56 protein-coding genes and 1 pseudogene are annotated in these 57671 nt (G+C 40.4%); 22 read left to right on the top strand and 35 right to left on the bottom strand.

What is annotated here, in order from left to right:
- Window positions 1-501: 501 nt before the first annotated feature.
- Window positions 502-1083, bottom strand: coding sequence for a GNAT family N-acetyltransferase (locus tag ACFX4X_RS11355; protein WP_061462098.1), 582 nt, complete (start codon window positions 1081-1083; stop codon window positions 502-504).
- 98 nt (window positions 1084-1181) lie between these two features.
- Between ACFX4X_RS11355 and ACFX4X_RS11350 the strand changes: the two genes are divergently transcribed.
- Window positions 1182-1370 carry a hypothetical protein gene (locus ACFX4X_RS11350; protein WP_061462097.1) on the top strand — a complete coding sequence of 63 codons (189 nt, stop codon included), beginning with the start codon at window positions 1182-1184 and terminating at the stop codon, window positions 1368-1370.
- Between the two features lie 56 nt (window positions 1371-1426).
- Here the strand turns inward: ACFX4X_RS11350 and ACFX4X_RS11345 are convergent, their stop codons facing one another.
- Window positions 1427-2605, bottom strand: coding sequence for a putative glycoside hydrolase (locus ACFX4X_RS11345; RefSeq protein WP_377383477.1), 1179 nt, complete (start codon window positions 2603-2605; stop codon window positions 1427-1429).
- Between the two features lie 531 nt (window positions 2606-3136).
- On the opposite strand from ACFX4X_RS11345, the gene trpS reads away from it, so the two are divergent.
- A complete protein-coding gene (trpS, locus tag ACFX4X_RS11340; protein WP_061462096.1) occupies window positions 3137-4123 on the top strand; it encodes a tryptophan--tRNA ligase in 987 nt (328 codons plus the stop codon).
- A gap of 34 nt (window positions 4124-4157) precedes the next feature.
- Here trpS and ACFX4X_RS11335 read toward each other — a convergent pair whose 3' ends face one another.
- The 4 genes from ACFX4X_RS11335 to ACFX4X_RS11320 all read right to left on the bottom strand — a co-directional run bounded on the left by ACFX4X_RS11335 (window position 4158) and on the right by ACFX4X_RS11320 (window position 8153).
- The gene (locus tag ACFX4X_RS11335) at window positions 4158-4913 is read right to left on the bottom strand and encodes a YjbA family protein (RefSeq protein WP_034314514.1); all 756 of its coding nucleotides are present in this window, start codon (window positions 4911-4913) and stop codon (window positions 4158-4160) included.
- 109 nt (window positions 4914-5022) lie between these two features.
- Window positions 5023-5793 carry a DUF2268 domain-containing putative Zn-dependent protease gene (locus tag ACFX4X_RS11330; RefSeq protein WP_061462095.1) on the bottom strand — a complete coding sequence of 257 codons (771 nt, stop codon included), beginning with the start codon at window positions 5791-5793 and terminating at the stop codon, window positions 5023-5025.
- Between the two features lie 132 nt (window positions 5794-5925).
- The gene (fabF, locus tag ACFX4X_RS11325) at window positions 5926-7164 is read right to left on the bottom strand and encodes a beta-ketoacyl-ACP synthase II (protein WP_061462094.1); all 1239 of its coding nucleotides are present in this window, start codon (window positions 7162-7164) and stop codon (window positions 5926-5928) included.
- Window positions 7165-7217: 53 nt separating this feature from the next.
- On the bottom strand, window positions 7218-8153 hold the full coding sequence (locus ACFX4X_RS11320; RefSeq protein ID WP_061462093.1) for a beta-ketoacyl-ACP synthase III: 936 nt from the start codon (window positions 8151-8153) through the stop codon (window positions 7218-7220).
- A 201-nt stretch (window positions 8154-8354) separates the two neighbouring features.
- Here ACFX4X_RS11320 and ACFX4X_RS11315 point away from each other — a divergent pair, with 201 nt between their 5' ends.
- Complete coding sequence (locus tag ACFX4X_RS11315) at window positions 8355-8576, top strand: hypothetical protein (RefSeq protein WP_089363674.1); 222 nt, start codon at window positions 8355-8357, stop codon at window positions 8574-8576.
- 42 nt (window positions 8577-8618) lie between these two features.
- Here the strand turns inward: ACFX4X_RS11315 and ACFX4X_RS11310 are convergent, their stop codons facing one another.
- From ACFX4X_RS11310 to ACFX4X_RS11300, 3 genes are all read right to left on the bottom strand, one after another.
- Window positions 8619-8801 (bottom strand): ComZ family protein, encoded by a 183-nt coding sequence (locus ACFX4X_RS11310; protein ID WP_061462091.1) that lies wholly within the window; start codon window positions 8799-8801, stop codon window positions 8619-8621.
- A 273-nt stretch (window positions 8802-9074) separates the two neighbouring features.
- On the bottom strand, window positions 9075-9908 hold the full coding sequence (locus ACFX4X_RS11305; protein WP_377383474.1) for a Rossmann-fold NAD(P)-binding domain-containing protein: 834 nt from the start codon (window positions 9906-9908) through the stop codon (window positions 9075-9077).
- A 102-nt stretch (window positions 9909-10010) separates the two neighbouring features.
- On the bottom strand, window positions 10011-10733 hold the full coding sequence (locus tag ACFX4X_RS11300; protein ID WP_284471457.1) for a hydrolase: 723 nt from the start codon (window positions 10731-10733) through the stop codon (window positions 10011-10013).
- 296 nt (window positions 10734-11029) lie between these two features.
- On the opposite strand from ACFX4X_RS11300, the gene ACFX4X_RS11295 reads away from it, so the two are divergent.
- A complete protein-coding gene (locus ACFX4X_RS11295) occupies window positions 11030-11221 on the top strand; it encodes a YjzD family protein (RefSeq protein ID WP_061462088.1) in 192 nt (63 codons plus the stop codon).
- Window positions 11222-11301: 80 nt separating this feature from the next.
- On the opposite strand, the gene clpB is transcribed toward ACFX4X_RS11295, so the two are convergent.
- The 5 genes from clpB to ACFX4X_RS11270 all read right to left on the bottom strand — a co-directional run bounded on the left by clpB (window position 11302) and on the right by ACFX4X_RS11270 (window position 18042).
- On the bottom strand, window positions 11302-13893 hold the full coding sequence (gene clpB / locus ACFX4X_RS11290) for an ATP-dependent chaperone ClpB (RefSeq protein ID WP_061462087.1): 2592 nt from the start codon (window positions 13891-13893) through the stop codon (window positions 11302-11304).
- Between the two features lie 235 nt (window positions 13894-14128).
- The gene (locus ACFX4X_RS11285) at window positions 14129-15328 is read right to left on the bottom strand and encodes an FAD-dependent monooxygenase (protein WP_377383472.1); all 1200 of its coding nucleotides are present in this window, start codon (window positions 15326-15328) and stop codon (window positions 14129-14131) included.
- Window positions 15329-15452: 124 nt separating this feature from the next.
- The gene (locus tag ACFX4X_RS11280; protein ID WP_377383470.1) at window positions 15453-16571 is read right to left on the bottom strand and encodes a cupin domain-containing protein; all 1119 of its coding nucleotides are present in this window, start codon (window positions 16569-16571) and stop codon (window positions 15453-15455) included.
- Between the two features lie 30 nt (window positions 16572-16601).
- Window positions 16602-17093 carry a DinB family protein gene (locus ACFX4X_RS11275; protein ID WP_289320812.1) on the bottom strand — a complete coding sequence of 164 codons (492 nt, stop codon included), beginning with the start codon at window positions 17091-17093 and terminating at the stop codon, window positions 16602-16604.
- A gap of 1 nt (window position 17094) precedes the next feature.
- Complete coding sequence (locus tag ACFX4X_RS11270; protein ID WP_284471462.1) at window positions 17095-18042, bottom strand: fumarylacetoacetate hydrolase family protein; 948 nt, start codon at window positions 18040-18042, stop codon at window positions 17095-17097.
- Window positions 18043-18447: 405 nt separating this feature from the next.
- Between ACFX4X_RS11270 and ACFX4X_RS11265 the strand changes: the two genes are divergently transcribed.
- Window positions 18448-19206 carry an IclR family transcriptional regulator gene (locus ACFX4X_RS11265; protein ID WP_061462082.1) on the top strand — a complete coding sequence of 253 codons (759 nt, stop codon included), beginning with the start codon at window positions 18448-18450 and terminating at the stop codon, window positions 19204-19206.
- 53 nt (window positions 19207-19259) lie between these two features.
- Here ACFX4X_RS11265 and ACFX4X_RS11260 read toward each other — a convergent pair whose 3' ends face one another.
- The 8 genes from ACFX4X_RS11260 to argC form a co-directional block, all read right to left on the bottom strand.
- On the bottom strand, window positions 19260-19439 hold the full coding sequence (locus ACFX4X_RS11260) for a YjzC family protein (protein WP_061462081.1): 180 nt from the start codon (window positions 19437-19439) through the stop codon (window positions 19260-19262).
- Window positions 19440-19712: 273 nt separating this feature from the next.
- Window positions 19713-20672 (bottom strand): ornithine carbamoyltransferase, encoded by a 960-nt coding sequence (gene argF, locus ACFX4X_RS11255; RefSeq protein ID WP_377383468.1) that lies wholly within the window; start codon window positions 20670-20672, stop codon window positions 19713-19715.
- Entirely contained in the window at window positions 20669-23788 is a 3120-nt protein-coding gene (locus tag ACFX4X_RS11250; protein WP_377383466.1) for a carbamoyl-phosphate synthase (glutamine-hydrolyzing) large subunit, read from the bottom strand. Before ACFX4X_RS11250 ends, argF begins: the two co-directional genes overlap by 4 nt.
- The gene (locus tag ACFX4X_RS11245; protein ID WP_377383464.1) at window positions 23781-24863 is read right to left on the bottom strand and encodes a carbamoyl phosphate synthase small subunit; all 1083 of its coding nucleotides are present in this window, start codon (window positions 24861-24863) and stop codon (window positions 23781-23783) included. Before ACFX4X_RS11245 ends, ACFX4X_RS11250 begins: the two co-directional genes overlap by 8 nt.
- An 81-nt stretch (window positions 24864-24944) precedes the next feature.
- Complete coding sequence (locus ACFX4X_RS11240; RefSeq protein WP_377383462.1) at window positions 24945-26096, bottom strand: acetylornithine transaminase; 1152 nt, start codon at window positions 26094-26096, stop codon at window positions 24945-24947.
- Window positions 26093-26866, bottom strand: a complete 774-nt coding sequence (gene argB / locus ACFX4X_RS11235; protein WP_284471465.1) for an acetylglutamate kinase — start codon at window positions 26864-26866, stop codon at window positions 26093-26095. The genes ACFX4X_RS11240 and argB overlap by 4 nt, the downstream gene beginning before the upstream one ends.
- 12 nt (window positions 26867-26878) lie before the next feature.
- Window positions 26879-28111 (bottom strand): bifunctional ornithine acetyltransferase/N-acetylglutamate synthase, encoded by a 1233-nt coding sequence (gene argJ / locus ACFX4X_RS11230; RefSeq protein WP_284471466.1) that lies wholly within the window; start codon window positions 28109-28111, stop codon window positions 26879-26881.
- Window positions 28112-28127: 16 nt separating this feature from the next.
- Entirely contained in the window at window positions 28128-29165 is a 1038-nt protein-coding gene (gene argC / locus ACFX4X_RS11225) for an N-acetyl-gamma-glutamyl-phosphate reductase (protein WP_284471467.1), read from the bottom strand.
- A gap of 225 nt (window positions 29166-29390) precedes the next feature.
- On the opposite strand from argC, the gene ACFX4X_RS11220 reads away from it, so the two are divergent.
- Window positions 29391-30080 carry a Crp/Fnr family transcriptional regulator gene (locus tag ACFX4X_RS11220; RefSeq protein ID WP_377383459.1) on the top strand — a complete coding sequence of 230 codons (690 nt, stop codon included), beginning with the start codon at window positions 29391-29393 and terminating at the stop codon, window positions 30078-30080.
- Window positions 30081-30372: 292 nt separating this feature from the next.
- Here ACFX4X_RS11220 and moaA read toward each other — a convergent pair whose 3' ends face one another.
- The 3 genes from moaA to ACFX4X_RS11205 all read right to left on the bottom strand — a co-directional run bounded on the left by moaA (window position 30373) and on the right by ACFX4X_RS11205 (window position 32702).
- On the bottom strand, window positions 30373-31386 hold the full coding sequence (gene moaA, locus ACFX4X_RS11215; protein ID WP_377383458.1) for a GTP 3',8-cyclase MoaA: 1014 nt from the start codon (window positions 31384-31386) through the stop codon (window positions 30373-30375).
- A gap of 112 nt (window positions 31387-31498) precedes the next feature.
- Window positions 31499-31807 (bottom strand): metal-sulfur cluster assembly factor, encoded by a 309-nt coding sequence (locus ACFX4X_RS11210; protein WP_061462072.1) that lies wholly within the window; start codon window positions 31805-31807, stop codon window positions 31499-31501.
- A 106-nt stretch (window positions 31808-31913) separates the two neighbouring features.
- Window positions 31914-32702, bottom strand: coding sequence for a prolyl oligopeptidase family serine peptidase (locus tag ACFX4X_RS11205; RefSeq protein WP_377383457.1), 789 nt, complete (start codon window positions 32700-32702; stop codon window positions 31914-31916).
- Window positions 32703-32943: 241 nt separating this feature from the next.
- On the opposite strand from ACFX4X_RS11205, the gene ACFX4X_RS11200 reads away from it, so the two are divergent.
- The 3 genes from ACFX4X_RS11200 to ACFX4X_RS11190 all read left to right on the top strand — a co-directional run bounded on the left by ACFX4X_RS11200 (window position 32944) and on the right by ACFX4X_RS11190 (window position 34207).
- A complete protein-coding gene (locus tag ACFX4X_RS11200) occupies window positions 32944-33759 on the top strand; it encodes a Cof-type HAD-IIB family hydrolase (protein ID WP_377383455.1) in 816 nt (271 codons plus the stop codon).
- Window positions 33760-33863: 104 nt separating this feature from the next.
- Complete coding sequence (locus ACFX4X_RS11195) at window positions 33864-34016, top strand: hypothetical protein (protein ID WP_377383454.1); 153 nt, start codon at window positions 33864-33866, stop codon at window positions 34014-34016.
- Window positions 34016-34207: a DUF3813 domain-containing protein gene (locus tag ACFX4X_RS11190; RefSeq protein WP_061462070.1), complete on the top strand. Its 192-nt coding sequence runs from the start codon at window positions 34016-34018 to the stop codon at window positions 34205-34207. The genes ACFX4X_RS11195 and ACFX4X_RS11190 overlap by 1 nt, the downstream gene beginning before the upstream one ends.
- Window positions 34208-34494: 287 nt before the next feature.
- On the opposite strand, the gene ACFX4X_RS11185 is transcribed toward ACFX4X_RS11190, so the two are convergent.
- Entirely contained in the window at window positions 34495-35337 is an 843-nt protein-coding gene (locus ACFX4X_RS11185; RefSeq protein ID WP_284471472.1) for a YitT family protein, read from the bottom strand.
- Window positions 35338-35493: 156 nt separating this feature from the next.
- On the opposite strand from ACFX4X_RS11185, the gene ACFX4X_RS11180 reads away from it, so the two are divergent.
- From ACFX4X_RS11180 to ACFX4X_RS11160, 5 genes and pseudogenes are all read left to right on the top strand, one after another.
- Window positions 35494-36360, top strand: coding sequence for a DegV family protein (locus tag ACFX4X_RS11180; RefSeq protein ID WP_377383452.1), 867 nt, complete (start codon window positions 35494-35496; stop codon window positions 36358-36360).
- 69 nt (window positions 36361-36429) lie between these two features.
- Entirely contained in the window at window positions 36430-36561 is a 132-nt protein-coding gene (locus tag ACFX4X_RS11175) for a DUF3941 domain-containing protein (protein ID WP_089363655.1), read from the top strand.
- 124 nt (window positions 36562-36685) lie between these two features.
- Complete coding sequence (locus tag ACFX4X_RS11170) at window positions 36686-37177, top strand: YajQ family cyclic di-GMP-binding protein (RefSeq protein WP_061462067.1); 492 nt, start codon at window positions 36686-36688, stop codon at window positions 37175-37177.
- A 241-nt stretch (window positions 37178-37418) separates the two neighbouring features.
- Window positions 37419-38294, top strand: a complete 876-nt coding sequence (locus ACFX4X_RS11165) for an SDR family oxidoreductase (protein WP_061462066.1) — start codon at window positions 37419-37421, stop codon at window positions 38292-38294.
- Between the two features lie 102 nt (window positions 38295-38396).
- Window positions 38397-39221: pseudogene (locus ACFX4X_RS11160) on the top strand (MBL fold metallo-hydrolase).
- A 294-nt stretch (window positions 39222-39515) separates the two neighbouring features.
- Here ACFX4X_RS11160 and ACFX4X_RS11155 read toward each other — a convergent pair.
- The 4 genes from ACFX4X_RS11155 to ACFX4X_RS11140 form a co-directional block, all read right to left on the bottom strand.
- Window positions 39516-40559: a LacI family DNA-binding transcriptional regulator gene (locus tag ACFX4X_RS11155; RefSeq protein WP_377383449.1), complete on the bottom strand. Its 1044-nt coding sequence runs from the start codon at window positions 40557-40559 to the stop codon at window positions 39516-39518.
- Between the two features lie 329 nt (window positions 40560-40888).
- Window positions 40889-42538 carry a glycoside hydrolase family 13 protein gene (locus ACFX4X_RS11150; protein ID WP_284471475.1) on the bottom strand — a complete coding sequence of 550 codons (1650 nt, stop codon included), beginning with the start codon at window positions 42536-42538 and terminating at the stop codon, window positions 40889-40891.
- A gap of 78 nt (window positions 42539-42616) precedes the next feature.
- A complete protein-coding gene (locus ACFX4X_RS11145) occupies window positions 42617-44152 on the bottom strand; it encodes an alpha-amylase family glycosyl hydrolase (protein WP_377383447.1) in 1536 nt (511 codons plus the stop codon).
- Between the two features lie 150 nt (window positions 44153-44302).
- Complete coding sequence (locus ACFX4X_RS11140) at window positions 44303-45550, bottom strand: extracellular solute-binding protein (protein ID WP_089363651.1); 1248 nt, start codon at window positions 45548-45550, stop codon at window positions 44303-44305.
- A gap of 370 nt (window positions 45551-45920) precedes the next feature.
- Between ACFX4X_RS11140 and ACFX4X_RS11135 the strand changes: the two genes are divergently transcribed.
- Window positions 45921-47675 (top strand): alpha-glycosidase, encoded by a 1755-nt coding sequence (locus ACFX4X_RS11135; RefSeq protein WP_377383445.1) that lies wholly within the window; start codon window positions 45921-45923, stop codon window positions 47673-47675.
- Window positions 47676-47718: 43 nt separating this feature from the next.
- On the opposite strand, the gene asnB is transcribed toward ACFX4X_RS11135, so the two are convergent.
- On the bottom strand, window positions 47719-49566 hold the full coding sequence (gene asnB / locus ACFX4X_RS11130) for an asparagine synthase (glutamine-hydrolyzing) (protein ID WP_377383443.1): 1848 nt from the start codon (window positions 49564-49566) through the stop codon (window positions 47719-47721).
- Window positions 49567-49886: 320 nt separating this feature from the next.
- Here asnB and ACFX4X_RS11125 point away from each other — a divergent pair, with 320 nt between their 5' ends.
- Window positions 49887-50453 carry a DUF2777 domain-containing protein gene (locus ACFX4X_RS11125; RefSeq protein ID WP_089363648.1) on the top strand — a complete coding sequence of 189 codons (567 nt, stop codon included), beginning with the start codon at window positions 49887-49889 and terminating at the stop codon, window positions 50451-50453.
- Window positions 50454-50507: 54 nt separating this feature from the next.
- Here ACFX4X_RS11125 and ACFX4X_RS11120 read toward each other — a convergent pair whose 3' ends face one another.
- The 4 genes from ACFX4X_RS11120 to ACFX4X_RS11105 all read right to left on the bottom strand — a co-directional run bounded on the left by ACFX4X_RS11120 (window position 50508) and on the right by ACFX4X_RS11105 (window position 55402).
- The gene (locus tag ACFX4X_RS11120) at window positions 50508-50852 is read right to left on the bottom strand and encodes a YisL family protein (protein ID WP_377383442.1); all 345 of its coding nucleotides are present in this window, start codon (window positions 50850-50852) and stop codon (window positions 50508-50510) included.
- A gap of 132 nt (window positions 50853-50984) precedes the next feature.
- Window positions 50985-52166 carry a DUF418 domain-containing protein gene (locus tag ACFX4X_RS11115; RefSeq protein ID WP_377383440.1) on the bottom strand — a complete coding sequence of 394 codons (1182 nt, stop codon included), beginning with the start codon at window positions 52164-52166 and terminating at the stop codon, window positions 50985-50987.
- A gap of 40 nt (window positions 52167-52206) precedes the next feature.
- Window positions 52207-53481 (bottom strand): MFS transporter, encoded by a 1275-nt coding sequence (locus ACFX4X_RS11110; RefSeq protein WP_377383438.1) that lies wholly within the window; start codon window positions 53479-53481, stop codon window positions 52207-52209.
- Window positions 53482-53809: 328 nt separating this feature from the next.
- Window positions 53810-55402: a long-chain-fatty-acid--CoA ligase gene (locus ACFX4X_RS11105; protein ID WP_377383437.1), complete on the bottom strand. Its 1593-nt coding sequence runs from the start codon at window positions 55400-55402 to the stop codon at window positions 53810-53812.
- Between the two features lie 223 nt (window positions 55403-55625).
- Here ACFX4X_RS11105 and ACFX4X_RS11100 point away from each other — a divergent pair, with 223 nt between their 5' ends.
- From ACFX4X_RS11100 to ACFX4X_RS11075, 6 genes are all read left to right on the top strand, one after another.
- On the top strand, window positions 55626-55847 hold the full coding sequence (locus ACFX4X_RS11100; protein ID WP_377383435.1) for a spore germination protein: 222 nt from the start codon (window positions 55626-55628) through the stop codon (window positions 55845-55847).
- Between the two features lie 22 nt (window positions 55848-55869).
- Window positions 55870-56082 carry a spore germination protein GerPB gene (locus tag ACFX4X_RS11095; protein WP_377383433.1) on the top strand — a complete coding sequence of 71 codons (213 nt, stop codon included), beginning with the start codon at window positions 55870-55872 and terminating at the stop codon, window positions 56080-56082.
- Window positions 56083-56158: 76 nt separating this feature from the next.
- Window positions 56159-56770: a spore germination protein GerPC gene (gerPC, locus tag ACFX4X_RS11090; protein WP_377383431.1), complete on the top strand. Its 612-nt coding sequence runs from the start codon at window positions 56159-56161 to the stop codon at window positions 56768-56770.
- Entirely contained in the window at window positions 56760-56939 is a 180-nt protein-coding gene (locus ACFX4X_RS11085) for a hypothetical protein (protein ID WP_061462052.1), read from the top strand. Before gerPC ends, ACFX4X_RS11085 begins: the two co-directional genes overlap by 11 nt.
- Before the next feature lie 5 nt (window positions 56940-56944).
- Window positions 56945-57352 (top strand): spore germination protein GerPE, encoded by a 408-nt coding sequence (locus ACFX4X_RS11080; protein WP_377383429.1) that lies wholly within the window; start codon window positions 56945-56947, stop codon window positions 57350-57352.
- Window positions 57353-57373: 21 nt separating this feature from the next.
- Entirely contained in the window at window positions 57374-57592 is a 219-nt protein-coding gene (locus ACFX4X_RS11075; RefSeq protein ID WP_061462050.1) for a spore germination protein, read from the top strand.
- Window positions 57593-57671: the final 79 nt, after the last annotated feature.

Below are 57671 nucleotides of genomic sequence, written 5' to 3'. Positions count from 1 at the left end.
ATCCTTGTCAATAAACAAGATCATGTTAATATATTTTCTTTAATAAAAAGCAAATTCCTCCTTTTACAAGAAAAACCATTCTTTTAGCACATATAATACCAAAAGTGAATAAGGGAATTCAAAAGAATCGGCAAGTAGGGAACAATCTACCATCCAGAAGTTATAAATATTCATTTTCCTCAAAAGATGCACAATGTGCAGGTGAACAACCGGCACTTTCAGACTGTAGCATATTCGAAAAAAAGCCAGTTTCCTCTGTTTTATTCTTTAAAAAAGGTTCCAGTTGATTTCAGAAATTCGCTCCTGCCGACTGTCTGCAAAGCCTCATCAAAGCAAGCATCTGCGGGGTCTCGGCAAGCCAGTTATTCGACAGGAGTGTCGCAAATTTCAAGCGCAAAAATACATGAAGGATAACCAAGTCTTGTTTTAAAATTACGGTTCGGGGTGAGACACTTCCGAACTTATCGACAAAATGAAAGGGCCGAAAACCGGCCCTATTTCTCAGACTTCCATCTCTTTAAAAATATCCGTTTCCTGACCAGCATTCAAGCTTAGTACATCCTCTACATCCTGATAAGACTTTCCATAAAGGTCGTCATCTTTGTAGGTATGGATTTCAGAATAAATCTCTTTCATAAAATCAAAAACGTCTTCTTCTTCAACAGATGGATTTGCCGGCCAATATAAGATTTCCATTGGAGTATTCTCTTTGGTGGCAAGCGATTTTCTGCTGTAGGAAATCGAAGAAGCATGCTTGAATCCTTCCCTTTTATAAAATCTCAGCCTTTTAAATGTATCATCATCATTTTCTTGAACTGGTTCGACTTCCAGCAAAATCGTTTTCTGCTTTTTTTGCAATTTCTGGATCAATTTCCTTCCTAATCCCTGCCCCCTTGATTTCTTTGATACAAATAGGTAATCAACGAATATAAACTCTTCCCCTTCCACATACAATAAAACATGGTCGGGACCTTCATCCTTTATATATATTTCCTGCTTATCTTCTAAGAGAACTTCAATATGTTCTTTAGACTTCATTTCTTCAATGGGGAAATACTGGTTTAGTTTTTCATACCAATTCATGATTTAATCTCCTCTTTTGCTAGTTTATTCTTTCCAGATTTTCTCTTATCCACTACAATGGAACTTAAATAGCTTTAAAACAATATTGGGGGGGTTGGATGTTCAGTTACTTTATTGACTTTGTTTTAGTCGCAGCTTGCGTTATTGGCATCACTGCCGTAAATGGCGTTGTGACGAATGGTATCGGCGAAAAATGGTTTGGAGGGAAACGTCACTCTCATATTTTCGATCAATCGAGACGAATTCAGTCAGGGTGGAATCAAGTTGGCGGGAATAAAAAGCGGTAATTTTAGAAAGAAATCGGATGACCGGAAGGATATTCCTTAAGGCCATCCCCTTTTTTTCATGGGGTATAATCCACTCCCTTTGTATATCGATTTGCTGCATTCCATAATAAATATTCATCAATCCCATTATCATTTAACGCTTTTATTTGGGCTTCCACTTCTTTCTTGCCATACCTTTGGTAATTCCCTTCTCCTAAATACGAAGCAGTAAAATCTTGAAGCCAAGGTCTTGAAGTTGGCGGGGTTTTTAATTCCTTCAGCTTCCCATTTTCCAATTTCGCATATTCCTTAACGAGATTATAGGGCTCCAAATCAGGCTTATCGATACCAAAATAAGATGTCCAATGACTTGGATAGATCATTGAGGAAATTACATCCACGTTCTCAGAGATTTTAGTGAAGTTCTGTCCAATTCCAGGGGCTTCAGGTAACGTAGCCGCATATCCAAAAATATCCACCGACACTTCCACACCATATGGCTCCAGTTGTTTCTTCGCATAACTTACGAAGTCCGTCACTGCCTGAACCCTTTTAGCTGTATGACTCACTTTCGCTTCATCATATTCACCGATATCATATTTCAAATCATTTTCTTTATTTTCGAATCCTTCGGGAAAACGGACATAGTCAAATTGAATTTCTTTAAAACCCATTTTTGCCGCTTCAATGGCAATACCGACATTATAATCCCAAACCTCTTTTAAGAATGGGTTAACGAAGGCTTCACCTCTACCATTCTTCCATACCTCTTCGCCATCTAAAAATGACAATTCAGGCTTCTCTTTAGCCAGAAGTGAGTCTTTAAAGACAACTACCCTTGCAATCGGATAAATCTGCTTATCCTCAAATTTTTTCAGCATTGCCTTAGGATTCTTTATGTAGTCTTTACCAATCCCGGCATATGGAGAATCGGGATTTTTGGTCTTATACGTTACGTTCCCCCAATCATCCTTAATATCAATGACCATCGCATTCAAATCGGTTTCATCTACATATTTAATAAGTTCATTCAATTTATTGCCACCCGCTGCAGGCCCTGTCACATATATTCCACGCACAGCATCCGGATAGGCGAATTTCAACCCCGAATCAAAAACAAAACGCGGTGCATTCACAGGCAGTTCTTTATTTTCTAATGCTACCTGCCTGGTTTCGTTCATGTCCTGTGCATGAACTGGCTGTTGAATCAGGAATATGCACATACCTGTCATCAACCATTTACTTCTTTGTTTCATTTCCTCCACCTCATTCGCCATCAGTCATCAATATTCAATAAATAAAAATAGACCCCTTTCTTTAATACCACAACCATTTAACTTTACTCCTATATATTATAAATAATTAAAAAAACTCTGCCATAAATAAACACACTTGGATGCAAACACGTTTCCAGCACGTATTCCCTTGTATGTATCTTTCCCTAAAATCACCTGCTCAAGGTGAAATATATAAAACGGTTTTATTTACCTTGTTGCTTTCATTGATCGATACAAACAGACGAAAAATCCGTTCCAGTGGCGTTATTGCCGTTTCGATTATACATTTAATATGAATAAATGCTAAAATACAGTTATAGTGGACAATTCGTATTCTCAGAATGGCATCGATACAGGACAAAACGGCCTTCCACGAGATTTAAATGAGCGTTCCCCTTTCAAGGCGCACATTTCTTTCAAAGAAAGTGGATTCATTTTCTATTTATCCTTACAATAATGAAGAGCGAATATCCATTGATCAATAAACGCATTTAGAGGAGTGACTAGCAGTTGAAAAGGATTTTCTCCGGCATACAGCCATCCGGTTCCGTTACTTTAGGAAATTACATCGGAGCCATGAAACAATTCGTTAACTTACAAAATGAATATGAATGTTTCTTTTGTATTGTTGACCAGCATGCAATTACAGTTCCACAAGATCGCCTTAAATTAAGGAAAAACATTAAAACATTGGCCGCTTTATATTTGGCCATTGGCCTCGATCCAGAAAAGAATACAATCTTCATTCAATCAGAGGTACCTGCGCATGCTCAGGCAGGCTGGATTTTACAGAGTATTTCCTATATTGGTGAACTTGAGCGAATGACACAATTTAAAGATAAATCAGCTGGCAAAGAGGGGGTTTCTGCAGCATTGCTTACATACCCGCCGCTGATGGCAGCCGATATTCTCCTTTATAGTACGGATGTAGTTCCTGTTGGGGAAGATCAAAGACAGCATCTTGAATTGACTCGCGATTTGGCTGAACGGTTCAATAGAAAGCACAATGATATTTTCAAAATCCCGGAAATCAGCCTCCCTACAGAAGGGGCACGTATCATGTCCCTACAAGAACCAACCAAGAAAATGAGCAAATCGGATCCTAACAAAAAGGCAACGATTGCCTTATTGGATGATCCGAAGCAAATCGAAAAAAATATCAAGAGCGCTGTTACCGATTCCGAAGGCATTGTCCGTTACGATAAGGAAAACAAAGCCGGTGTTTCCAACCTGATGTCCATATACTCCATCTTCAGTGGGAAAACCTATTCAGAAATTGAAGAGATGTATGAAGGTAAAGGTTATGGTGACTTTAAAAGTGATTTGGCTGAAGTGGTTCTTGGGGAAATCCTGCCAATCCAGGAACGCTATCATGAATTGATCGATTCACCAGAATTGGATGAAATTCTTGACCGCGGTGCAGAAAAAGCGAACATTGAAGCCAATAAGATGATTAGAAAAATGTATAATGGCATGGGACTTGGCAGAAAGAGATAAAAAAAGACGATCCTCATCGGATCGTCTTTTTTGTTCATAATATCGATGGGCTATCGCCAGCCTCCACTTGCCAAAGCTTTTCAAAAAAAGGCTGCCCCTTCACCAAGTTTTCACAAAGTTGAAGGTGCTTCTCTGACCAGCCTTCCTTCATTTCTTCATATAACTCAAGCCATGCTATCTGAAAATCCATTTCTTGAATGCTTTCATATTTTTCAGGAGCCCATTCTGTATACCAATAGCGGATTTCAGCAGTGTTTTTCGCCGTGAATAATTGGTCCATGGCCATGAATAGTAATTGCTTAAGCTGTCTTTCTTTTCTTGTCAACCCATTCATGAATAAGGGAGACGGCGATAAAATATGATATTCTTTCTCAGATGTAGGTTTTTCAGTAAAGGTGTAATCCATCTCATCATGGTTTTCTATCATGTCATAAACAATTTGTTCCTGCCGGGGAATTATTCTGCTTTTCCTAATCGGAATATGATAACCTATCGTATCAACAGCTAAAATTCCATTTCCATCAGTCACGATAAAACAATAGTCAAGCTGAATTCGTTCATGATTTTTCCTTGCATATGCTTTTTGATACACATCATTCAGCAATGGCTTAGGTAATTCTGACAAGTCGTTTTCTATGTAGTGGAACAATGTTGATGACACTTTCAACAAAGGAACTTGATCTAGTAGCTCGATCCCATCATCCTTCCTCCATTCATGAAAATGACAAATATTATAGCCGTTTTCTTCTCCTTCAAACCAGTTAACCCATACATCATGAAGATATAACATCATTCATCCCTCACTTAAACAAATTTCTGTTTGTCAATCAGTATAGGCAGGAACCATACAATTTATTCCTATTCCAGAAAACAGATTAAGAAAAAAAGAACGTATATAATTAGTTCTTTTTCGATAAGAATTCTTCAGATTGAATAATGAATGATTTTTTCACAGAGAGTTTTTCAGAATTTCTCACTAGGTAATAACCACTACAGTATCCAAGCATATGTGGGTATCCTTTCATTCCAAGCAGAAGGACATCATGAAGAGGATCTGTACGTTTTATTGTGTGCTTTTCTTGTAAATGCTTGCTCCAAAATTCTCGCAGTTTATCTTCCTGATATAATTTAGTCCATTTCGCTAAATATTTTGCTCCTAAATATTTACCCACCGTTCTTTCCGCCAGTCCTTCCATGATCATCGTATCAAGAAGAGTGAATTCTTTTTGATCCTTTTTCAAATGATGTAATCGGCAGACATGATGATATTCGTGGATCAATATGGCCTCCATTTCCTTTTCAGCTATACCCTTGTCGTAAAAAAGGAATAGTTTATCTTTAAATGCCAATCCTGACTTCGTTTCAACCATTTTATTCCACATCCCTGAAGACATGAGCGGAAAAATATATATGGGAACATCAGGCCCTCCCCACAGTTTCTTATAAGAAGTAAACAGGCTTTGTGTTTTTTCCCATGCATTATTTTCTTTTAAATGTTCCCATGTGAGTTTCGTTTTTTTATTTGGCGAATACATACCATGCTTCAATAAATGATGATAAATCATATTCGCATCAAGGGTATTGTTGAATGTACTTTTAAGTCTTTCCATCATCTGGACAGGGCGGTTGAAATCCTTTTTCATCCACTCATCAGTTAAAATAACTCCCATTTCTATACACCCCCGCTTCTTTAGACTATCGTATGATTTTAAAAAGGCGGTTGACACTTTTATATCCCTTGCATAACCTCTATAACACAAAAAGAGCAGATCCCAAGAGATCTGCTCTACCTTCAATTTAATTTATTGATATTTTTTGAAAAGAATAGTAGCGTTATGTCCACCGAATCCAAGTGAATTGCTGATGGCGGCATTAATTTCGCACTTCCTTGCTTTATTCGGAACATAGTCCAAATCACACTCAGGGTCTGGTGTTTCAATATTGATCGTTGGAGGCAATATGCTGTCCCTGATTGCCTGAATCGTGAATATTGCTTCGACCCCACCGGCTGCCCCTAACATATGGCCTGTCATGGACTTAGTTGAACTTAATGCTAGTTTATTAGCATGATCGCCAAAGACTTCTTTGACTGCCATTGTTTCATATTTGTCATTGTATGGCGTACTCGTTCCATGGGCATTCACATATTGGATGTCTTCCGGATTCAAACCTGCATCCTCAATAGCAATTTTCATCGCCCTTGCCCCGCCTTCCCCACCAGGTGCCGGAGCCGTTATATGGAAAGCATCTCCAGTTGATCCATACCCAGCTATTTCAGCATAAATCTTGGCCCCTCTATTCAATGCATGTTCCAGATCTTCCAGAACGATAATCCCTGCACCTTCCCCGATTACGAATCCATCACGATTCAGATCAAAAGGACGGCTAGCAGTTTGTGGATCAGGGTTGGTCGATAAAGCCGTATTTGCACAGAAGCCCGCAACCGACATTTTTGTGATTGGCGCTTCTGCTCCGCCTGTGATCATCACATCGGCGTCGCCCCGTTGAATGGCTTTAAACGCGTCACCAATTGAATTTGTTCCTGTTGCGCAGGCTGTTACCGTACATGAATTGATTCCTTTAGCACCCAGTAAGATAGACACCTGGCCAGCAGCCATGTCCGGAATCATCATTGGTACGAAAAATGGGCTCACCCGCTTATACCCTCTGTTTAAAAAGTTTTCATGCTGTGTCTCAAGTGTCTCCAACCCACCGATACCCGAACCGATCCAGACTCCGACACGTGCTGCATTTTCATCCGTTATTTCCAGCTTACTATCATTATATGCCATAACGGACGCAGCAATTGCATAATGGGTAAAACGGTCCATCTTACGCGCTTCTTTACGATTAATATATGTCTCTATATCAAACTCCTTGATTTCAGCAGCAACTTTAACAGGGAATTCTTCAGCATTCAAACGAGTTAAAGGACCTATTCCTGATTTCCCCTCGATTATATTCTTCCATCCAGTTTCTGCATCATTACCAACTGGTGATATTGCTCCAATACCTGTTACAACTACACGACGATTAGTCATTAGAAATGGCTCCTTCCTTTTTTTAAAGCTTTTATGTTTTGCTTCTTCTTTTTTTATTTACCCCATCTAAGAGCGATAGCGCCCCATGTAAGGCCACCACCAAAACCGACCATGATAATTAGGTCGTTGTCCTTGATTCTTCCTGCTTCCATTTCTTCCACAAGGGCCATTGGAATGGACGCTGAAGAAGTATTTCCATATTTATGAACCGTTTTTGTCATTTTTTCAATCGGGAGACCCAAGCGTTCCCTTGAGGATTCCATAATGCGTATGTTTGCTTGATGCGGTACAAGCAAATCCACATCTTCTTTTGTTAATCCAGCTTTATCCAACACACTTAGGCTGGATTCCCCCATCTGACGGACAGCAAATTTAAATACTTCACGTCCATTCATATGAATGAAATCTCCATCCTGTAATAAGTGCTTCCCACCAGTTCCATCTGCGCCTAATTCAAAGGCAAGGATCCCTTTGCCTTCCGAAACAGGTCCAAGTACAGCTGCACCCGCTCCGTCACCAAATAGTACAGCAGTATTGCGGTCTTCCCAATTGGTTACCTTCGAAAGTTTTTCAACACCGACAATCAATACATGCTTATATGCACCTGTCTTAATGAACTGCTGTGCAGTGATCATTGCATACATAAAACCAGCGCATGCAGCACTTACATCCATTGCAGCTGCACTTTTCGCTCCCAATTTCTCTTGAATCATACACGCGACAGAAGGAAACGACTGATCCGGTGTAACAGTAGCTACAAGAATTAAATCTATCTCTTCAGCCGAAATTTTTGCATTTGCCAATGCAGCTTTTGCGGCTTCATAAGCCATATCTGATGTTTCAATGTCATCATTGGCAATTCTTCTTTCCTCTATACCTGTCCTAGTCCGGATCCACTCGTCAGAGGTATCCATCATTTTCTCTAAATCCGCATTTGTAACGATTTTATCGGGTAAGTAGCGGCCAAGCCCTAGTATTCCAGCGTTCATTTTGCCATCCCCTTATATTTTAATGAGTTATTATAAGCATCTATTATTACCTGGTACTAATTTTATATAAAAAAACACCTCCTTGCAAGAGATAACAGTTTGAAAGGATAAAAGAATCCGTTACTGAAGTCGGACAAATGCCTATGACAAGGGATTTTAGGGACATACATTATAAATAAAAGGAGAAAAGGAGGAATTATTGTGGACATCTTCAATCACAACAACCGGAGTAACCAGGATGATCATTTTTCGAATTTGATGTTTGGCAGGAAAAGTGAACCCCAACAAGAGGAATCGAATGTTGATTACATGCAATTGATGGAGAGCGTTGAAACATTGATGGGCTTATACGGTCAATACAAACCGGCCATTGATAAAATTAATCTGAACCCATTGATCGCCAAGTTCTTGAAAAAAGAATAAAAAAATGCAGGCTGTCCTTTTATTTGGACAGCCTACGTTTAATTAACGCTGAGCATCTTGTTTCCCAAGCTCATAAGCTTCTTGCATTACGTTTTTAAAGAGCTCCATGAATGGCTCTGCCATCTCCATTGAGAATGGAATCCCGTTTGCTTCAAGCTTCGCTTTAGCCTCAGGGAAGTACTTCATGGCGATCCCCATAAATTCAAGAGTTTTATCTGAACTCATTTTGTGTTTCCCCCTATCATTTGAATATCAATATTATCATAATTCCAGATGTCCCTTTCGTAAAGGGCATAAATATAATATCATGAATATCATTTGATATTAATTTCGGTCCTTGAACATTATAGTACAAAACATATAAGTTAGAGGCAAATATACAGTTTTGACCTTCTTAAATAACGAAAGTACTCGATCACAAAAAAATTGTGATTCGAATGTTCTTTGTTCATAATTGCCCTCAAATTTGATTATCCGGATTATCCAGCCATTCCCTCTTCAATCACGCTTTCTCCACTTTTTAAGTAAGTTTAATCGTTTATTATGTTTTCTTTGTAAAGCAATGCCTTCTTCTGGATCTATTTTGCTAGGCACCTCAAATATTGATCCTTTATTGATTTTAGTTGTTGATTGGGAATTGAATGAACCCAAACTTTCACCAAATATTAACTTTGCACATTTATTCCAATGATCATCTATACTGCTGCACAATTGGATATCCCTATCGGAAGAGGAAGTAAGCACTTCTTCCAAAGCATTCACAAAATCAGTGATGAAGAGAGCATCCCCAGTATATTCGTTAGCAATCGCCGGTTTGATATCAGACTGACCAAGTTGATTGATCCCAGCTTCAAAGCTCATGCCTTCCGATTGCCAAGGCCCATAAATCGTGGGTAAAAATATGATTTTTGCAGAATCAATTCCACGAATCGAGCTTAATATGGATTGAAAAATACTGACCTCTTCTTCAATTGGCATGAAAACAACAAAATTTGGCGTTTCATTCGAGCCATTTTTTTTGCATTTTTCAATAAAGAAAACGATTTCGTCTATAAGAAAATCGATTTTACCCATCTTTCCGCTTTGAATATCGTAACAAGATATGAACACAGTGTCCTGCTTTGTAATATCCAATAATTTAAGTTTATTTATCGGAAAGTAAATATAATTTGAACTTCTACCTATTTCAAGTTCCTTTTCTTCCATAATATATTTACTTGCTTCGGAATCAGTCCAATCAATTCCGATTACTTCTTCCCCTTGGTTCAAAAAGTATTGAGCCACATAGAATCCCACAAATTGATAAGCACCTATTACAATGTACGTTTGCATAAATACAGCCCCCTCGTATGCCATCCAGCCCACTTCATCCGGCACGTCTAGTTTTTTTAGATGCTGTATCGTATGCAAACTATTGTAGAAATATATCCATTCTCATAAAGACTCTTCATTCTCATTGAAAAACTTCTGTATTTGATAGGGGATTTTATACCGTTTTTCCGGTAATAAATACGTCAGCTGCAAGTCTGCTTTTCTAGCCAGTTGGATTTGCCGATAAAGGGAGGCTTGCTCTTTCCGCATGCTTCCAAAAACCTGAATCACTTTCATGGGGATTTTCTCAGCAATCACTGGATCTTCAGTGTCCATAATATGCTGTTCACATTCTGGTGGATCGAGCTCGTATGCAGTAGCGACCTCGGACAGCCATTTTTTATAGAAGAACTTATTTTCCTTTTCCTTCTCCAGTTGTGCTTTCAAGGAAAAAACCGGATCAATCAATACAACTGAACGTATTTTATTTCCAAGTTCATTCATTAGCTTTAAGGCAAGGAGCGCTCCTGACCCCTCTGCCAATATATGAACCCTTTGATTGACTATTTCTTTTTTCATGAAGAGAATATATAGGTTAAGGGAAAGGTTCAATGCTTTTGGGCTTCCCCAGTTGGCTCCGTAAAAATTGGATGAAAATAGAGTGTATCCGTATTCCTTTAAATATTCCAATATCTCCAACCTGCCAGGATGCTGCAGCCAAAAGCTGCTGTCTTTTTCGACAAAATGACTACGGTCTCCAATTACCAATACGGAAAAACCACTGGGCCGCTCTGGATAATAGATGATATTCCATTGGTCATCAATTTGAAAAGTTCGTTGTTCCATCGGTCAAACTCCTTTAAGGAATATTACTACTACTATATTAATTTATGACGAAAAATAGAAAGGGTCAGTGGAAATACCTAACTTCTTATCCCAAATTAACCAAATGGTGATGATTTTGTTTTATATTGGGTCCTATGATTTTCCATTTGACGTTTGGTACCAACTGGACTGTGCCTGAAAAGTTCTCTTATGATTTAATGTATGAATTATTTAAAGGTTATTATTAAAAACACGTTTTAACTGTATATTAATTATGGTAAGATAAAAATGAATGTAGTGGAATGAGGTGAAATTCGATGCGTTATGCTTGGGCAATTTTTTGGACATTCTTATTAGTGCATATGACTGTATATGTTGTTTCTTCCATGATCGGAGTTTCATACGATGCTAAACAGGGAACGATTTTAGGATTAGCTGCTGCTATCCTGATTTGCATCATCCCTGCTATTTTGCCTGCTGGGCCAGCAAAAGACTCTCATCAACATTAAGAAGCAAAAGAGGACATCCATTGAGGATGTCCTTTTTGTTAACCGTACTTTGCTTACGGTTAAACTCCATTTCAAATTTTTTATATGAGGACCAATTCATCATCATCATAATCAATCGTTATTCCTTCTTCATTCAGTCCAACTGTGCCAGCTATGATTTTACGGGCGATCTTCGTTTCCAGATGCTTTTGGATGAATCGCTTCAACGGTCTGGCCCCATATACAGGATCATATCCCTGGTCCGCAATGAATTCCTTGGCCGCTTCAGTGACATTAAGGTTTATATTTTGTTCAGTTAACCTTACCTGTAATTGAAAAACCATTTTTTCTACGATTTCTACGATTTCTTGTTTAGTAAGCGGTTTGAATAAAACAATATCATCTACCCGATTCAAAAATTCCGGACGGAAATGCCCTCTTAATTCTTTAAAGACTTGATCTTTTATCTCTTCTTCAATTCCACCATCCACTCGGTTGGACTGCAACAAGAAATGGGAACCGATATTTGAAGTCATGATGATCACTGTATTTTTACAGTTTATGGTTCTACCTTGGGAGTCTGTTATCCTCCCGTCATCCAACATTTGCAGCAAAATATTGAAGACTTCCGGATGCGCCTTTTCAATTTCGTCCAATAATACGACCGAGTATGGGTTTCTCCTAACTGCCTCCGTTAGTTGGCCTCCTTCCTCAAATCCAACATATCCAGGAGGTGCACCAACAAGACGGGACACGGAATGTTTCTCCATATATTCCGACATATCGATACGAATCATATGTTCTTCACTATCGAATAACGTTTCTGCCAAAGCTTTTACGAGTTCTGTTTTACCCACACCCGTCGGCCCCAGGAAAATGAATGAACCAATCGGTCTGTTTGGATCTTTAATTCCCGCCCTTGCCCTTAATACAGCATCGGATACGAGTTCCACCGCTTCCCCTTGACCTATTACTCGTTCATGAAGGATCTCAGATAGTCGAAGCAGCTTTTCCCTTTCACTTTCCACCAGCTTGCTTACAGGAATCCCCGTCCACCTTGCAACGATCGAGGCAATTTCCTCCTCCGTCACTTCTTGGCGAAGCAACCGTGATTCCTGTTTTTCCTTTTCCAATTCATCTTCCATGGCATCCAACTCTTTTTGAAGCTGTGGAATCCTTCCGTGCCGAAGTTCCGCTGCTCGGTTAAGGTCATAGTCATTCTCTGCCTGTTCCAGTTCATGACGCAACTTCTCAAGTTCCTCACGTTGATCCTGCACTTTTTGAAGCGCCGACTTTTCCATTTGCCACTTGGCTTTCATGCCATTCGCTTGATCCTTGAGTTCTGAGAGTTCTTTTTGAAGCACTTCCAGTCTAGCTTTGCTTTGAGGGTCCTCCTCATTCTTCAAGGCCGCTTCTTCAATTTCAAGTTGCATGACCCTTCTCGTGATTTCATCCAACTCAGATGGCATTGAATCGATTTCCATTCTGATCATCGCACAGGCTTCATCCACAAGATCTATTGCTTTATCCGGCAGAAATCGCTCCGTTATATATCGGTTCGAAAGGACAGAGGCAGCCACGATCGCCCGATCATGAATCCTGACACCATGGTGAATTTCAAACCGTTCTTTTAGCCCACGCAAAATTGAAATCGTATCCTCCACATCTGGTTCCGGAACCAGAACTTGTTGGAAACGGCGTTCTAGAGCCGGATCTTTTTCAATATATTGTCGATATTCATCAAGGGTTGTTGCACCGATACAATGCAGCTCGCCACGCGCAAGCATCGGCTTTAACATATTCCCTGCATCAAGTGCGCCATCCGTTCTGCCAGCACCGACAATTGTATGCAGTTCATCGATGAATAAAAGAATTTTTCCATCACTCTTCTTAATTTCATTCAATACCGCTTTAAGACGTTCCTCAAATTCACCGCGGAATTTTGCCCCTGCGACAAGTGCACTCATATCTAGTGAAAAAACGGTTTTGTCCTTTAATCCTTCCGGGACATCCTTCCTGACGATCCTTTGCGCCAATCCTTCGACAATCGCTGTCTTACCAACACCAGGTTCTCCAATTAATACGGGGTTATTTTTTGTTTTACGTGATAGGATCCGGATGACGTTTCTGATTTCCGCATCACGACCGATGACTGGATCGACCTTCCCTGATTTAACTTCAGCAACAAGATCTCTGCCGTATTTTTTCAGTACTTCATATGTGCTTTCAGGATTTTGACTAGTCACCCGCTGATTCCCCCTTACATCTTGTATAATCCGTTTTGCTTTTTCGTAATCGATTCCATGTGATGAGAATAGTCTGTTTATATTCGTGTTATTGCCCTTCAAGGACGCCAGCAGCAAATGTTCCACAGATAAATATTCATCTTCCCACTTCTGCATTTCTTTTTCGGCAACCGTCAAAATTTTCTGTAAGGAGGATGACATGTAAACCTCAGAAACACTCCCACTCACTTCCGGTAATCGATCCAATTCTCTATTAAGCCCTATATCAAACTGATTCATCGGTTTATCAGATTCCGATAAAATCCTGATCAATAAACTTTCATCCTGTTCCATTAAGGCCTTTAATAAATGAAGCTCCGTCAGCTCTGGATTCCCTCTATCTTTGGCTAGTTCCTGGCCGCCAATGAATGCCTGTTGGGTTCTCTCCGTCATTTTATTCATATCCATCTTAAAACCTCCCATTCATCTATATCATGAACGAATTCACTCTTGGTTTGACCAACTTTGACCTTTATATTTTCATTATACTTCTAATTTCCCCTATGTAAAGGAAAGTTATAAAAAATGCAGGGAGGTATGGAGGATAAACGAAAAAAACCTTTCTTCATATAGAAGAAAGGCCAGACCCATTTGTAAAATGCATAAAATGCCTTAGCACAGTATTTAGATGAAACAAAACGGATTATGCTTTCACGGCCGTTTTATTGTAACCATGAAATTGATCGACGAATTGGAAATCCTTGTCCGTGCGACCTGTAAGAATCGTATCTCGGAGCAGAATGCCTGCATCGGTCGTATTGTGAATGATTTCCCCCCAAATTCTTGCGCTTGTTTGAACATTAGCCGTACGCGGAATGCGTTCCTCGTGATATTCCAAAAATGCCTGTTCAATGTCATTTCCATGCTGATGAAGCATATCCGACAAATAAGCTGCATCTTCTAACGCCTGGCAAGCCCCTTGTGCCAAGTATTGAAGCATCGGGTGTGCAGCATCGCCCGTAAGCGTAATTCTTCCTTTTGTCCAATTATCAATTGGTAATCGGTCATACATCGGCCAGCGGCGTTGTCGTTGAATAAATGAAATCGCATTCTGAACAAGCTCACAAGTTCCGGCAAATATACGGTCCATTTCTTCCGGGGTTCCCCATTGATCTGTTTTTTCGTTTTCTACCGTGTATTGAGAACTTTTGAACACGACTACTTGGTTGTATAGTTCCCCCCTTCTAACCGGGTACTGAACAAGATGAAGGTTTGGTCCAATCCACATATATACATCATCTAAATCTCCATGGCTCGTAACCTCTTCCATCGGGATCGCTCCTCTGTATGCAACATATTGCGAGCAGACCGGTTGATCTTCGACAAAAAGTTTCCGTGCTTTGGACCATAATCCATCAGCTCCGATGACAGCCGTTCCTGAATGTTGGGACCCATTGGCAGAAGTAACCGTCACTTCCCCTTCATTTTCCACTGTATCAATAATCGTTTGGTTCGTTACCAGTTCGATATACGGGTTATTTTCACAGGCTTCAGCCAGTACTTTATGCAAATCGGAACGATGCAAAACAACATACGGTGCTCCATATCTTTCCTTATAAACATCACCTAAATCCAAAGCGGAAAGCTCTTTGCCGGAAAAGGCATCCATCAGCACCAATCTTTTTGGAAATACTGCAATTTCATTGATTTTATCCATGACGCCTAAACGCTGTAAAACGTTGGTGGCATTTGCTGCAAGCTGAATCCCTGCACCAATTTCACCAAATTCGGGAGCTTGCTCCAAGACTTTTACATACTGTTTTGTTTCTGCGATTCCTAAAGCAGTTGCCAATCCGCCAATTCCCCCACCGATAACGATGAATGGTTTTTTTTCTGTGTTCATCATCAATTCCCCCTAAATTAGTTGCTTTTAGCCAAAGTTGCGAAACAATATATAAGTAAGCGTTTTCATTCGACTGGGATATATATTCATCAGGAACAAGATGAAAGCTGCAAACAGATTATTTTCAAACCAAAACCGGCCTGAATTCACTTTCAACCTTTTGGTAACCATTGTTTGCTTCAAATGCCTGTTGCTGTTCTAAATCGAATCTCTCCATTATCGGTAGGTCGTTTACCGAGAATAAGTAAGAATCCGCTTCTGCAATGTGCTCATGCCAAGCCCAATTCGGAACGACGAAATAATCTCCCTTGGACCAGTCAAAACGCACTCCATTAATGACCGTATAGCCTGAACCTTGGTGCACTTGATAGATTGTGGAATGGGTATGGCGATGTGCTTTGGTATGGAAACCTTTTGGAAGTTTCTGCATCCATGCCCCCATCGTCGGATTGGCCGTTTGTCCATTTGAAGGATTGATATATTCCACTGCAAAACCTTCATATGGATCTGGTTCAAAGTTCATTAATCCTTCTATCGCTGCTTTGGTTCCTTTCCACTTGTAGTTGGCAAGCGGTGCCACTTGTGAATAACGATCGGATACTGGACGAACCATCCCGCCTTGATAACGGAGCTCCGAAAAATTATCCGGCCGTTTAGGCGTTTCAATCCGGTCTGGGTATGGTTCAAAGAAAGTGCCGCCTATGGAATAGATAGTTGGAATATCAAGGGCGTCCATCCAAATCATCGGTTTTTCGCCAACATGACCATGACCATGACCATGCCATAGGTTTTTCGGCGTGATCAAGAAATCTCCTTCTTCCATGAAGATCCTTTCTCCCTGCACGATGCTGTAGGCACCTTTACCATTCGTAATGAAACGAAGAGCACTTTGAGAGTGACGGTGGGAAGGAGCCACTTCACCTGGCAACAACAGCTGAACCGCTGCGTAAAGTGTTTGTGTTGTCGAAGCCCATCCCCATGGCTGACGATAAGTTAAGCCAGGGTTTTGAAAATAAATGGCCCTGCGCTCCCCTCCTCGATCAGGTGTGAAGATTTCTGCTGCTTCCATCAACTTTTTTGTCAAAAGCTCTTCTTTCCATAAATAAGCATGGGCATGAGGTTTAGGTTCATGGTCCATCAGGGCGGGAATGGCTTCCCACAGAGGCCCAAGGTTATACTGCTGGATATCCTTTGTAAAATCTTTTACGATTGTACTGTTCATGTATTCCGATTTTTCAGCCATATTAATCCCTACTTTCTTTTTTATCTTTCCTCACTGGATTTTAGAAAGATTTCGCTTGATTTGATCATAGTGTCCTGAAACATGCTCATCGATGAAGTGATCCACAATATAAGAAACTGGTTTGTTTCCGAATTTAGCGAAATTCCGGTGTGGCGATTCTTTAGAGAGTGCTTCTTCTTCTAAATTCCCAAGCCTGCTCTCCACTTCATATTTAAGCTCCTCCACTTGCTTCAAGACATCATCAACATCAAGTTTGTCAATATCACCGACTGCTGCCAATCGGGCTGGATCTTGCAATCCACGCCCCCATTTGGCCCCAGGCTTTGCTATTACTGTTTCCACTTCACCTAACCAATAAGGAATGGCTTCAGCTAAATGGGAAAGTATCTGCATGATGGACCATTCCTCCTCTGTAGGCTTTAATCGGATCGTCTCTTCCGGAAGGTTTGCGGCTGTCTCAAGAATGTGGTCGATTGATTGTTGAACCGATTGGATTGATGTCCCGATCTCCTGATAAGCCATTTTATTTTCCCTCCCCGACACGTCGAACACGGTTTTCAAGATAACCTATTTTGTCGATTTCGATTTTGACAACGTCACCATCTTTTAAGAACACTTGTGGATCACGGGCTACTCCTACCCCACCAGGTGTTCCTGTAAGAACGATGTCACCAGGTTCAAGCGTCATTAAATTCGATAAGAATTCAACTAAATATTTCACATCGAATACGAAGTTGGATGTATTCGTTTTTTGGCGTTCCTCACCATTTACAGTTAATCGGACATTTAAGCCAGATGGATCGGATAGTTCATCGGATGTGACTAACCAAGGACCCATCGGAGCACTTCCTTCAACCGTTTTCCCTTGAAGCCATTCAAGTGTACGCCTTTGGATATCACGATACGTAACATCATTGGCAATTGTATAACCCGCTACATAATCAAGTGCATCTTCTTGTGAAACATTACGTGCCTTTTGTCCGACTACAAAAGCGAATTCCGCTTCATAATCCAGTTGTTCAGAAATCGGGAAAAACGGAATGTCATCCTGCGGACCGATTACTGCATTGGCGAACTTTGCGAATACCACAGGGAATGGCGGTAATTCGCGGCCCATTTCAGCAATGTGCTCACGGTAGTTATGTCCTACACAAATAATTTTACCTGGCTTTTGGACAGGTGCCTCAAGCTTTATATCTTCAATTGGATGTATCAATTTATGTCTGAATGAATCACGATTGTTAATTGCGTAGTCAGCAGCCTTTTTAGCGATGGAAAGGCTTTCATTCCCTCCCTCTAAAAATGCCTCCATTGTTGCTGGTACATATGCCTCAGCGATTTGTTCACTGCGAAGTTTCCCTTCGCTTTCCAGAAGCGCTTGATAGGCATAGTTCAAGTCAACTACTACATTATTCGGGTAAATTGCACCAATACGTTTAAATCCTTGAATGCTGAAAGTTACTAATCTCATATTTCATTCTCCTTTATTAATCTCGATTTTAAAAAAAACCTCTTCTTGATGCCACGATCCTAATTTGCGGGATAATTCTTTTAGATTTACTTCACAAACCAGAATATGAATGACTGTGCATCTACAAACTTCACTTATAGATAACACTGTTCACTATTTATATAAATGATAACTTAATTTTCGGAATATTGTCAAGAAAGTATTGCAAATTTTTGTGCAAATGTTATCATCTACACCATTATGACTACTTCGGAATCAATAAAATGGTCCGCTAAAGTTATTTATTTAAAAGGAAAGTATATTGATAGCTTCAAGCAGCCTCCGGTATTTCTTGCTAAATTTCATTTAAATTTTAAAGATTCTGATATACTAGACCTAAATTAAACTGATTAGGGAGATTGACATATGGAAATCGTAAAATCTGGTTCGACAATCCAATCATTACAAATAGGTATGGGCATTATCGATTTACTTGCTTCCCAAAGAAATCCTTTAAGATTCTCTGATATTCAAGAATTAACGGAAATAACGAAGAGTAATCTCTATAAATATTTGAATACTTTGACTCAACTCGAGTTACTTTATCGTGATAAGACAACAGGTATGTATCACCTTGGGAGCAAATTGATTCAATACGGCATGGCAGCCATCGGAAATGAGGACGTCACGAGCAGAATAACCCCTTATTTACAGGAAATCAGTCACCATACCTCTTGCACAGTCCTTTTTTCCGTCTGGACATACGATGGACCAATCACGGCAAAAATATGGAATTCCAACCAAAACTTAAACATCGGGGCCCAGTTAGGTACGCGTCTCCCCCCATCATCCTCTTCAGGAAAAGTATTCACAGTATTTCAGGATCCTTCCTTGACAGCGGACTGGATTGAAAAAGATCGTCATGTTACAGGCTCGTTCCTTAAAGAAACAAATGAATATGATGAAATTCGGAAATACAAAATAGCTTTTGCCAAAGAGCCTCTTGTACCATCTGTTTCCTCCATGTCCATTCCAGTTTTTAATTATAATTCAGAATTATTGGGAGCGATCACTGCCGTTGGATTCACTGAAAGCATTCCAGATCATTACGAAGATCCCTTAAGCCATTATTTAAGAAAGAGCTATTTGGAAATTTCGAAAATTTTCGGTTTTACCGCTGAATAGAAAAAAGCAGGAAAAAGGATGGCGATCATTCCTTTTTCCTGCTTTTTAATTTTTCATGGCTTTCGCTGATATGTCCATATCCGGTTATGATTAGACGTTTCAGGAAAGGCATCCCCTGCATCAAGCTTAACCATTTTCGGATTCACTACCGTGCTGCCCGTTTCACCGATTTCTACATAGGTCCCATTATTAGGTGCCTTCTGGCCTGGCTTAAATTGACGATTTTGCCCCATAGATTTCACCCCTTTACATGCTTTCCTTGTTATTATTACCAGGTTACTTTCTTTCATGTCTGAAAAATTAAGGAATACAGGAAATTCGGCTGAATTAAAAAAGCGTCTGTTCTCTGAGCAGACACTTAGACTGGTAAACCCAAGTATTGATCCATCCAGTTATTATTTCTCTAACTGCTACAAATATAATCAAAAAGGTTTCGGAATGGGACCATTCCGAAACCTTTTTTTCTACAAACTGAGCGATTGCTCTCTGAGCAGACACTTTTTTGGTTAAGACATTAAATCCACTAGAACCGCCTTTTGGGCATGAAGACGATTTCCTGCTTGGTGGAAAACGACGGAATTCGGTCCATCGATGACTTCAGCTGTTACTTCTTCTTCCCTGTGAGCAGGGAGGCAGTGCATGAATAAATAATCTTCTTTGGCATGTTTCACAAGTTCACTATTGATTTGATAATCTTTAAAGGCTTCTAAGCGAATACTATTCTCGATTTCCTGCCCCATGGAGGTCCAAACATCGGAATAGACGATATCCGCATCTTTTATAGCTTCTGAAGCTGAGGTTGTCACCACAATTTCACTGCCAGTCTCTTCTGCCACTTTTTGAGCATAGGCAACGACCTTTTCATCAGGTTTGTAGGCCTCAGGGCATCCAATGGAAAAATCCATTCCCATTTTTGCGCAGCCGACCATCAATGAATTGGCAACATTATTGCCATCTCCGATATAACTCATCTTCAGGCCTTTTAGTTGCCCTTTTATCTCGATGATCGTCAAGAAGTCAGCAAGTACCTGACAAGGATGTGCAAGGTCTGTTAACCCATTGATGACTGGGATAGAAGCATTTTCCGACAACTCTAGGATTTTTTCATGCTCGAAGGTACGAATCATGATCCCATCAATATATTCGGAAAGGACTTTTGCAGTATCGGAAATAGTTTCCCCGCGTCCAATTTGCAAGTCATTACCACTTAAGAACAAAGCGTGTCCGCCAAGCTGCATCATGCCAACTTCAAAAGAAACACGGGTACGGGTAGACGATTTTTCAAAGATCATCCCCAGCGTTTTCCCTTTTAAAGGTGTATATTCCTCGCCAGCTTGCAATTTGCCTTTAATGGTCTGTGCCAGCTTTAACAAATCCGCTATCGCAGTGGGTGTTGACTCCTTCATGGTCAAAAAGTCTTTTCCATTTAAAATCTTCGCTTGTGTCGGTGCCGTCATTGAACTCATACTTGTGACACTCCTTCCGAATATGATACAAGCCATTCCTGAAGCGAGATAACCCCTGGATCAGCATTTTCTAACGATTGTAGATAGGCTTTGAAAGTCTCTTCTTCCGTAAATGCCAGAAGGCGATATTTTGCTGCCATTAACCTTAGCTTCTTATCTTCTTCTGTTGTTCCATATGCCAAAACGACCGATGCATTCCCTTCATTTAACCATTTATCAAAATTTGAATCCCCCAGTGTCAAACCTGCTTCACTTATTTGCACTAGCAAATCTTCGCTTAATTTGACTGATTTGGATTGATAAACACCTGAATTATGATTAGCATTTTGAGCATGGAATACTTTTGTCAATGCTTCTTTTACCGTTACTCCGATGGCGATTCCTTCACCAGTTGATTTCATTTCCGGACCTACCTTCGAATCAAGGCCGCTTAGTGCAAATGTAGAGAATACTGGATATTTGACGACTGCATATGGAATTTCTTCCATTAAGCCCGTTGTTTCGAACACATTCGACAATGAATATTTCCCAAGCAATATTTTTGTCGCTATTTGCACCAAGGGTACATCGGTGACTTTACTGATGATTGGAATTGTCCGACTGGCGCGAGGGTTTACTTCCAATACATATACACTATTTCCTTCAATCACGAATTGAATGTTCATAAGTCCTTTATAACCAAGCTCGATTACTAGTTTTTTCGCATATTGGGTCATTTTATCTTTGATTTCATTGGTTAATGATTGGGCTGGCAGTAATGCCATGCTATCCCCTGAATGGACGCCTGCTTTTTCTACATGTTCCGCAATGATTGGAATATATACATCATTTCCATCAGCAATCAAATCGATTTCGGCTTCTTTCCCTGGAATATAAGAATCGATCAATACGGGGTATGCAAGTGCAGTCCCATTTTCCATTCTATTCAATAAGCTTTCCTTGGAGCGGATGATTTCCATTCCTTGGCCGCCAATTACATATGATGGGCGTAAGAGTATTGGAAAACCGATAGCCTCTGCACGGTCAATTAATTGTTCTTCACCATTAGCCATCGAACCCGGTACATGAGGAATATCCAGTTTTTGAAGAAGCTGATAAAAACGATCACGGTCTTCTAATTGATCGAGTGTATCGAAGGAAGTCCCCAACAAATTGACACCGTAATCTTCCAGGCCTTTTGCCAGGTTTATCGCAGTCTGCCCACCAAATTGGACGATAACATCTTCAATACCTTCCGCTTCTATTACATTAAGAACGTATTCCAGAGTTAACGGCTCGAAATAAAGGCGGTCTGCCGTGGCAAAATCCGTACTTACCGTTTCCGGGTTATTATTAATCATGATCGTTTCAACATTTTCATCCTGGAGTGCATAAACCCCGTGAACGGAACAGTAATCAAATTCTATTCCCTGTCCAATCCGGATAGGGCCGCTGCCAATCATCAAGACTTTCTTTTTATCCGTTTTTTTCTGTTCGTTCTCACCGAAATATGTTGAATAGTGATAGTTAGTATGTGATTCGAACTCGGCTGCACATGTATCAACCGTTTTGTAGACAGCCGTAAGACCAAGTGACTTCCGGTGTGCTCTCACTTCCAGCTCGCTAACATTCCATACGGAAGCAAGATAGCGGTCTGAAAAGCCCTTTTCCTTATATGACTGCAGTTCTTCCTTTGTTACCTGATCGATTCTCCTAGCTTCAATCTTCATTTCGTTTTGGATCAATGAATCAAAGGATTTAAGGAAGAAATAATCTATGGTTGTGGCTTCATGGATTTCTTCAATCGTCACGCCTTTTCTAAGCATTTCAAAAATGACAAATATTCGCTCATCAGATTTTTCGGCAAGCTTCACCCAAAGCTCAGGAACGGTTTTATTTTTCAGCGATGATAGCTGCAGTCCATTCGTTTTTAATTCCAAAGAATCGACGGCCTTTTGGACTCCCCCCTCAAAACTGCGGTGTAAAGCCATCACTTCACCTGTCGCCTTCATTTGTGTTCCTAATTTGCGGTTGGCGGTCTTGAATTTATCGAATGGCCATCTCGGGAACTTCACCGCTACATAGTCAAGAGCAGGTTCAAAGCTTGAATATGTGCTTTTCGTTACAGGATTGACGATTTCCGATAAATGGTAGCCGACAGCAAGCTTTGCAGCTATGCGTGCTATGGGATAGCCTGTTGCTTTGGAAGCTAATGCCGATGAACGGCTGACGCGTGGGTTTACTTCAATTAGATAATATTGTTTGCTTTTCGGATCAAGTGCGAATTGAATATTACAGCCGCCTATGATACCTAAAGCAGAGATGATTTTAATTGAAGCGGAACGAAGCATCTGAAACTCATCGTCCGATAAGGTCTGTGATGGTGCCACAACGATGGAATCACCAGTATGGATCCCTACAGGATCAATATTTTCCATATTACAGATAGTGATGCACGTATTGATGCCATCTCGCATTACTTCATATTCGACTTCTTTAAATCCAGCTATGCTTCTTTCAATCAAGCATTGTGTAATCGGGCTTTCTTGGAGTCCGCCCCGGACAAGTTCCTTAAAGGTATCCAATGAATCAGCAATCCCACCGCCAGTGCCGCCGAGTGTATATGCGGGACGAACGATGATCGGGAAACCGATTTTTTCGGCAAAAGCTATCGCTTCTTCAAGAGTATGGACAATTGTACTGTCGGGAACGGGTTCACCTATTTCAAACATCAGCTCACGGAACAGTTCACGATCCTCCCCTTTTTTGATGGAGTCGATCGGAGTTCCCAATAATTTGACTTTATATTTTTCAAGTACTCCAGCATCATCCAATTGATAAGCAAGATTCAATCCTGTTTGACCGCCTAATGTAGCCAGCAGGCCATCCGGCTTTTCTTTGGAAATGATCTTTTCCAGTACATCAACTGTTAAAGGTTCGAAATAGACAGCATCCGCATTCATATCATCAGTCATGATTGTTGCCGGATTGTTGTTGACCAGTATGACTTTATATCCTTCTTCTTTTAAAGCGAGGCAGGCCTGTGTACCTGCATAATCAAATTCGGCGGCCTGCCCGATGACAATTGGCCCCGAACCAATCACTAAAATGGTCTGTATCGTGTTGTCCTTAGGCATAGGCTTTTTCTCTCCCGCTATAATCATTTATCATTTGTAAAAAGTCGTTGAAGAGAAGTGAACTCTCGATGGGTCCTGGATTAGCCTCAGGATGGTACTGGGTAGTGAATATTGGCAGGTCTTCATGCATAAGCCCCTCAACTGTGCTATCATTCACATTCCTGAATCTCACTTGAAGAGATGTTCCTTCTAAGCTCGGTTCATCAACCTCATAACTATGATTTTGAGAACTCATATACACCTGTTTCGTTTTCAAATCGACCACGGGCTGATTCGCACCCCGATGTCCAAACAGCATTTTTTTTGTATTTCCCCCAAAGGCTAGGGCCGTTAATTGATGACCGAGACATATGCCCATCGTTGGGAAATTCGTAATGACCTTCTTTATGTTTCCTAAAAGGTATTCAAGCTGTTTTGGATCCCCAGGCCCATTTGAAAGCAAAATACCATCCGGCTTCAAGTCCTTGATTTGTTCGAACTCAGTATCGAATGGAACGACTGAAACTCGGCAGCCTTGTTCAATCAAAGAATCCAATATGGATTTTTTATAACCGAAATCAATCATCACCACATGCTTGTCGCCTTCTCCAAAGCTCTCGACCACCTTTGTGGATACCTCAGATACATGGGCTGATAAACAAACCTGGCCAGGTTTGATAGAAAATTTTTCTTCGGCTGTGATGGCAGCCTGCATGGAACCTTCCTGTCTTATATTTTTAACGACCGCTCTTGTGTCAACATGGCTTAAAAGCGGAATGTTCCACTTGTCTAAATATTCACCAAGTGAATATTTAGCTTGATAATGGGAATGGCTCATATTCCCTTCATATACAATAACACCGGCAACATGTGGCTTCTTACTCTCAAAATCATTTTCATTGATTCCATAATTTCCGATTAGAGGATATGTGAAAACGACAATTTGGTCCTTATATGAAGGATCTGTCAATACTTCTTGATATCCGGTCATCCCTGTAAAAAAGACAATCTCTCCATTGATTGCTTTTTCAGTCGATTTAGTCAGCAGTTCCCCTTCAAAGACGGAACCATTCTCTAAATATAGAAAGTTTTTCATGATCTTCACCTCTTTAGATGCTGTATATTTATATATAGAATAGCATAATTATTCATTTTGTTCTATAAAAATTCATTAAATTTAAATAGTTTGTTTTATTGCCAATATTTTTTTAATTTTACTTATCGCCATATCGATTTCCGATTCAGTAACTGTCAGAGATGGGAGTAAACGAAGCACTTTAGGACCTGCACTCAACACAAGTAAGCCCTCTTCTTGAAGTTCCATTAAAAACCCCTGAACATCCTGTTTGCATTCAATCCCGACCATCAACCCCAGTCCGCGAATCTCTTTAACTTCTTCCGATTCCTTTAACGCTTTTGCCAATTCACTCTCAAGGTATTCAGCCTTTTTCACGGTCTCTTTTAAAAACCCTGATTGGAAAATTTCTTTTAAAACGGATTCTGCTGCTGCAACACTAATGGGATTACCTCCAAATGTGGATCCATGACTTCCTGGGTTAAAGAAATCCGACAGCCTTTCCTTTCCAATCATCGCGCCGATTGGCAGGCCATTTCCCAGCCCCTTTGCTGAAGTGATGATGTCGGGTTGGATATTAAAATGCTGGAATGCAAATGGTTTCCCTGTACGTCCTATCCCAGTCTGAATTTCATCAATGATAAGAAGAGCTCCGTGTTCTTGGCATTGAGTTTGAATCGCATCCAGATAGGATTGCTGTACAACATGGATGCCGCCCTCACCTTGAACTATTTCAATCATTACAGCCGCCGTATTTTCATCTATGGCTGCTATCATGGCATCATTATCATTAAATGGAACATACTCGAATGAAGCTAGCATCGGTCCGAAACCAGTCTTTATTTTTTCCTGTCCCGTTGCTGCCATCGTTGCAAACGTACGGCCGTGGAAAGACTGCAGACATGTGACGATTTTGCTTTTCCCAGTAGCTTTACGCGCTAGTTTGATAGCTGCCTCATTCGCTTCGGCTCCACTGTTAGCAAAAAATACCTGGCTTAAACCGGAGGCATCTGCCAGCATTTGTGCTGTCCGTTCCTGTATGGAACTTTGAAACATGTTCGATACGTGCCAATATTTATTAAGCTGTTTGGTGACTGCCATTTTTACCAACTCATGACAATGACCAAGATTCAAAACCCCGATTCCGGATGTGAAATCCAGATACTCTTTACCTGTTGTACTCGTAATCTTCATTCCTGACGCTTTTCTAGGCTCAATGTTCCACCTTGCATATGTTGGAAATAAAGAACTCATTGTAATACCCCTTCTTCCTGAAGAAATTTCGTACCGATGAATTGTCCGCCTTCATAAAAATGATCTTTTCCACTAACGATCATCACTTCTTCAACCCCTTTATTCAGCACCGACAACGCAGTATTGACTTTCGGAATCATTCCTCCATGGATACTTCCATCCTTTATCAAATCCTTCGTTTCCGTTTCAGTCAATTCCTCAATGATCTGTTCATTCTTTAAGACCCCTTTAACATCGGTCACAAATAAACACATGTCTGCAGATAGCGCTTTCGCTACAGACCCAGCGGCCATATCAGCATTCACATTTAATTTAGTACCTTCTTCGGTAGTTGAAATTGGCGTCAATACGGGACAATAACCATTTTCGAATAATATCCCAAGTAATTCAGTATTGACTTTTTGTATCTCGCCTACAGCTCCAAGTTTCTGTTCATCGATATACTCACCTGTGAGAATCCCGCCGTCAGAACCATTTAAACCGACAGCCTTAATTCCGTGTGCTTCCAATTTATGAACGAGACTGCGGTTAGATTTGCCTGCCAGCATAAGTTCCACAATTCCCATCACTTCAGAGGTCGTTTTTCTTAAACCATTTTCAAAGACTGGTTCAATTTCATATTTTTCAAGCATCGAATTTATATCAGGGCCGCCTCCATGAACAAAGACAATTTGGTAGCCGCGGTTTTGTAACTCTATAACACTATTGAAAAACGACTCCGATAACTCATTGATGATACTGCCGCCGCACTTTATGACTAATATGTTCATTATTTTCCCCCCTTACGAACGATAGCTTCCGTTTATTTTTACATAATCATAGGTTAAATCGCAGCCCCATGCCGTTCCGGATTCATTGCCATCTTTCAAATAAACATGAATGATGATACTTTCATTTTCCAAATATGCTTTGGCTTCTTCCTCAGAAAACAGTACTGGCTCACCATCTTTAAGTACGACAATATCACCAAAAACAATCGTCGTTTGATCCGGATTGAATCCCACTCCGCTTCTTCCCATCGCCGCAATGATTCGTCCCCAGTTTGCATCCGCGCCAAAAGCTGCCGTTTTCACTAGATTTGATCCAACGATCGTCTTCGCCATCATCTGTGAATCTTGCTTCGTAGGCATGCCATGAACATTCACTTCTATCAGTTTTGTGGCACCTTCTCCGTCTTTCGCAATTTGTTTTGCCAAATTCTCGGATGTTTGTTTTAATAATTCCAAGAAGACAGACCATTCTGGATGGTTAGCTGTCAAAGGTTCATTTTTCGCTTCTCCATTCGCAAGCACTAACACCATGTCGTTCGTTGAGCAGTCACCATCAACCGTAATTTGATTGAATGTATCGTTGGTTATGGAAGATAGTGCTTGCTGTAAATCATTCGGTTCGATGACGGCATCCGTTGTAATGAAACCGAGCATTGTTGCCATGTTTGGATGAATCATTCCCGAACCCTTCGCTGCTCCGCCCATTTTCACGGTTTTACCGTCTATAATTGTTACATAACCACAGCTCTTCGTTACAATATCCGTTGTTAAAATGGCGTTACCAAAATCATCGGCAGCTTCAGGTGAATTTTCTGGCTGCAATGACTCTATCCCTTTTCTAACTTTTTCCATTTTCATGAATTCCCCTATTACTCCGGTAGAAGCCACTGCAAATGAATGATCCTCCATACCGAACTTTTGAGCCGCAAGCTTCCTCATTTCATATGCATCTTTTAGACCCTGTACTCCTGTACAAGCATTCGCACAAGCACTATTCACTACAATGCCGTGAAGTTTTCCAGAAGCGGCAATGCTATCTTTCGTTACATTGATTGGAGCGGCTTGAACAACGTTTTGTGTATAAACCGCGGCGGCCGACGCCGGAACATCGGTAAAAATGATGCCAACATCCTTTTTGGAGTAGCGCAATCCTGCATGGACACCTGACGCTTTGAATCCTTGAGGCATTAAAATGTTTCCTTCTTGAATTTGTTTGATTTCTTCAACTGGCTGTAGTGTATTCATTATTTCCCTCCAAAGTTTATGGATATAGCGGACTGTTCCATAGTCCTGCCGTTTCTTCTAGTCCCATTAATATATTTGCATTTTGAATGGCCTGCCCTGCAGCACCCTTCACTAAATTATCAATAACCGAAACTACCGTTACCCTACCTGTTCTTTCATCATATGCGACACCAATGTCGCAAAAGTTCGATCCATATACCTGTTTCGTGGATGGGAAGCGATCCAGCGGCTGTACCCGGACAAAAGGATGTTTCTCGTATACTGTTTCGTATAAATCCTTTAATTCAACATTTGAGGTTTCCCGATTTACCTTTATATACATCGTTGCCATAATACCTCGTGTCATTGGAACCAGATGGGTATTAAAGGTAATAGGTTGTAAATCAGCTGACCATCGTCCAAGCTGTTGTTCGATTTCCGGTATATGTTGATGTTGATTTACCTTATATATCTTAAAGTTCTCATTCATTTCACTATAATGTGTAACAGCCGAAAGTGATTTACCCGCCCCTGAAACCCCGGATTTTGCATCGATGATCACTTCTGCAGCTGCTCCGGCCAATCCTTCTGTGAATAGAGGGGCAAGGCCTAAAAGTGATGCGGTTGGGTAGCACCCTGGATTTGCCACAATCGCCGCTTGCCTTATTGCTTCAGCATTCCATTCAGCCAAACCGTATACGGCTTCTTCAATAATATGCTGTGGCGCGGCTGTTTTTTTATACCATTGTTCATATTCACCTGGGGTTTGAAGCCTCAGGTCTCCTGATAGGTCGATTACTTTAATGTCAAGGTCCGAAAATTCCGAAATCAATTGTGAGGAAACACCAGAAGGAGTTGCAAGAAATACAATATCGGATTTTTTTGCAATCGCTTCCGGATCAATTTCTTCTAATTTATCTTTCATATGCATTAAATGTGCATTTTCTTCATATAAATTTCGACCAAATTGGGATGAAGTATGCAATGATTTTATTTTGAATTGCGGATGATTATTCAAAAACCTTATTAGTTCTACTCCTCCATAACCCGTTGCACCTACTATTGATACGTTCATAAAACCATCTCCTATATTTCAAGTACCTGTCATTCTTTGATTCTACTATTATATGACTGAATAAAAATAAAATCAAATGTATTTTTATAAATTTCTAAACTTAACTTTAAAATGGGAAATTACCCATTTTAGCTTCCGTAATTATCCAAAGTTGTTGACTACTAGTGTTTTTTCCGTTTAAATCAAAGGTAGTGTAATAACGGTATCTGAAAGGTGGTCATACACATGAATGGATTTTCGTTATCTAATCGGCTGCATGCAATTTTAGATAATAAACAGCAAATTAAACATATGGAAAAAGGGTGCTTCCTTTTTCAGGAAAGCACCCCAGCAAGTGATTTGTATTACATTTTGAAAGGCAAAGTAGAATTGAGTAAGGTTGTTCCCGACGGCCGGGAATTAACTATACGGATTTGTTCGGAGAATGATTTGGTTGGGGAAACAGTCCTTTTTTCTCCAAATCCTAAATATATGGTGAATGCAAAAATGTTGGAAGATGGAACTGTTGCGGTTATTTCCAAAGAGGCATTAGAAGGGAAAATCGCCTCCGATAGCCATCTTGCAGTTGAAATGATGACATGGTTATCCGCCCAAAACCGTAAAAACCAGGCTAAATTCCGCGATATGCTCCTGCACGGTAAGAAAGGTGCATTATACTCCACCCTCATCCGTTTATCAAATAGCCATGGAACTGAAGTTGAAGACGGTAAAGTTATCAATCTTCCATTTACAAATCAAGAACTCGCCAATTTTTGCGGCACATCCCGCGAGGTAGTCAATCGGATGCTCGCTCAATTAAGGAAAAACAATGTCATCTCTATTAAAAAGGGCTGCATTACGATTCTTGACTTAGACTATTTGAAACAGGAAATCGATTGTGAAAACTGTCCAATAGAAATCTGTACCATCGATTAAATCCTCCCATAATAAGCAGCGAAATACATAATGCCTTACGATCTTAAAATGATCGGATTAATTTTCAGGCTCATTCATCCCTAGGACCATTGAATTATTTTCATTATTATGGGATTTGAATAAAATAATTTCACAGTCATCTAAAAATGCATAAAAAAAGCATAAAAATCCTTTTAAGCAATTTGGCAAGCATCAGTTGCTCTTATCGACTATACATATTAAATGAAGGGATGGCATAGTGCCATCCCTTCATTTTTTTACATTCATTCAGACGAAAGTCCTTATTGTTTTGTTACCCTCCAATGAATGACATTTCGATTTTTGCATGTTTCTTCAATGTCCCGGCGGCACGCTCATCTGAATAGCGGTCATCCCTATGGTTCCAAAGCGATATGATGTATCCAGTCAATTCTTCATCTGTCATGTCGGAACGGATTAATGACTTCAAGTCTTGCCCCTTTCCATTGAACAGGCATGTATATAAACTTCCATTAGCTGAAAGGCGTGCACGTGTACAACTGGAACAAAAAGACTCAGATACGGATGTTATGAAGCCCACTTCTGCAGTAGTGCCCTTATAACGAAAGCGTTTTGCCACTTCTCCGAAATAATCTTCTTCAACCGGTTCAAGCTCGAATTCGGTTTGGAGCAACTCAAGCAGTTCTTTTTTCGTAATGACATTCTTCAGCTGCCAGCCATTTGTATGTCCGACATCCATGAATTCAATATAGCGTAATTGAACGTCCTCTTCTTTACAAAAACGGGCCATCGGCAGGATTTGAGATTCATTGGTTTCTTTTTTCACTACCATATTCACTTTAACGCCAAGACCTGCTTCTTTGGCAGCAGCTATGCCTTCAATAACCGGCTTTATCCCGATATCTCTGCCGTTCATCTTCTTAAAAAGTTCATCATCGAGGCTGTCTAAACTGATATTCACCCTCTGTAAACCAGCTGCCTTTAAATTCGCGGCATGTTTTTTCAGGAACACACCATTCGTGGTCAATCCTATATCTTCAATACCTTCAATTTTAATGAGCTCTGAAATCAGTGTGGCAAGATCTCTCCGGAGTAATGGTTCCCCGCCAGTCAATCTTAGTTTTTTCACTCCTAAGCTTGCAAATATCTTTGAAAGCCTTACAATTTCCTCATAAGATAAAAGCTCACTTTTAGGCAGGAACTGAAAATTCTCATGAAAAATTTCAGCTGGCATGCAATACTGACAGCGAAAGTTACAGCGATCTATGACTGAAATTCTTAAATCCCTTAGTGGCCTGTCCAATGAATCTTTTATATGACTGTTCAATTAACCACTCCTAGCCATAAGTATTAGAAAAAAACCAGACCATAAAAAGTGGCTCCATTGAATGGATTCACTGTTTTTTGACTGGCTTTATATTTCTATTACAACATGGTCATTATTTGATTCCTAATGCAATTTTAGCATACCTGGACATCATGTCTTTCGACCATGGCGGACTCCAGACGATCTTCACATCCGTTTCCTTGACCTCTGGAATATCTTCTAGAACCAATTTCACTTGATCGACAATCGTCCCAGCAAGCGGACAGCCCATTGAAGTCAATGTCATCGATACTGTAGTCAGACCTTCCTCATCCATATCCACATCATATACCAAACCTAAATTCACGATATCTATACCAAGCTCAGGGTCAATGACCTGCTCCAAAGCCCCAAAAATAATGTCTTTTGTATCTTGATCCACTTCAATCACTCCTTTATGGAAAATCTCTTCCGTTTTAGATAGTCGTTGTCCATTTGGACTTTAACCTATCCCCGTATTAGAATCATAACAGATTTTGAATGAGCACTTAAGCTTTTTGCACTGTTGGCAGTAAATATTTCGCGAACCAGTCTGCAGTCATAAGCACGCCTTCTCTACTGACCCTATGTCCTGCCTTAGGGTCGAGGATAAAATTTATTTTTTCATTTGCATCATTATACCCTGCTTTGACCCCTTCATAAAAGTGATATGCATGTTGATAAGGCACAACTGGATCCTTAGCTCCATGCCAAAAAAGAAGCGGGCGGTTGGAAAGCTTATTTTGATTAAGACTCAAATCAAATGGCTTGAGCTGTTCAATCACTTTGGCTACTTCCTCATCAGTAGCGGGGAAATTAACTTTCCTTTTCTTAATCTCCTCCATTTGGAGCTCTGCATACGCGACATATGATGGGTTCCCCATTAAACTTACTCCGGCGGATATCCATTCATAAGCAGCCAGAGCCCCGTTCGTAACTATTCCCCCCATGGAGGTACCCGCTACACCAATTCTGGCAGGATCAATTAATTTTCTGGATAATAAATTATCCTTCATCAAAGATATATCCTGGATGGTTTGTAAAACCATTTCCCAAAACCGGGGCATCATTTGAGAATCACTCAAACCAGCTCCTCTTTTCCCATGATGAATTACATCGGGAAGAAGAACACGAAACCCCTTCTCAGCCAATAAATAAGCATAGTGAAGATTGTGTTCCTTTGCACTTTGAAAACCATGTATAAAAATAATAAGCGGCAATTCCTGATGGAAAGTGGTTTGCTCACTTAAGTGTAATACAGGAATATGTCCAATTTGTTCATTTTCAATTATTATCAATTTAACCCCTCCGAATGCTTTGTTCCGATCTTTACCTAAAAGAAGTTTCACTACCTTCTCAAAAAGGCTTAGGTTTCTTCATTCCATTCCTTTAAACCTATACTTCGCTTTAAGTATTATAATCCTGCATATAGTAATATCATACAGGAATGCATAAAGAATGAAAAAGATTTACATTTACTTTAAAATAGCCTTAACAATATTCGCATATAATGAAATAAAAAGAACAGAAGGTGTTTACATGACTGAGAAACATTTAATCGTCTTGGATCTTGATGGTACTTTACTTACAGATAAAAAAACAATTTCTCCAAGGACTAAACAAACACTACTGAAACTCAAAAAAGATGGGCATGAAGTTATGATCGCCACCGGTCGTCCCTTTCGCTCAAGTGAACTTTATTACCGGGAATTGGGATTGACTACACCCATCGTTAATTTCAATGGCGCTTTCGTCCATCACCCATTGCTGACAAGCTGGGGGGTGTATCACTCCCCATTGGATATAAGTGTTGCGAAAGAGATTGTTGAAGCGTGCGATCATTTTCAATATCACAACATCATCGCCGAAGTACGTGATGACGTTTATGTCCATTATCATGATGAAAAGTTGATGGACATGTTCAATGTAGGAAAACCCAACATGAAGACGGGTGACTTGCGCAATTTCCTTCAGGATTCCCCAACTTCGATGCTAATTCATACAGATAGTGAATTTGTAGGCCAGATTCGCCAGCATTTATCCGATGTCCATGCAGAATTGGTCGATCATCGCCGCTGGGCAGAGCCTTTTCATATCATCGAAATCATTAAGAGCGGCTTAAGTAAAGCCGTGGGTCTTAAACGGGTATCCAACTATCTGGAAATTCCTCAAAACAGGATAATCGCTTTCGGTGATGAAGATAATGATTTGGAAATGCTCGATTACGCGGGAACCGGGGTTGCTATGGGGAATGCAATCTCACCAGTAAAAACGGTAGCAAATACAACTACATTGACGAATGAAGAAGACGGCATAGCAGTCTACCTCGAAGAAAAATTCAATATAAAAACGTAAAACGACATTTTTTACCTTCATAATATCTCTCTTACAAGTTCAAACTAATATGGACAGCAGCTTCCTTCTGTTGTCGACAACGCTCAGAATCGGAGGAGATAAGTATGGGTAAAAGCAGTAAATCTAAACGATTTGTACAGCAGGGCAAAGAAAGTGTTGCCAGGCATGCCGAAAGAATCCCTTATCACACTACGTTTGAAGAAGCTGAAAAAGACAGGTTGAGAATTATGTCTGAACAAAGCTATGGTGGCTTCTAATGGGAAACAAATTATTCCAGAAAGCTAGAGAATTTGTTGAAGAAGCTCTCCACTCTGAGCATGACGGTGACCAGCATAAGACTGAGGATGTCGCTAAAAACGCTCTTTCATCGGCCTTTGCCAATACGACCGAGGCCGAAAAAGAACAACTGCGAGAACTCCAGGATGACCTGGAAAACCACTCGAAATAAAGTGAAAGCCTCCAGGATTCCTGGAGGCTTTCATTATGTTAAAATTGAATTGTTATTTTGTTCCTTTCCGCCTTTTTGTCCAATTTCCCGGCTTGTCGTGATTTATAGTGCCTTACGTCCTGCTTCTTGTCTCTCATTTTTTCTTCGTCAGCCATTTTTGTCACTTCTTCATAAGGTTTTAATTTGGCGCTTCAATATAAGATTTAGCCGATTTGTACACGCAATAAACTTAAAACGCCGAAAACTTTCCTTTTGTAAAAGTAGTGTAATGGCCTTAATTGTTAATTTCATTCCCTGCGGAAGGTACCAACGATGCCTGAAGTTTCTATTATGTTTGTGAAAGCGTGTGGATCCACTTCCTTGATGATCTTTTCAAGCTCATAAAGTTCATACCTTGTAATGACAATCAATAACATTTCCTTATTTTCGTTAGTAAACGCCCCTTTTGCCGGAATCCTTGTAATTCCACGGACTAACTGCGCGTGGATTGCCTGTTTAAGTTCTTCGCTTTTCTTTGTAATGATCATCGCTGTAAGCTTTTCATGACGAGTATGTATCGCGTCCACAACACGGGTCGATGTGTAAAGGGTAACAAGTGTATACAAAGCTTTTTCAGGTCCATAAACAGCGCCTGCCGTAACAATGATCACACCATTCAGCAGAAATAAATAAGTACCTACAGGTTTATCTTTCTTCCGTGATAGAAGCATGGCGATAATGTCCATTCCGCCAGTCGATGCCCCGTACTTCAAGGTGATTCCCACACCTACTGCAGCTATGACTCCGCCAAACACCGCATTCAATAATATGTCAGGTGACCAGCGAGTAATCGGAATGATTTCCATAAAAAAGGACATCAAGACAACGCTGAGAAAACTATAAAAGGTAAAGGACTTCCCAACTTTTCGCCAAGCAATGATCGTTACTGGAACGTTCAATAAAAGCAATAGAATGCCTGTCGATACATCAAAAGGTGCAAAAGAACCTATCATCCTCGATAGTAGCTGAGCCACTCCTGTAAAGCCGCTTGCATATACGTTTGCCGGTATTAGAAAAAAGTTCATCGCGATAGCATTCAGTAATGCTCCGACCACAACTATGATTATTTTCTTCATTTCACCACTGTACATCCTAAAAACCTCCATTTCACCCTTATCCTATTATCTTTTTACCCTTAATTATTTATTCTATTTACGTAGAGATTGAATTTTTACCGTTACGTGCTACACTAAAAAGTAGAGTGGTCACTCATTTTCTAAAAATTGTAAAAAGAAAGCAGGTGTATTATGGCTATCACAATTCTTGCAGATAGTGCATGTGATTTGCCATTGTCTTTCTATAAGGAAAACAATGTAACATTAATCCCTTTACAAGTCCATCTTGATGGGAGAAATTATGAAGATTTACTTACTATTAATTCTCACGAAGTCTATCAGGCAATGATTGAGGGAAAAGCCCCGAAAACATCGCAAGCTTCTCCAGAATACTTTATAGAACTTTTCACACAGTTTGCTAAGGAGAAAAAACAAGGAATATATATAGCCTTTTCCTCTGAGTTATCAGGAACTTATCAAACGGCAGTGATGATTCTTAATCAGGTGAAGGAAGAATACCCTGACCTTGACATAGAAATCGTCAATACCAAATGCGCTTCGATGGGAGTCGGTTTAATTGTAAAGAAAGCAGCCGACCTAGCAGCAAACGGTGCCTCTAAAGAAGAAATCCTAGCTGACATCGAATTACGCACCAGACATATGGAGCATCTATTCACTGTAGATAATCTTGAATATTTGGCGCGTGGCGGTCGCATCTCCAAGACCTCTGCCTTTGTAGGCGGTTTATTGAACATTAAACCGTTATTGCATGTTGAAGACGGGAAGCTTGTTCCGCTTGAAAAGCTACGCGGCAAAAAGAAATTGATTAAACGTGTAATCGAATTAATGCATGAAAGAGGCAAAAATTTAACAACCCAAACGATTGCCATCAGTCATGGTGATGATGAAGCAACGGCCTTGGAATGGAAGGAAGCCATTCAAAATGAATTCGGGACAACCGATTTCATGATCCATACAATTGGCTCCGTCATCGGTGCACATGCCGGTCCTGGTACAATTGCCCTCTTCTTCTTAAACGATACCCCTGAGAAATCATAAACATACATACTCCCTTCCATTATTGTGAACAATATATATTGATCATGATAATGGAAGGGAGTTTTCACTTTGTCAAAAACAACTGATAACAATAAAAGGCCAAAAGATAACCAAGCGATAAATGCTGAAAAAAATAGCGCATTTCAGGAAAACCTCACTGCAGGCAAGCATTCCTATTCGAAGAAAACGGACCATAAATGAAGCTCGGGGCTAGTCCCCTTGCTTTTTTAATAGGCTGTCACCGCTTTACCATATGATTTATATAGTTGTCTTCCCATCACACTTTCTCTATAATAAAGGAAATAAACCCTGCTGGAGGTAAGTGATGGCAAAGGAAAATTCATTTGATATTGTTTCGAAAGTAGACTTTTCAGAGGTAACGAATGCAGTTACCATGGCTATGAAGGAAATAAAGACCCGCTATGATTTTAAAGGGAGCATAAGCAGTATCACCATTGAAAAAGAAGACCTGGTTTTAGTGTCAGACGATGAATATAAGCTTGACCAGTTGAAGGATGTCCTCATTGGTAAACTCATTAAACGTGACGTACCGATCAAGAATCTGGACTATGGTAAGCTAGAAGGTGCTTCTGGTGGAACCGTCCGCCAACGGGCCAAGTTAATTCAAGGCATCGATAAGGAACAAGCAAAAAAGATCAATACCATCATTAAAAATAGCGGTCTTAAAGTGAAAAGCCAAATCCAGGATGATCAAATCCGGGTTACCGGCAAGAACCGGGATGATCTGCAAGGAATCATTTCCGCGATACGAGGCGCTGATCTGTCCATTGATGTACAATTCTTAAATTACCGGTAGTAATAAGGCCTCACCTGCTCAGGTAGGCCTTTTTTTATATGTAGCAGCTGCCTCTATTGTTTGTTAATACCCTCTTTCCCCTCAAATGAATCTCCTTCATAGAACATGGAAAGACTAGTCATGTTCCCCTCAGTTAAAACTATTTACCTTAGGACAATTTTAACCATTTTTTACATGTTTTATTTTTCCAAAAAGAAGGAATAGAAATAGTGTAGATAATTAAACAGGAGGCGTTTTAATCTTGACTAGTCAAAACCAAAATCAAAACAAACAAGGATTTCCACCTCAACATCAACAGCATCAGCCTGGAGTGGAAACAAAAATGGAACCGAACCCTGATTCAGTTAAATCTGCCTACAAAGGAAGCGGTAAATTAAAAGGGAAAACCGCAATCATAACAGGAGGAGACAGCGGAATAGGTAAATCTGTTGCCATTTATTACGCTAAAGAAGGAGCAAATGTGACAGTTGCATACTTGGATGAACACGAGGATGCTAAAACGACAAAAGAATTGATCGAAAAAGAAGGACAGAAATGTTTACTCATTTCTGGGGATATCGGTGATGAAGCCTTCTGCCAGGATGTCGTCAATAAAACGGTGGATGAATTCGGCGGTTTGGACATTCTAGTGAACAACGCTGGAGAACAGCATGTACAGACAAGTATCCTTGACATTTCTGCTGAACAATTGGAAAAAACGTTCCGCACTAACATTTTCTCGATGTTCCACTTAACAAAAGCTGCATTAAAGCATCTTAATAAAGGAAGCAGTATCATTAATACAACCTCTATCACAGCTTATCAAGGAAACCCAAAACTAATCGATTATTCTTCAACGAAAGGTGCAATACTAGCATTTACAAGAGCCCTTTCGAACTCCATTTCTAAAGATGGCATCAGAGTGAACGGTGTTGCGCCAGGCCCAATCTGGACACCACTGATTCCTGCCTCATTCGGTGAAGAGGATGTTGCCAAATTCGGTCAGGATACTCCAATGGGTCGCGCAGGGCAGCCTGAGGAATTAGCACCAGCCTATGTATATTTGGCAAGTGATGATTCATCTTATGTCAGCGGACAAGTCATCCATGTAAACGGCGGGACCGTTGTAAATGGATAAGGCCTTAACTGCCTTAACGACAAAAGCAGTGGACTTCGCAAATTGAAATCCACTGCTTTTACCTTTTTTCAAGCAGGATATTTCCAGTTTAAACGGAAATATATGTATGAGAAGGAGTTGTGTCATTTGAAAAATTTTGTAGATCCATGGTTCACCGTTCAGGAATTGGACTCAGAAACGTTCGCAATTAGTGAATATGGTCATTGGGAGAACGTCCACTCCTTTTTACTACTTGGGGAGACCCGGGCTGCGTTAATCGATACAGGGTTAGGCATCGATTCGATTAAGCGAATTACGGACCAGCTTACCGATCTTCCTATTATCGTCCTGACCACACATGTGCATTCGGATCATATTGGCGGTCATGGGGATTTTGATACAATTTATGTTCATGGTGATGATGCCGATTGGCTGATCAATGGCATTAAAGGTTTGACTTTGGAACAAATAAGAAAAGAAATGGCTCGGGATATCACCATACCCGTCCCGGAATCATTCGACCCTATTACATACAAGCCATTCCAAGGGTACCCTGATAAGCTCTTAACAGATGGGGAAACCATTGATCTTGGGAACCGCAGTTTAGGCATTTATCACACGCCTGGGCATTCACCTGGCCACATTTCTATTTTGGATAATGAAACAGGTTATTTATTTACTTATTTATTTACTGGTGACCTGCTTTATTCAGATACACCAGTTTATGCATTTTACCCATAGACAAGCCCTCAAGACCTTGTGAATTCGTTAGAAAAAATCGCTAAGCTCCAGAAAGTCTCCAAAATCTATGGCGGACACAACCAGCTCGGCCTCGAACCAAGGATTCTTGAGGAAGTCCTCGAAGCCATTCAATATCTTAGAGAGAATAACTTAGTCAGACACGGAACCGGTGTACATACATTCAAAAGTTTCAGCGTGCAATTCTAGCAAAAGGGGTTCGGAATTAACATTCCGAACCCCTTTGGAAATTCCCTTTGAATTTTGCTCAATATTAAGGAATCGGGTCTCTACGAGCCATTTTTGGACCTTGCCATCTCCAATTGGCCATCTTCTTTACATTCATGGCAGCGAAAGTGAGGACCGCCCGCAGAAAGCAAGTGCCCTACGTTCCAATCAACGTTCAAATTGGACAAGCCATAAAAAAACTGTAGACAAACTCGATTTTCTTCGAGTTTTGTCTACAGACTGAAAGGGCATTACTTTTACGTAATGCCCTTTCGTTTAATAAGTCAAGGCCATCGCACCTTGCTTGATCGGTCTGCAAGAATGCCTTTCCACGAAATGATGTGGAATGATGGACCCAACAGGAGTATCTCCATTTTGCAGCATTTGAATGATACCCTTAGCTGCCTGATATCCCAAATCGAAAATATTAATATCTACAGAAGTCAGGGCAGGCAATGATAGTTCAGAGAAAATAACGTTATTGAAGCTGACGATGGACATTTCTTCTGGAGTGCGAACGCCCATCTCGCGAAGTGAATGCACGATGCCAAGTGCCATAAGATCATCACTGACCACCAAAGCAGTTGGCGGTTCATCGATGGCAAGCAATCGTTTTGCAGCTGCTTGCCCACCTTCATGCAAAAAGTCTTCATGCAGGGTATATTCCCTCCTTCGATCGATCCCGGCCCTCTTCAAAGCCCGTTCATATCCTAATAAGCGATCGAGCGTCATCACAAGGGTTACATCGCCTCCGATGAATCCAATCCTTTCATGTCCTAGCTGAATGAGATAATCTGTTGCCTGTTCGGCTGCCAAGACATTATCGTTATCAACATATGTTATCTCCTCGAGAAAATCATAGGGTTTCCCAATGATTACAAAAGGAAAATCCCTTGCCCTCAAATAGGTCAGAATGTGATCGTTCATCCTGGAATACATCAGGATTATTCCATCCACCATCCCCCCCTGCACCATGTTTACGACTCCTTCGTAGATTTCATCTTCGGTTTTTCCCGTGCCTAGCAACAGGGAATAATGGTTTTCCTGAGCTCCCTCACTAAGACCCTGGAGAATCGTTGGAAAAAATGGATTTTGATAATAATCATTTGACGAACTTGGCAGGACCAAGCCAATGATCCTAGTTGATTGATTGGCAAGACTACGTGCAATGAAATTTGGATGGTACCCTAATTTATTCATCGCCTTACGTACCCTTACCTTTGTTTTTTCACTTATTCGAGGATTATTTGCAATCACCCGAGAAACTGTTGAAGGAGCAACATTCGCCAGCTGTGCCACATCTTTTATTGTGATGGCCATGCATTTCCCCTCTCCCCTCTTAGCCTTTATTGACTTCATTCCAAAAAAGGTGAATACCAATAAACACTTCACTAATAGATTTTATAATTATACACTTGTATGTATTCATAATACACTCAGTCCAACAGATATATCCATACTTTTTTTTTCCACTCGTCCACAGTTCAGAAAATACTGACTTTTCCGTTTTTTTCATCCCTTTTTTTAAAATTAAAAAGAAGCTGATTTTGGATCAGCTTCTAAAAAAACGACAAGTCTTTTGGAAGGAAAGAAGTCAGACGACTAACCACATAGGGTTTTAAGGTAATATACAAGAAATCATTTAAAGGTCAATAACGATAAATCCTCGTTTCATATGGCCGTAAATCAATAACGGACCCTTCAGGACAATCATCATAATTAGCTAGTAAAAGTTCCATTTTACCCCAATGAGAAAGGTTGATTTGGTGGTGATTCATACTAAAGTTACATACTACCATCACTGAATTTTCATTCATACTTCTTGTATAAATATAAAGCTCAGGGTGATCTTCCCATAATAATTCATATTCCCCATAAACAAGGACCTGATGTTTTTTTCGAAGTTCAATCATCTTTTTATAAAAATGATAAATGGATGATGGGTCATTCTTCTGCTGTTCTACATTAATGGCGCGGTAATTGGAATTAACCCTCATCCAAGGTCTTCCGTGCGTGAACCCACCATTTTCATTTTCATTCCATTGCATCGGGGTTCGTGAATTATCACGGCCGCTATGCCAGATAATGTTCATGATTTCATCATGCGGACGGCCTTTGGAGGTCTCAATCCGGTAAAAGTTTTTCATTCCAACATCATCATAATCATCAATCGAATCAAATTGGACATTCGTCATACCTATTTCCTGACCTTGATAAATAAAAGGTGTCCCTTGCATGAAAAAGTATAGAGCCCCAATCATTTTTGCGCTTTCCAACCAATATTGATGATCATTTCCCCATGTCGATACACTTCTCGGCTGGTCATGGTTTTCAAAAAACAAAGCATTCCAGCCTTTGTTTTTCATCACTTTTTGCCATTTGGTCATTGTGCGTTTTAACCCCTGAACATCAACATCGTGATTCTGTCCCCTATTCCAAAGTCCAAGATGTTCAAATTGAAATATCATATTGAATTTCCCATTCAATTCCCCAACCCAATCTTCAGCCTGCTCAATCCTGACGCCATTGGCCTCACCGACCGTCATGATATCATACTTAGAGAAAGTCTCTTCTTTCAACTCCTGAAGGTAATCCAGAATCCCATCCTGATTGGTATGCATTTCAAACGCAGGTACATACTGATGCCAATAAGGATTGGGCATATCCGGCAAGCCCTCACGCTTATGAATATGAGTGATAGCATCAATCCGGAAGCCATCAATTCCCTTGTCGAGCCACCAATTGACCATTTCATACAATGCATGTCGTACATCAGTATTTTTCCAGTTTAAATCTGGCTGTTTTTCGGCAAATAAATGTAAATAGTATTGATTGGTCCTTTCATCGAACTTCCAGGCACTTCCGGAAAAGATACTTTCCCAATTATTAGGCTCCCTTCCGTCCTGCCCATCCCTCCATATATACCAATCCCGTTTAGGATTATCGCGGGACGAACGTGACTCGACGAACCATGGGTGCTCATCACTTGTATGGTTCAAAACAAGATCGAGTATCACCTTCATCCCACGTGCGTGAACATCTTTCAATAACAGTTCGATATCTTCGATTGAACCGAACTCATCGGATACGGCCTGATAATCACTAATATCATAGCCATTATCAGCATTGGGGGACTTGTAAAATGGACAAATCCAAATAACATCTATCCCTAAATCCTGCAGGTAATCGAGCTTTGAAATCAATCCTTTTATATCTCCGACGCCATCACCATTACTATCCATGAAACTGCGCGGGTAAATTTGATAGCAAACCGCTTCTTTCCACCAGGTCTTATTCATGCTGTACCCTCCCGATCCTGTTTTCCACAAAGCCTTAGGGACAATGTTTGGCAGCTACCGACATCGAGAGGTATATGATTATTTTGGTTGGTTCCGTTTTGAACGCTTAATAACCAAAGCAATGAATATACCAAAAATGAGAAGAACCAATCCTATAACTAACAGGTAAGGAATATTAATAATCGACTTAGGTGAAAGTGTGTAGACTTCCGTCGTCTCCCTGTCGATTACGATAGAGTAGCTGTTGTCCTTACTGCGGACCAGATCCCCATTCAGCATACCTCTCAACTCTTTATTCTTTTCAAGTTCCTTTTCAGTAAGGTTTATCGTTTGAGTTTCAGTCGTATTGTTCATGGCGACGACAATCGTTTCATCACCATACACACGCTTGAAAACCGAAGCTCCACCTTTTTCATATAAAAGCTCCAAATCCCCTTTTATCAATGCTGGGTACATGTCTCTGAGATCGGAAAGCTTTGTTATATATTCGACCAATTCCTGTTCTGTCTTAAAATTCATCAATTTATGATTATCCGGGGCACTATCGCCATTTAAGGCTATTTCCGATCCATAAAATACGATTGGCACTCCTGGCACCGTATAGAGATATGACAGAGCCATTTTCCATCTGGAACCTGGATTTTCGTTATGATCGGCTGCATCCTTGGTAAATCGGGGCATTCCCTGAGTGTCCATGAACAATGCCTGAGGAGCATTTCCCCCAAATTCATCTTCACTTTTCGCAAATGCATTAAAAACAGGTTTAAATTCTTTATCGGGTGCAGCAAATGCTTTCCGCAGCTCGGCATTTTGCGGATAAGCCATAAAAGCATCGATACCCGTCTGCTTGTAGCTTGAAATCAAATCGGTATCACCTTGTACATCTCCTATTGTATAGAAGTTTGATTTTTCAGATTTGACTGCATCCACAAATTCCTTCCAAAAATCTTTTGCTATGTATTGGACTTTATTTAAACGGTATCCATCAATATCGGTTTCCGTAATCCACCATTTGGCCGCATCAAGTAAATATTTCCGCGGTTCATCATTGTCTTGATTCAAATCCGGAAGACCATCAACCCATCCTGTTTCCAAATCATCCTGATTTCCGTCCTTGGAAATCTTTTTTTCTTCATGGAACCAACCTTGTTTTTCAGGGTCTGTCAGCCATGATGATTCAGGACCCACATTATTAGCTTGAAAATCAATGATCACCTTCATATCGCGTTTATGTGCCTCATTCACGAGTTTTTTAAACTCTTTAATTGTCCCATAGTGTTTATCCGTTTTATAAAAATCGGTCACCCAGTCACCATGATAACCATTTTCATCATTAGCGAAAATCGGTGAAAGGATGATAGCGGTAAAACCCATATCTTTTAAATAATTCAGTTTCTTCGTGACACCTTCAAAATCCCCACCATTAAACGCAGAAGGGTCATTGACATTCGCGTCTCCATTATTTTGTATATTACCATCGAAAAATCGGTCGACTAATAATGAATATACGATTTCATCCTTCCAAGTTCGTTGTTCTTTTTCAGCTGCTCCTACTGGAATGGCGTAAAAAAGAAGCAACGGAATTAAAGCGAGTGATAACACTCTTTTTCTCATATCCGCTCTCCTCCTAGCTATCTCTTTACGCCTTTAAGATTAGCCTTTTGGCCCCTTAACGTCAAATCCAAATTATAAAAAACTTTACACTAAAGGGACAATTTGGAGATACTGGTTACGCATAATGAATGGAATAAGCAGAACACGATTTTAACGTTCTTTTTTTATCGTTTTCACAGCTTTATCCAAAGCCCTTTTTGGTTTTGCTTTTTCAGTGGATATATCATCCATGGCAGAATTCATCGGTCCCCATACCTTATTCATTTCCGGAATATTCGGCACAGGTTCAGCGTATTGTATTTGTATGCTTAAGGCTTGTGCCCTTTTATCTTCATTGATTGCTGGGTTTTGTTTGATTGCCTTATTTGGGGGGATTTCCCCTGTTTTTTCATAACGCTGGATTGCATTATCATCGTTTGTCAAATATTCCACTAACTTCGTAGACCAGTAAGGATGTTTAGTGAATGCTGTTACATGCCAGCCTTTGATTTCCATGAACGTTTTCATTGGCTGACCATTTGGCAATTTGGGCAAAGGGGCAATTCCTGTATCCTTTCTCTTGGAAAATGAGTTACCGTCACTCATGAAAGAAGCCAAATTCCCTTGATCAAATAACTTCCCGATCGCTGCCTCGTCGCCTTTTGGAATCAAATCCGCTTTATACCATTTTTGGATGTACCGAGCCCCTTTTATTGCACTCTTATTATTCAAACCAATGTCCGAAGGGTCCAGATTTCCATCCTTATCTCTAAATACATAACCTCCCATTCCAGCCATCACTCCATACGCATCATGGAAATCATTCCATTTGGCATAGTAACCATACACTTTCCCTTTTCTTGATTTCTTCGCCATTTTATATAGGTCATCCATCGTTTCAGGAGCTTTAGCCATCAATTTTTTATTATAAATGAAAACGGAAGTGTTCACGGATTTCGGCAATCCAAATACCTTATCTTGATACATTTCCCCCCTGATTGAAGATTCAATGAAGGCATTTATTACTTCTTCATTCACCTTCACTTCCTGAATTAGGCCTTCCTTCACGATACGCCCGACTTTGTCATGGGAAAAAGTAACAACATCCGGGGCTTTTCCGTTTCCGATTGGCCCATCACGACGAAGCCGGTGATACATCTCGGTAGCTATTTCCAGCTCTTTATGCTCAACTTTGATTCCATATTCTTTTTCAAATGCCTCAATTACTGGCTTTAGGGCCTCGGCTTTACCTTTTTCCTCCCAAATGATCAATTTTTTCGGCTTCGCTTCATTACTGGCTTCTTCGTTTTTCTTATTTTCTTTCACTACTTTATTTTCCAAATCTGAACTGGATCCACAAGCACTTACAATAACGATCAAGAACATGGACATGAAAAAATGAAAAATCAGCTTCTTCATTTTCATTCTCCTTTTTAAAATGTTTATTTTATCATGTCCAAAAGCACCAAATAATACTGTTTTTCAGTTCAGCCAATCAAACAAAGTTCCTAAATGAAAGCGGCACCAAACCTATTGTTATCATTATATGAACAGCTTTGGTTTTTACAACATTTTCCTCGACGTATTTATTTCCTTGTAGTGATGAACACTTTTTGTTATTTTTTAGTTAATAAGTGCTTCTTTCAATTAAACTTGGGTATATGACCATATTGAAAAAAACACTTAAACCCGGCTAATTATAACTACATAGAGCCCTCCCTCATAAACAGCCTGAAGTTCCCTTTTTCAATTCACTTCCTCAAATACTTATAGAATTGGAGTGTTTTCAATGGAATTTTCATCCATACACCATAGACCTAATGACAATTATAGCTATCCCATCAACACGGAAACCCTACATATCCGCCTGCGTACGAAAAAACAAGATATCTCCTCAGCCGGATTGATTTTTGGGGATCCATACATTTCAGATAATGATGGTCAATGGCAGTACGAAGAACTTCCCATGAGTTTATCAGGCAGCGATAACCGTTATGATTATTGGCATATTTATGTGAAGCCCTCCTACAGAAGAATTCGATATGGGTTCAAGGTATCCTCAGAAGATGAAAGTGCCATTTACACGGAAAAGGGTTTCTTTAAAGAACCCCCCAGAGATCCCGGGAGCTATTTCGCGATTCCTTATCTACATCAAAATGAATTATTCGGAGCACCAGAATGGGTCAAAGATACGATTTGGTATCAAATTTTTCCTGAACGATTCGCGAACGGAAACCCAGACAATGATCCGGAAGGTGTGATACCTTGGGGTAGTGAAGAACCGGCCGTGGATAATTTTTTTGGCGGGGACTTCCAAGGAATCATTGAACATTTGGATTACTTAGAGAAGCTCGGCATCAACGGAATTTATTTCACGCCAATCTTCCATGCCTACTCCAATCATAAATACGATACGATTGATTATCGGAGTATCGATCCGCAATTCGGAACGAAGGAAACATTGAAAACACTAATAACCGAATGCCACAAACGGAATATCCGGGTCATGCTGGATGCCGTTTTTAACCATAGCGGCTACTATTTCCCCCCGTTTCAGGATTTACTCGAAAAAGGGGAGAAATCAAAATATAAGGATTGGTTCCACCCACACAGCTTTCCTCTTAAAGGAGGGGAAAGGCCAAATTATGAAACATTCGGTTTTTTTGAATCGATGCCAAAATTGAATACTGCGAATCCTGAGGTGAAAGAATATCTGCTCGAGGTCTCGGCTTATTGGATCAAGGAGTTCGATATAGACGCCTGGAGGCTCGATGTGGCAAATGAAGTCGATCAGCCATTCTGGCGTGAATTTCGAACAACGGTGAAAAATATAAAGCCTGACCTTTATATTCTTGGGGAAATTTGGCATGACTCGATGCCATGGCTTCGCGGCGATCAGTTCGATGCGGTCATGAATTACCCGTTTACCAACCAAGTTTTTCGCTTGGTCGCTTCACAAACCATCAATGCACGCGAGTTCACAGAAGAAATGACAGCCATCTATCACAGTTATCCTACCAATGTTTTTGATGTGACATTCAATCTTCTTGGCAGCCATGATACACCGCGGATTTTCACGGATTGCGGGGAAGATCTAGCTCGAACCAAGCTCATCCACGCAATCCTTTTGACATTCAATGGCAGCCCTTGTATATACTATGGAGATGAAATAGGCTTAACCGGAGGCATGGATCCAGGGTGCCGAAAATGCATGGTCTGGGAAGAAGAAAAACAAAATACCGAGCTTTTCAATGAAATTAAGACATTGATCCTCTTGCGAAAAGAAGAACGATTACTTGCCAATGACGGAAAGTTCAAATTCCTTGATACAGCCGGAAATGAAAATATTGTGGCATACCAAAAGTATAATGGAGAACGTTCTGTCCTGATCCTCATCAATCCGACGGATGTCCAGCAATCCTTTACCCTACCTTTTGATTTGAACGGACGTACACTAACCGATTTAAGAACAAAAGAAACCACACAGGAAGGTAAATTTGAATTGGGCGGTTATCAATATAAAATTCTCGCATTCAATCATTGAGGCAATGAAAACGGGGCAATGAAAATCATCGGCCCCGTTTTTTTCAATCGATTATTTGGATATCATATTCTTTGAACCATACATGGGTTTGTGCCAAGTGAGCGAGCAACTGTGGACCTGACATCAATTGCCCGAACCATGGCACTTTAAAAGCGGCACCTTTGGATTCTACTATATCCGTGAGCTTCTGTTTATCAAAGAACTCATGCAGGACCGAATTTTTATCCTTCAGCAAGTCCTTCAACAATGCCTGCACACGGTCTGTATATATAGGGTTATGGGTTTTTGGGTATGGACTTTTTTTGCGATACAATACCTCATCAGGTAAAAGCCCCTCCAACGCTTTCCTCAGAATACCCTTTTCACGGTTGCCTTCCATTTTCATTTCCCAAGGAATGTTCCATGCATATTCAACAAGGCGATGATCGGCAAATGGGACGCGGACCTCTAGACTTGCCCCCATACTCATCCGGTCCTTCCGGTCAAGAAGAGTCGTCATGAACCATAATAAATTCACATAGAAAAGCTCTCTCCGCTTTGCTGCCACACCATTTTCCCCTTCCAATTTGGGCGTTTCGGCAAGGGTGGTAAAATAGGCTTCCTGCGCATATTCCTCAAGCTTCAATTTCTCGCGCCATCCCGATTTCAATAAAGACACCCGCTCATCGGTCGATCTCATCCATGGAAATCCGGCACGATTCAAATCATCCTCACGATGAAACCAAGGATAACCGCCAAAAATTTCGTCCGCACACTCGCCAGACAGGCCTACGACAAAATCCTGCTTGATTTCCTTACAAAACCAAAGTAAAGAAGAATCGACATCCGCCATGCCTGGAAGGTCCCTTACAAGGACAGCCTCTGTTAAATAATCCGTTAACTGTTCTTGAGTGATGATCGATGAATGGTGAACCGTGTTAAAGGTTTCAGACATCTTATTAATCCAATGCCCATCAGAGTTAGGCTGAAAATCATTTGCCTTAAAATAGCGTTCATTATCTTCATAATCAATGGAATACGTATGAAGCTGGCCTTTCCCTTCTTTTTGATAGACGTTTGCTGCAATGGCTGTTATGGCGCTTGAGTCAAGCCCTCCTGACAAGAAAGTACAAAGTGGAACATCAGATACCAGTTGCCGCGTCACTGCGTCCTCGACAAGGAAGCGGACCTTCTCGGCCGTTTCATCAAGGGTATCTCGATGTTCTTCGCTTTTCACATTCCAATATCTCCAAATCCGGAGACCTTTCCTTGATAAGGTAAGCGCATGGGCAGGCCTTAACTCCTGGATATTATGAAATACGCCTGAACCTGGCTTTCTGGATGGACCAACACCAAAAACTTCAGATAGTCCACTGCGGTCGATCTCCGTTTTAACATCGGGATGGGCTAGAATCGCCTTCAATTCCGATCCAAAAATGAACCCGCCGTCCCTTTCCGTGTAAAAGAATGGCTTTACCCCCATCCGATCTCTTCCAACGAATAATTTCTGTTCCTTTTCATCCCAAATCCCAAACGCAAAAATCCCATTGAACAAGTCAATGCATTTTTCTTTCCATTCTATATAAGAAGTTAGTAAAACTTCTGTATCAGAATGACCGTTAAAGGAATATCCTTTTAATAATAGCTGTTTACGAATATCCTCGGTGTTATATAGCTCTCCGTTATAACAAAGCGTATACCTGCCGTTTTCGTGATATTTCGTCATCGGCTGTTTTCCGCCTTCCGCATCGACAACCGTTAACCGTTTATGACCAAAGGCAACATGGGCTTCGCACCAAACATTTTCCTCGTCTGGCCCCCGCTTTGCCAACGTTTTTGTCATGTTTTCCAGTGTTTTCGTTTTTGTCCGTAAATCTTTTTGAAAATGCACCCAGCCTGTTATCCCACACATTTTAAAATTCATCCTTTCTATCCGGACTATCAAAAAAATATTGGCTCCCTGTCTTAAAAAGATTTACAGTTCCATATTTGTAAATTCGAAGACCATTGCAAAGAAGATTTAAGTATCAATCAGCATCATTCCGTAAGACCCCCTGCCACAACGCCCGACGTTGTTAATGAATTGTTGAGCAAAGTATCCCGTGTTTAAACATAGCCTATGCAAAGACGGAAAGATGGTTATTTGTCCATAATATTTTAAAATATACAGTTATATTTTCATTGGATTTTGACTAAAAAGTAGGTGAGGATTCCACTATTGGAGGTATATGTATGAGTCAGCAACAACGAATCAAGTTAATGAACAGGCAAACAAGAGGCTTTACCGAAGGAACAGTGGAAAATATCAATCAACAATGGATTTTTTTCGATGATGAAACTGATGAGGCGTGCTCCATTGAAGACCACGTTGATAGCATCATTGAAGTGTACAGGGGTGGGCGCTGGCGGCAAGGAGTTATTGAAGAAGAGGGGAAAATCCTGCTTCACCGGGAAATCACCTTCTTAAGGGAAAATGAGCCCATTCGGATTCGCAAAAAACTGCTCTACTCTTTTGAACGTTTATTGGAAGAATTGAACGACGATTCCTTTTTCCAATTTGTAACGACCTTGAATTCACTTGATTTTTCTATTTATGATTGTATATATAGCTATAATCAGCTCACTTTTTTAAGGGCAGTCCCTAACCAGTCCGGCGTGAATTTCTTCACCTTTGATAACGAGAGCCAAATATGTCTCGTTCAGCACCATTTTTCTTATGGTAAAAAGGATCACGATCGTTTTGAATTCACACTTAACACTGGAAAAAGGATCGTCATTGAGAAAGTGAATTCACAATAACTTGTAAAAAAACGGGTAAATGAGATTTCCTCATTTACCCGTTTCCATTCTGTATTAAAAAAAGTCCATTCCCTGTGGCAGGGAAAGCCCTAAATAAAGGACGAATACAAACGCAACGATGAACAATATCCACATGGCACCTGTGCTTTTCCCTTTTTTCGTACGGACCAACACCATTTCCATCGCCGCAATCACGATGATTCCGACAATCATTTTCACTGCGTAAACACTAAAATTCGTGATCAGCATTCCGCCTGTAAGGAAAATCAATAGATAGAATAAACGTGTTATCATATGTAACATTTTTGCTTTCGGATTTCCGCTTTTAAGCATCGAATATGTGACAAAGAAAAGAATGATTCCGATAACCCAAGCTGTAATATGAATATGTGTAGTCATTTTTTTGCCCCCTCGTTCAGTTTCCATTTCATCATATCATAGGCTTTTACAAAAAAACAAAACTAAGATTCAGCTGAATAGGTAAAATCAACAATTTAATGAACATCATTTACATTTCTTCTCATCTAGTCATCATCGACGCATAACCGGTTTTTTACCATATGTAACAATACGCCATAAATATTCAACCGGTCCGTATTTATACAGACTCATCCACAATAAGGAAAGCAGCATTTGCAGGCAAAACAGGGCTAAAAGGAAAACAAATCCAGTCGTATATGAGACTGATCCATATAAACCAAGGCCATATGAATAAAAAATGGCCGTACATACGATCGATTGGAATAAGTAATTACTCATCGACATCCTTCCGATATACGAAAGGGGCCGGAACAGTCGGGAATCTCCTGCCTGTTCCGCCAAAAGCGCGATTGCCGTGATATAAAAAATCGTAAGTAGCGGTCCGCCAAAATAATCCTGAACGAATATCGTACCAAAATGGTATACCGTCACATATGGCAGGATCTTAATCGACAAACCAAGCAGCAAGCTTACGATCAATATCGCTTTCAACTGTCGTTTATATTGATTAATATTTTGGAGAAAGCCTTGCTTTGCAACGCCTGCTCCAATTAAAAAAAACGGAAAAATCGATAAGAAAAGGATAATGGCATTAAAAGGGTTGTTCACCATATACCAATCTAGTGCCCTTTGAGTCATTATTTCCGTAAATGTACCAGATTGATAAACTTCCAAAGACTGTTTCATCATCGCTGAATCAGTCGTCATTTCCATTCCTTCCCTATCAAATATGCCCATTATAAGAAATAGTGAACCCAATATAGCAAAAGGAAGAACATAACAAACCGAGCCTAACAGAATTAAAGTCCTGCCCTTCATCTTATAAAAAAACAAAAATGCAAACCCAAATACAGCATAATTAATAAGGATGTCCCCATGCCAGATGAAGAAGGCATGAATGCACCCAAGTACCAGCAGGAAACCTAGCCTTTTCGTAAATAGTATAGGAAATGAAATGCCCTTTTCTTCACTCCTAATAGCCAGTATGACGGCCCCGAAACCGAACAGAAACGCAAATAAAGGATAAAAGCTGGCTTGTGCGGCTACATCACTGAATCTGTACAAAATCCCGTCCCATCCTTCGGACCATCGTTCAGCACCATCTATGTATAAGAGCGGGGAGTGGAAAGAAGGCATATTCACTAAAAAAATACCTAAAATGGCTAACCCACGTAAAATATCGATGCTTACGATCCGTTTACTTTCCTGTATAGGTACAAACGTGCCCTTCATAGATTCACCTCTCTCATCCATAACAGATTTAACACCACTTCTATAACCTCATTGTTTCATCTTTAACCACTGTTGCCGATTTTTGCTTTTTTATTAGTATGACAAACAAGCTACCCAATAAGCAAAAGATTCCTGCAAGGAAGAATGCCCATGTATAAGAGTTGAATATTTTGAAGAGAAGCCCCCCGCCATATGCCGCCACTGCTGCACCCGCCTGATGCGCCGCGAATATCCAACCGTATACAATCCCGCTTTTCTCCAATCCAAAGACTTGCCTTGAAATGCTTATGGTCGGAGGCACTGTAGCTATCCAATCCAAGCCGTAAAAAACGGAGAAGGTGATCAATAGCGCGATTGAGCCTTCTTTTAGCGCAAAAGGAAGCAAAACGAGGGAAGCACCTCTTAGACCGTAATACCAAAACAACAACCAACGGTTATCAAAACGATCTGATAACCACCCCGATACAGTCGTACCAACCAAATCAAAGATCCCCATGAAAGATAACAGTGACGCTGCCATAACGACCGGTAATCCAAAACTAATGCAGTAAGAAATGAAATGTGTGCCGATCAGCCCGCTCGTTGAAAGTCCACATATAAAAAAACTTCCTGCCAATAACCAGAATTCCTTTACTCTCACTGCTTCAATTAACGACTGAAAAGCCATACCGATGGGGTTCTTCTTTTGGACTGGAACAGCCTCTTGGATTTCCTCCACTAATCCATATGGAAGAATCCCAGCTTCCTTCGGATCGTTTTTCATGAATAAAAGGATGATTGCCAGCATGATTAAGCTAAGGACCAAAATTAAACCAATCGCCCATCTAAAAGAGTAATTCTCAATGATGATTGCTAAAACCGGAAGTAAAATGAGCTGACCTGTTGCCGTACTTGCCGTTAGTATCCCGACTGCCAGCCCCCGCCTCCTCTCGAACCAACGATTTGCCACATATGGGCTCAATACCGTTAAAAACACTCCAGACCCCAAGCCAATGATAATCCCCCAAATTAGAATGAGCTGCCACTCATGCTCCATGAAAAAAGTGAGGAAAATCCCTGCCAATAAAGTTGACATGGCCAACACCATCATTTTCTTTAAACCAAGCACTTCAATTAGAGCAGCCATGAACGGACCCGATAAACCATAAAGAAAGAGACTTATAGCGAAGGCTAAAGAAATGACGGACCGGTCCCACCCGAACTCATTTTCAAATGGTACGATGAATACTCCTGATGATGATCTAACGATTCCGGCTACAATAATCGAGAAAAATGTAATGATTAGAATCACCCAGCTATAATGAATACGTTTCAATGTTCTCCCCCACAATCCAGAAGTAAACATGATGAAAAAAGAAAAATCATAATAATTTGAAATATTTTATAATAGTAACACTTTATCGTTAAACAAGAAGCTTTTTTATAGAAACAAATTCCAGTCATCATCTTAAGAAGTCAAAATGAATGATTTGATTATGATGGCCTTTATCAAACAATGGCATGAGTTCCTGTGGCTGTGATTACGAAAGTGGGCATTCATCATGGTCAAAGGGAGCCCCCCACCTTCATTTCCCGTCAGGATCCATATCACACCAGATCAAATGGACAAAAACGCTGATCATTTCTGATCAGCGTTAGCGAGCTCAATTGACGAATCTGCCTGTTTTCCCCTTAGATTCCCAGTAATCGTTACGAAGATGGATTTTTTGGATTTTTCCCGATGCCGTTTTTGGAAGCTCATCGACGAACGACACACTGGTGACTGATTTAAAATGGGCCATTTTTTCTCGTGTGAAGGTCTTTATATCATCCTCAGTTAATTCCACACCCCTTTTTAGCACAATGAAGGCATGCGGCGTCTCTCCCCACTTTTCATGCGGAACGGCAATGACTGCCGCTTCAAGAATGTCCGGATGTTCATAGAGTATTCCTTCCACTTCTATGGAAGAGATATTTTCTCCGCCACTTATGATTATATCCTTTTTGCGGTCAACGATATCAACATTTCCATTTTCATCGATTGTTGCCATATCGCCAGTATGCAGCCATCCATTTCTCAGTGTCTGGTTGGTCGCTTCTTCATTTTTCCAATAACCTAACATCACACCATGACTGCGGACGATGAGCTCCCCGATATCCACGCCATCATGGCCTACTTCCTCACCATTTTCATGTACAACCCTTACCTCACTGCCTATGATGGGATATCCGGCTTTCGCCTTCATTCTATATTTTTCCTTTTCCGAAAGATCATCGAATTCAGAACGAATCAGCGATATCAAAGCTACCGGTGTTGATTCAGTCATTCCATAAATTTGAATGAATTCCCAGCCTAACTCTTTTTCTACCCTTGTAACGAATGCAGGGGGCGGAGCGGAACCCGCAACAACGATTCGGATATCTTGCTCAATCACCGGAACATTCCGTTCATAATATTGAAACAAAGAATTAAGAACCGTTGGTGCCATATGCATAATGGAAACCTTATGCTTTTCAAGTGCATCAAATATTGTTTCGGGTGTGGTTTTCCTCAAACAAATTTGAGTGGCACCATTTGCCGTATAATAAAATGGGGCACCCCAACCATTTACGTGGAACATCGGCAGTACATGCAAATATGTATCGCGGTCATTGACTCTGAAGTGATGCATCGCACCTAGGGCATGCAAGTAATTGTTGCGGTGAGTCAGCATCACCCCTTTGGGATTTCCTGTGGTCCCGCTTGTATAAAGAAGGCTCGAAACATCATTTTCATACACTGACTCCCGATTAAAACTCCTGTTATCATAACTTTCCAGCCAATAGTTGTAATCGATTTCATTTATCTCTTCACCTTTATAATGTACAATTATGTGTTCCACCGATTCAAGTTCATCCTTGACAGGATAAATTAGTTGATACAATTCCTGATCTACGAAAAGAACCTTGGACTCACTATGGTTCAAAATGAATAAATAATCGGCAGGCTTCAAGCGGATATTCAATGGAACGATTACGGCCCCAAGTTGAAATACTCCATAAAAGCCTTCAAGCATTTCAATTGAGTTAGGTGCCAAGTATGCCACCCTATCACCCTTTTTGACTCCAATATCCCTCAAACCATTTGAAAGCTGGTTTACACGGCCGTTCAACTCTAAGTAGGATAAAACCTTGTCATCTCCAATGATGGCTTTCTTATCGCCATATAGTAAGGCTGCTCGATCTAAGAAATGCGATAATACTAATGGTACGTTCATTTCCTCACCCCTTATTTTATTTAAAAATTCTGAATTAGTAAACATTTTACCATAACTGTTTCCATTCATCCAATGACATCCTTTCCTGTTATACAACAATAAATTGATAGGCAGATGAATCACATCAATCTTGAGTTGACATACAATACATTGATACTCCCTTCAGTGTAGGCTCATCGCCTTGATTTAAGGGTAAAACCAGAATAAAAAAGGGTGATTTTTCTTGCCGGCCATCGTAGGAATCGTTCAAGTCATCAATGTCAGTAACAGTGGAGTTGTCCATGTTGGTGACGTCTTTAAAATTGGTCCATATTCCACTGCGAAAACTTTTTCGGGTGCTGGCTCGTTCAATACAGGTGAATCCATATCACTATATAATGCCTATAGCACCACAAATACAAATGATACAGATGGTATTGATCAGCCACTGGTCTTAAATCTCTAATGTTTTTAAGAAAGGAGTCAGCATGATCTTCAATATTCAACAGACAATACAAATCAATATGATAAAAATTCAAAGCATCGCCAATTCATCCGTTTTTCAAATAGGAAGTGCCGGGGTGATTAAACCATATTCCACATTAGCCAATACCGGTGGATTCACTGAGCCTGCTCCCGGAATTGAAGCTGATGTAACCCCATTAACCAGTTTCGTCCCATTTAATCGTCCTAATTCATAGGCATTCACCCATTTCCATATTTTTCATATACTGTCATAAATGAATTTATCATATTGTGAAGGTGAGGTGTTGAATCGTGAATCAGGATCTATATTCGTACTCCATCCAAATGCAGTGTTATCTTGAAGCCCAGGATAAACGGATCATGAAACTTGAACGCGAACTCAAACGCCTGACAGATGAACTTGCCCAACTGAAAAGCAAACCGCCAATCCATGTAGATAAAATTGAATATAAATTCGATCAATTAAAAGTCGAATCTTTAGATGGAACGTTGAATATCGGCTTAAACCCTAATGATCTAAACAACATTGATGAATTTGCCGTCAACAACCAACCCGTTCCACCTGCACCGAACCTATTTCCAGGCAGAGAAATCGTTGTCCAGGAAATTTTCAACGATATACTTTCAGACTTGGAAAATATGATCCACGATGCGGAAACCCAGTTAAAAGTATCATTGGAACCCTCTTATCATGACTTCATTAAGCAGGACGTCGAACGCCAGCTTCATCAACGAATCAATATGTATTTCGATAATCTTAATTATGCGGAACGTGCACCAGAGCAACTGGATAATATCAAGGAAAAAGTCAGGGAAAAGGTGAAATCCGATATTCAAGCTGCATTATTTCAATTCATTACCCATTCACAAACCGAGACAGGAGGAAATCCAAATGGAGTTTAATGTAATCAATCACCAGCTTTGCGTAGGTGATATCAAAATTATCGGTGTATCAAGCTCTGCTTTATTTCTAATAGGGGATGTGCAAACGGTCCAACTATCTTCCGCATTCGATACACCTCCGGAATCCCTTATCATCGGACCAACCGTCCCATTTGCTCCAAAAGGATAAAAGAGATGTTTTCAAGAACATCAAAAGTAAAGTCTTTATCTGCCAAGACAATCCTTTTTAGCTCCACCATGCAGATTGGAGACTGTTCTTATATTGACGGAAACTCATTTGCCTTGGCACTCCAGAAGAAAAGCGACACTTTCGATTCAGTGGATGTTCATTTCGAAGACTATGACATTTTTAAGAAACCATTTTATATCCCTAGATTGAATGAACCCGTCATATCAAGATTTTCAAATCCGAATCCTTTTATTCATGTTGGCAACATCGACGTAATCGGGGTATCATCTTCAGCTGTTGTCGGTGTGGGGAATGTCGGTCATATACGTATGGAATCCAGAGTGAAACACATTCGGGAGATTCCTAAAAAAACCGAAAAGACACCAATTGAGGATTCAACCCACACCCCTTAAATGTTAAAAGGAGGAATTTATATGCCAGCTATTGTCGGTCCAGTCCAAATATTCAATGTCGCGGATGGAAACCTGTTATTCGGGGATGCAGCCGTCATTTCGCCGAAGTCTTCCAACAAAACTGTCACCGGATCCGGTTCATCTAACACTGGTGCGATCGTCTTTACGGCCAATGGGCTGAATGGAAGCAATGTCCTTGATGTCAATGGGGTCGACCAACCCATTGCAGGGAATAATTAGTCAATCGAGTAGGGGGAAAATAAGTTTATTTTCGCCCCTCTCACAACACCGTACGTACGGTTCGCGTATACGGCGTTTC

It is taken from the genome of Peribacillus sp. YIM B13481, assembly GCF_042787985.1.
In the GTDB taxonomy this organism is placed as follows: Bacteria; Bacillota; Bacilli; order Bacillales; family DSM-1321; genus Peribacillus; species Peribacillus simplex_A.
The sequence above is the reverse complement of the archived record's forward strand: the minus strand, read 5'-3'. Positions and strand labels throughout refer to the sequence as shown.

Bases quoted from the DNA above. Each gene is read 5' to 3' on its own strand.
- ACFX4X_RS11355 (WP_061462098.1), bottom strand. From the start codon at position 1,083: ATGAATTGGTATGAAAAACTAAACCAGTATTTCCCCATTGAAGAAATG.
- ACFX4X_RS11350 (WP_061462097.1), top strand. From the start codon at position 1,182: ATGTTCAGTTACTTTATTGACTTTGTTTTAGTCGCAGCTTGCGTTATT.
- ACFX4X_RS11345 (WP_377383477.1), bottom strand. From the start codon at position 2,605: ATGAAACAAAGAAGTAAATGGTTGATGACAGGTATGTGCATATTCCTG.
- ACFX4X_RS11335 (WP_034314514.1), bottom strand. From the start codon at position 4,913: ATGTTATATCTTCATGATGTATGGGTTAACTGGTTTGAAGGAGAAGAA.
- ACFX4X_RS11330 (WP_061462095.1), bottom strand. From the start codon at position 5,793: ATGGGAGTTATTTTAACTGATGAGTGGATGAAAAAGGATTTCAACCGC.
- fabF (WP_061462094.1), bottom strand. From the start codon at position 7,164: ATGACTAATCGTCGTGTAGTTGTAACAGGTATTGGAGCAATATCACCA.
- ACFX4X_RS11320 (WP_061462093.1), bottom strand. From the start codon at position 8,153: ATGAACGCTGGAATACTAGGGCTTGGCCGCTACTTACCCGATAAAATC.
- ACFX4X_RS11310 (WP_061462091.1), bottom strand. From the start codon at position 8,801: ATGAGTTCAGATAAAACTCTTGAATTTATGGGGATCGCCATGAAGTAC.
- ACFX4X_RS11305 (WP_377383474.1), bottom strand. From the start codon at position 9,908: ATGCAAACGTACATTGTAATAGGTGCTTATCAATTTGTGGGATTCTAT.
- ACFX4X_RS11300 (WP_284471457.1), bottom strand. From the start codon at position 10,733: ATGGAACAACGAACTTTTCAAATTGATGACCAATGGAATATCATCTAT.
- ACFX4X_RS11295 (WP_061462088.1), top strand. From the start codon at position 11,030: ATGCGTTATGCTTGGGCAATTTTTTGGACATTCTTATTAGTGCATATG.
- clpB (WP_061462087.1), bottom strand. From the start codon at position 13,893: ATGGATATGAATAAAATGACGGAGAGAACCCAACAGGCATTCATTGGC.
- ACFX4X_RS11285 (WP_377383472.1), bottom strand. From the start codon at position 15,328: ATGAACACAGAAAAAAAACCATTCATCGTTATCGGTGGGGGAATTGGC.
- ACFX4X_RS11280 (WP_377383470.1), bottom strand. From the start codon at position 16,571: ATGGCTGAAAAATCGGAATACATGAACAGTACAATCGTAAAAGATTTT.
- ACFX4X_RS11275 (WP_289320812.1), bottom strand. From the start codon at position 17,093: ATGGCTTATCAGGAGATCGGGACATCAATCCAATCGGTTCAACAATCA.
- ACFX4X_RS11270 (WP_284471462.1), bottom strand. From the start codon at position 18,042: ATGAGATTAGTAACTTTCAGCATTCAAGGATTTAAACGTATTGGTGCA.
- ACFX4X_RS11265 (WP_061462082.1), top strand. From the start codon at position 18,448: ATGGAAATCGTAAAATCTGGTTCGACAATCCAATCATTACAAATAGGT.
- ACFX4X_RS11260 (WP_061462081.1), bottom strand. From the start codon at position 19,439: ATGGGGCAAAATCGTCAATTTAAGCCAGGCCAGAAGGCACCTAATAAT.
- argF (WP_377383468.1), bottom strand. From the start codon at position 20,672: ATGAGTTCAATGACGGCACCGACACAAGCGAAGATTTTAAATGGAAAA.
- ACFX4X_RS11250 (WP_377383466.1), bottom strand. From the start codon at position 23,788: ATGCCTAAGGACAACACGATACAGACCATTTTAGTGATTGGTTCGGGG.
- ACFX4X_RS11245 (WP_377383464.1), bottom strand. From the start codon at position 24,863: ATGAAAAACTTTCTATATTTAGAGAATGGTTCCGTCTTTGAAGGGGAA.
- ACFX4X_RS11240 (WP_377383462.1), bottom strand. From the start codon at position 26,096: ATGAGTTCTTTATTTCCAACATATGCAAGGTGGAACATTGAGCCTAGA.
- argB (WP_284471465.1), bottom strand. From the start codon at position 26,866: ATGAACATATTAGTCATAAAGTGCGGCGGCAGTATCATCAATGAGTTA.
- argJ (WP_284471466.1), bottom strand. From the start codon at position 28,111: ATGAATACACTACAGCCAGTTGAAGAAATCAAACAAATTCAAGAAGGA.
- argC (WP_284471467.1), bottom strand. From the start codon at position 29,165: ATGAACGTATCAATAGTAGGTGCAACGGGTTATGGAGGAGTAGAACTA.
- ACFX4X_RS11220 (WP_377383459.1), top strand. From the start codon at position 29,391: ATGAATGGATTTTCGTTATCTAATCGGCTGCATGCAATTTTAGATAAT.
- ACFX4X_RS11200 (WP_377383455.1), top strand. From the start codon at position 32,944: ATGACTGAGAAACATTTAATCGTCTTGGATCTTGATGGTACTTTACTT.
- ACFX4X_RS11195 (WP_377383454.1), top strand. From the start codon at position 33,864: ATGGGTAAAAGCAGTAAATCTAAACGATTTGTACAGCAGGGCAAAGAA.
- ACFX4X_RS11190 (WP_061462070.1), top strand. From the start codon at position 34,016: ATGGGAAACAAATTATTCCAGAAAGCTAGAGAATTTGTTGAAGAAGCT.
- ACFX4X_RS11185 (WP_284471472.1), bottom strand. From the start codon at position 35,337: ATGTACAGTGGTGAAATGAAGAAAATAATCATAGTTGTGGTCGGAGCA.
- ACFX4X_RS11180 (WP_377383452.1), top strand. From the start codon at position 35,494: ATGGCTATCACAATTCTTGCAGATAGTGCATGTGATTTGCCATTGTCT.
- ACFX4X_RS11170 (WP_061462067.1), top strand. From the start codon at position 36,686: ATGGCAAAGGAAAATTCATTTGATATTGTTTCGAAAGTAGACTTTTCA.
- ACFX4X_RS11155 (WP_377383449.1), bottom strand. From the start codon at position 40,559: ATGGCCATCACAATAAAAGATGTGGCACAGCTGGCGAATGTTGCTCCT.
- ACFX4X_RS11150 (WP_284471475.1), bottom strand. From the start codon at position 42,538: ATGAATAAGACCTGGTGGAAAGAAGCGGTTTGCTATCAAATTTACCCG.
- ACFX4X_RS11145 (WP_377383447.1), bottom strand. From the start codon at position 44,152: ATGAGAAAAAGAGTGTTATCACTCGCTTTAATTCCGTTGCTTCTTTTT.
- ACFX4X_RS11140 (WP_089363651.1), bottom strand. From the start codon at position 45,550: ATGAAGAAGCTGATTTTTCATTTTTTCATGTCCATGTTCTTGATCGTT.
- ACFX4X_RS11135 (WP_377383445.1), top strand. From the start codon at position 45,921: ATGGAATTTTCATCCATACACCATAGACCTAATGACAATTATAGCTAT.
- asnB (WP_377383443.1), bottom strand. From the start codon at position 49,566: ATGTGTGGGATAACAGGCTGGGTGCATTTTCAAAAAGATTTACGGACA.
- ACFX4X_RS11125 (WP_089363648.1), top strand. From the start codon at position 49,887: ATGAGTCAGCAACAACGAATCAAGTTAATGAACAGGCAAACAAGAGGC.
- ACFX4X_RS11120 (WP_377383442.1), bottom strand. From the start codon at position 50,852: ATGACTACACATATTCATATTACAGCTTGGGTTATCGGAATCATTCTT.
- ACFX4X_RS11115 (WP_377383440.1), bottom strand. From the start codon at position 52,166: ATGAAGGGCACGTTTGTACCTATACAGGAAAGTAAACGGATCGTAAGC.
- ACFX4X_RS11105 (WP_377383437.1), bottom strand. From the start codon at position 55,402: ATGAACGTACCATTAGTATTATCGCATTTCTTAGATCGAGCAGCCTTA.
- ACFX4X_RS11095 (WP_377383433.1), top strand. From the start codon at position 55,870: ATGATCTTCAATATTCAACAGACAATACAAATCAATATGATAAAAATT.
- ACFX4X_RS11085 (WP_061462052.1), top strand. From the start codon at position 56,760: ATGGAGTTTAATGTAATCAATCACCAGCTTTGCGTAGGTGATATCAAA.
- ACFX4X_RS11080 (WP_377383429.1), top strand. From the start codon at position 56,945: ATGTTTTCAAGAACATCAAAAGTAAAGTCTTTATCTGCCAAGACAATC.
- ACFX4X_RS11075 (WP_061462050.1), top strand. From the start codon at position 57,374: ATGCCAGCTATTGTCGGTCCAGTCCAAATATTCAATGTCGCGGATGGA.